The following is a 43,866-nucleotide window of genomic DNA, read 5'->3' on the forward strand; positions in this document are numbered from 1 at the left end:
GGTCTCCCTCGTGACGGGAGCGGTCTCCCTCGTGACGGGAGCGGTCTCCCTCGTGACGGGAGCGGTCTCCCTCGTGACGGGAGCGGTCTCCCTCGCGACGGGAGCGGTCTCCCTCGTGATTTACAGGTAAAACAAAGTACCCTGCATGTCCCACAGGCGTTTTACCCCCCTTAATCCCCCCTTGTCAAGGGGGGAGACCGGAAATCTAGTTCCCTCACGCCACATGCTTCAAGTCGGGCATTGCCCGCCCAACGCTGTGGCTCCCCTTGACAAGGGGAGGGTTAGGGTGGGGTAAAAAATATTTGATACATCAATCATGACTTTTCAAACATCCTCTTACGGGTGTACCTCACGTAAACCAGAACTGGTATATAGCAATCCTATCTGAGTTGTGAAAAATGTAGATAATGAAACGAACCGCCAAGGACGAGCCAGTGCGTTGGGCGGCTGTGCCGACTTGAAGCAACTGGCGTGCCAAGGACGCAAAGGGAAGAAAGAAGAAAGAGACATATAATTTTCACAAATGATTTAGGACTGCTATATGAAGAATAAACTGTATGAACAAGATTTTAATCTGTGGCGAGAAAGCATTATTGAGCAGATTAAAGAACATCGTTTTAATAATATAGATTGGGAGCATTTGCTTTTAGAATTAGAACACATGGGGAAAGTCAGAAAAACGGTCATTTCTGAGTGATTTAACAATCTTGATTGCTCATTTACTCAAGTTAACCGTTCAATCTGATGCTCCTGAGATGATGAAAACAAGCTGGTATAGTTCTGTCACAGAACATCGTTTTCGAGTGAACAAGGATTTAGCAGAAAATCCTTCTTTTAAAAACTATATTACTGAAGTTATTTCCCAAGCCTATGCCGATGCACGTAAACTGGTAATCAAAGAAAGTAAAAAAGCTAATTTAGGAGTGAGAAAACCAACGGACGCAGAATATCCTCTCGATTGTCCTTTTCTGATAGAACAGTTATTAGATGAAGATTTTTATGGAGACACTGATTAACAGTTATCAGTTGTGTTCCATAGTTAAGTTACACAAAAAATATTGTAATAATGGGAACATTGTATTATGGAAAACATGGTGCTGCTGAGACACGGTGAGAGGATGTGATAATTTCTTAGCCCGATCGCGTCTTATTTCACTTTTTGCGTCTCACCCACTTCCCCAATCGACCTTTGCCAAATTGGCGTGAGATTATTGTATGTTTATTACTACAATTACTATTGATGCTAGATAATGGGAAGGCTTTGACATTTTCTTGCCAATCTAGCCCAGACAAACAGAACTAACACTTATGCGAACTCACTATTGCGGCGAACTCCGAAAAGAACATATTGGAGAAACAGTTACCTTTTACGGATGGGTAGACCGTCGCCGCGATCACGGTGGTGTGATATTTTTAGATTTACGCGATCGCTCTGGAATTGTCCAAATCGTCAGCGATCCGCAACGCACCCCAGACTCATACGAACAGGCGAACGCCCTACGAAATGAATATGTTGTCGAAATCACTGGTAGGGTAACGCACCGTCCCGAAGAATCTTTGAATCCCCGCCTACCAACAGGCGAAGTGGAAATCTACGCCGATAAAATTCAACTCCTCAACGCTGTTCGCAAACAGTTACCTTTTCAAGTTTCCGTAGCTGACACCGAGACAGTGCGGGAAGACTTGCGGCTGAAATATCGTTATTTGGATTTGCGACGCGAACGGATGGCGCAAAATTTGCAACTGCGTCATCAAATTGTTAAAGCCATGCGTCGTTATCTGGAAGATTTGGAAGGTTTTATCGAAGTCGAAACCCCAATACTTACCCGTTCTACCCCAGAAGGGGCGCGGGATTATGTTTTACCCAGTCGCGTCAATCCTGGTGAGTGGTATGCTTTGCCGCAATCACCCCAGCTATTTAAACAATTGCTGATGGTATCCGGCTTAGATAGATATTATCAGATTGCGCGTTGCTTTCGTGACGAAGATTTACGCGCCGACAGACAACCGGAATTCACTCAGTTGGACATGGAAATGAGCTTCATGTCCCAAGAAGAAATTATCGAACTAAATGAGAAGTTAGTTTGCCATATCTTCAAAACGGTTAAAGGAATTGAGTTACAGCGCCCTTTCCCCCGTCTCACTTACGCCGAAGGAATGGAACGCTACGGTAGTGATAAACCAGATACCCGCTATGGTTTGGAATTAGTTGACGTTTCAGATATTGTGAAAGACTCTAGTTTCAAAGTCTTTCGGGACACTGTTAACAATGGTGGTATCGTCAAAATTCTCCCCATTCCCAACGGTAACGATGTAATTTCTAATGTCCGCATTAAACCAGGCGGCGATTTATTTAAAGAAGCCAGCGAAGCTGGTGCGAAAGGTTTAGCTTATATCCGCGTCAGGGAGGATGGCGAAATTGACACCATTGGGGCGATAAAAGACAACCTCAGCGTTGAACAAAAACAAGAAATTTTACGCCGTACAGATGCTAAAGCTGGACATTTGCTATTGTTTGGGGCAGGGGAAGCTGCTACAGTTAATAAGACATTAGATAGATTACGGCAAGGGATCGCTAGAGAATTTGAGTTAATTGATCCAGAAAAAATCAACTTGCTGTGGATTACAGATTTCCCGATGTTCGAGTGGAATGCTGACGAAAAACGTCTAGAAGCACTGCACCACCCGTTTACAGCACCACATCCTGATGATTTAAGCGATTTAAAAACTGCCCGCGCCCAAGCTTACGACTTGGTACTCAACGGCGTGGAAGTTGGCGGCGGAAGTCTGCGGATTTATCAGCGAGAAATTCAACAGCAAGTCTTTGAAGCGATTGGTTTATCTCCTGAAGAAGCACAAAGTAAATTTGGCTTTCTCTTAGAAGCATTTGAATATGGTACACCGCCGCATGGTGGCATCGCCTACGGTTTAGATCGTTTGGTAATGTTGCTAGCTAAAGAAGAATCTATTCGAGATGTAATTGCTTTTCCGAAGACACAACAAGCACGTTGTTTGTTAACAGATGCACCTTCGAGTGTAGATGCTAAACAGTTGAAAGAATTGCATGTTGCTTCGACTTATAAACCAAAGTCTTAGTTAACTAAGGAATTGCCTAAGTAAGGTGGGCAATGCCCACCAATTACATAATATACGTCTTTGCCCACAGCCATAATTTGTTTCAAAATTTATAGATGACAACAAACAAACTCAAAGCCTTAGAGGATGTTTGAAAAGTCCATAATGATGTATAAAATATTTTTTACCTCTCCTTAACCCTCCCCGATATATTGGGGAGGGAACCGGATTTTTCTTGTTTCCCCCCAATATATCGGGGGGACTAAGGGGGGTAACAACGCAATTAAAATCACAGTTAACCACTTTTCAAACAACCTCTTAGAGCTTTTTGCTGGTATCGGTGGGTTTCACCTGGGTATGGCAAATGCAAATATTCAAACAGTATGGGCAAATGATATCAATAAACTTTGCTGTAAAATGTATGAAAATAATTTTGGCAAAGACTCTATAATAAGCAACCGCCGATTGTGCCTAATGTATTTTTGAGCTTGGATGTACAAGTAGCTGATAACTGGTGGGAAAGACGGCATCGCTCTTATTTATGGGTGTTGAGCCATAAGTATGAGGGTGGGGAATAGGGAATAGGGAGTGCGGTAATTCAATTAATCGAAAAGGCTGTAATACCAATTCTGTATGAAGATGCACAGAATATTAAACGAACCGCCAAGTACGCCAAGAGCGCCAAGAATAGAGAGTTACTCATTTAGTGCAGCTTCACATTAAATTGGTATAAGAGCGAAATTACCAGAAAACTCCCTAAAAACAAAAAAAACCCGCCGTAGCGGGTTACACAACAAACTAAGAACATTGAAAATTTGATTTAGCCCGAATACCTCATCTCAGCTTCCAGTTGACGAATCAGTTGTTCGTCGCCTTTTGCTCTGGCAACTTGCAAGCGATGCTCTAGGCTTCTTTGAATATTGGCTCTGTGAGCTTCTCGTGCTTTCCTGGCACTTTGTAGTCTACTTTGATTCATAGTGATTACCTTCTTTATTTTTTCGCTTTATATCTTGTATTCTTAACATAACACAAATTTTGTAGCTGTTGCTACAGAAAGTTCTATTTTAATATACATTCTATCAAAAATATGTCTAAGAACCAGATAGGTGAACAACCACTCCTAACTTTTCTGAGCGATTTTGGCGATCGCGATGTTTATGTAGGCATAATCAAGGGAGTTATCGCTGAACTTAACCCCAGACTGACGGTGGTAGACTTAACGCACCAAATTCCGCCGCAAGATATCGCCGCAGCCAGGTTTAGCCTGATGAATGCTTATCCCTATTTCCCCGTTGGAACAGTGCATCTGGCAGTTGTAGATCCGGGTGTGGGAAGCAAGCGACGAGCGATCGCAGTAGAATTTGCTCAAGGGTTTCTGGTAGGCCCAGATAATGGTATCTTCAGTGGGGTACTTAGTCAAAGTCCAGCGATCGCAGCCGTCGAACTTACAAATCTTAACTATTGGCGAACTCCCCAACCAAGCAAGACTTTTCACGGTAGAGATATCTTTGCACCAGTGGCAGCTAATCTTGCTAGTGGTGTTTCCCTCAAACAGTTAGGACAAGAAATTGATCCAGCAAGTTTGGTAAAGCTAGATATAGGCGAGTGCAAGCAGACAACCACTGGCATAGTGGGTTGCATTCAATATATTGACAATTTTGGCAACTTAGTGAGTAACATTGCAGGCAGTTATGTACAAGGTAAAACTTGGTATGTGCAAGCCGCCCTTTTGAGAATACCAGGCTGTGAAACTTACAGTGATGTCAACGTAGGAGAGATAATAGCTTTAGTTGGCAGTCACGGCTGGGTAGAAATTGCCATTAACAGCGGCAATGCTCATTCACAGTTACAGTTAGATTTGCAAGAAACGCTTCAAGTTGTGTTAAGTTAAATACCGCACCTCGCGTAATTATAGCAACAGCCAAGGTGGTTAGGACATTAACAGATGATAAAACTTATACACAAAAAGCCTTTTCACCCAGTCCCTAGTCCCCAGTCCCTTGCTATAATACTAAATTGATTTTAAATCACATCCACCCTGCAACTTCCGCGTCAGTTAAAGATTTCTCTAACTTGGTATATTCTGCCTGAGCAGCCCGCAACACATGTTTCATCTGCACTGGTTCCCCAGCATCGGCAGCTATAAAAGCTGCATTTAAGGCTATGTTACGGATATTACCCCCAGCGACATTTAGCCGTGCCAGTTGCAGAGCATCTAAGTCTGCGGTTGGGGTGTCGGCTGGAAAGACGCGTCGCCAAATCTCGGCTCGTTGCGTTGTATCTGGGAAGGGGAACTGCACTACGAAGCGAATCCGCCGCAGGAAGGCTGTATCAATTGAACTCTTCAGGTTAGTAGTCAAGACTGCTAAACCTGGATAGCTTTCCATGCGTTGCAATAGATAGCTGACTTCGATGTTTGCATAGCGATCGCGGGCATCTTTAACTTCACTGCGTTTGCCAAATAAGGCATCAGCTTCATCAAATAACAAAATCACGCCGCCTTGTTCTGCGGCATCAAACACCCGGCGCAAATTCTTCTCTGTCTCCCCAATATATTTGCTGACTACCGATGATAAGTCAATACGATAAAGGTCGAGGCGCAATTTCTGGGCCAGCACTTCTGCCCCCAAGGTTTTACCTGTGCCGCTAGCACCTGCAAATAGAGCGCTGATTCCCAACCCCCGCCCGTTCTTTGCACCAAAACCCCAATTGTTATATACAGTACTTCGTTGACGGACATGAGCCGCAATGTCCCGGAGAACTTGTTTCTGTGCCTCTGGTAATACTAAGTCCTCCCAATCACCAGATGGCTCAATTCGCTGGGCGAGTTCATCCAAGCGGGGACGTGCTTGCACCCGGCAGGCATCCCATAAAATGCTAGTGATATCGTTTTCTGGTGTTTGTGCTAATTGTCCTGCGGCTTCTGCACAAGCAGCGCGAATAGTTGCGGCACTTAGGTTAAACTGATCAACTAGGGTTTTAACTTGCCCGTTCATTTGCGGTGCAATCGCACCTAGTGCATCTTGCCAAACTGCACCTTGTTCTTTGATAGTTGGTTGATGCACGTCAAAGTTTACTAGCAAGCGTTGTGATAAGCCTATCCGTTCCCGACTCGTAACGATTAAAAAGCCTTTTGTGCATTCCATGAAACGAGCGATCGCATTCAGCCGCGCCGGCTCATTGGTGTCCAGTTTGTTGCAGTCTATAAGTAAGGCACTGTTACTTAAAATCGTCTCGCGAGTCCACAGGCGGATGAGATTATCCAACTCCTTAGATGCTAATGGAATGACTTGTGCAGGCATTACCCACAGGCTTAAGCCCTGTAGTTGACAAATTGTGGCGGCAATGGCGCGTTTGCTATCAGTTTCTTTACTACATAATTGGATAATTGGCAAGCTATTAACTTTGTAAGCTTGTGACCAAACTGCTGCTACTCGCTCTGCTAAATCTTGGTGCGAGGGGACTAAATCACTAACCTCTTGTAATGGTTCAATGATGCCAGCTAGCCGTTCGTCAAGATATTGAATGCCCGTGAGATAATGTAAAATCCGCTCCTCAATTCTTAGGGGACTGAGGGTAAGGGAATGACCGTCACCAATTTGAATTAACCGCCAATGACGTAAGGGAGCATTTGGAGCGATCGCATCCCAGTGGACGTCAGGTAAGGCTGCCAGAGCTAAACTCAAGGTTGGGTAAGCTCGTTGTGAATCGCCGTTCATTGTACCACACAATTTCACAAAATCTCCATTCAATTCCATCCCTGCACACAATAGCAACAAATCACGTTCAAAGGATGAGAGGCGAAACATTTTGCATACTCTCTCCAATGCCGATGGTGCAGGCATAGCAGCAGCTGCTTCCTGTAGCGCTTGCTGTAAATACTCTTGGTTTTTCTCCTCTGGTTGATTTTGCTCCCTTGCCGCGTGATTTTCTAAAATACCACACACCAACGCTAGGGCTGCTGATAGATAGCGGTAGTTTGCCTCATTCCAATTATGATTAATTGTTATAGTATTCATAGAATTGTCACCTGTGGCAAATCATATTCTCCAGACTGATTCTTGTGCAGTGGACTTTGTGCCCCATCTACCTGCACCCGGACAATATAAGTTCTTGGCTTGACATTTTTAACAGGAATCGTGATTGCATCAGTATCTTCGGTGCGTGATGCAACCAAGAAAGAGTAAGCCACCGGACTATCACCTGACACTTCATTGAGTAACAAAACTACTCGCTGTGCCTTACCAACTTTAGGCTGGAATTTAACGGTAATTTCTGCTGCGCGTAAATTGTCGCCGCTATTTTCCACTTGAGTGACGAATGCTGTAATTGTTGGATGGAGGACAAAAGCCGCAACGTTTGATTCAACTAGATGATCCGTTTGCCCTGCATTGCCCATTGTTAGATGTACAACTTGGACACTCTGCACACTTGCGTATAAATCTGGCGGGACTAACAAGGTAATCTGTGTTTCCTTGACTTCTTGAGGTACTATTAATGTCTCCGTATTCCCCAAACGAACTTGTGTGATCTTACCGCGTAACCGCTTACCACGAATTACTAATGTTGTGCCTGCAACAATTATTTGATCAGTCTTTGCCGGAGCCATAACTTGCTCTATATTCGGTTGAGACAAGGGCATCATGTAGAAGCTTTCAGACTTGTCATTATTACTCTCAATCACTACCATTGACGCCAGATAGGTAGCTGAAGGTCGATAGTGCGTTTGGAAAGCAGACCATAACTTAGAAGTTTCTTCCATGTTAAAAAACTCTGGAGTCAGTTTTATCTGCCCAATTTCTTCAGCTAAATCAGATACAGATGCACCTGCCATAGCTTGTGAAAAAGCACTTGAGGTATTGGTTGTAGATGCATTTATCAGAGTATTCTTAATAATATCAGATGTAATAACTGATGTTTTGTGTAATAAATGCATTGCATAGCCAAGTAAAAGCTCCGTCTGAAAATCCTTGGCTCCGTAAGCTGTTATTAAGTAATGCAGATCAAGAGCTAGTGGTGGAGTCAAAGAGCGCGGTTTTCCATTAATCTGTGAGTGCCTGCTCCGAAATTCTTGAGATACCCAATCGACATTGCGATTCTGCGTCACTTGATAAAGAAAAAGGTTGAGTTGAGCACGTGCGTCAGCTTCAACTGAAATTCGATCAGGCGGTAGAGCAGTTACAATTACATCACCAACACTAGCAGTGATCGGATCACTGACTAAACCATTTTCCAGCAAGACTTTTAGTACTGCTGTCACGGCGGCTATAGAGAGCACGTTACTCATTCTCATTCCTCATGGCAATAGCACGTATCAATCATGTATGTCAGAGCAAATTGACAAAATATATTTTGCAAAACTTGAAATATTCTGTAATGGAGACTATCTGCACGGCATACAAAAGCACATTAATAATTTCTAGTCTGTCAAGCTTGACTTACTAGGTTCGTAGTTTGCGTTTTAGTGATAAACTGCAAACTACGAACAATCCCACCTCTCAATTACTTCTTGATCCACTACTACTTATTAGCAGATAAAAGTAACTTAATTCGATGAGTAAAGTCTGCCATAGCTCAAAATGAGTAAAAAATAGTCACGCTGACGACCCTCGTCGAATTTGCGTTAAGTTAACATCAGGAACAAAATTCAACTGTCATCGGTCTTAATTTTAAACATTTTATCAAATTGCTAGGATTACTTTTATGTTAATCTAAGTATAATTAAAAATATTAGTAGTATAAATTACGAGTATTTATTTAGTTTACGAAGCAAGCACTCATATTTGTAATACTAGTACTATCTCTGACTAAAGCTAACACTTTAAAGTAACTAGGATGGGTTGCCCAGATGAAATCCCCACCTTCTTCAAATTCTTGGATTGGTCGTTTCGTAGGTGATAATCAGCGATACCTTTTAGACAGACGGTTAGGCGGGGGTGGCATGGGAGAAGTCTTCCTAGCAACAGACACCCGTGTAGGTCAGCAGGTAGCGTTGAAGTTGCTCAAAGATACGCTGGTGGCATCGCAAGAAATGAGAAAGCGTTTTGAGCGTGAGGTGGCAGTTTGTGCTGCTTTGCAAAGTGACCACATTGTTAAGATTAGTGACTGTGGAGTTACCCCGGAAGGTTTTCCATTTTACGTAATGGAATATTTGCAGGGGCAAACGCTTGGACAACTACTGCTGCGCGAAAAACGGCTATCCGTTGAGCGGACGGTGAAGATTATGGCGCAAGTTTGCAAGGGTCTACAGCTTGCTCATCAAGGAGTTACTCTCCGACGGGATGGCGGAAAAACCACTGAACATATTCAGGTAGTTCATCGTGACCTGAAACCAGATAATATATTTTTAGTGCCTACAGATTTGGGAGAGTGGGTAAAGGTTTTGGATTTTGGTGTTGCCAAAATTCGGAGTGAATCTTTAGAAAATTCCAACATTACAAATATAACTAGTACATTTATCGGGACATTTCGTTACGCACCTCCTGAACAAATCCAAAGCGATAAAAACTTAGACGCTAGAGGTGATATTTACAGCTTAGGGATTATCCTTTATGAAATGCTGAGTGCAGCCGACCCATTTGGAATCAGCATTAAGGGTAGTCATATCAGTGAAGCTTCTTGGGTATTAGCTCATGCTTATGAGCCACCGAAACCACTGCGATCGCAACCAGGGTGTGAGAATTTACCCGTACAAATAGAAGCGGTGGTGATGAAATGCCTCCACAAAAACCCAGCTAACCGATTTGCAACAGTAGAAGAACTGAATCAGGCTTTGCAAGCTGCTGCCAAATTTGTCACAGGGACTACTGTACCGGAACAGATTACTGGGCAATCGCAACCTCCCTACAATCAAGGTTCAAATCACGAAACTGTTCCGAGACAATCGAACGACGACACCATTATTCGTCCTCCATCTGCATCCAATCAAGGTTCAAATCACGAAACTGTTCCAAGACAATCGAACGACGACACCATTATTCGTCCTCCATCTGCATCCAATCAAGGTTCAAATCAGGAAACTGTTCCGAGACAATCGAACGACGACACCATTATTCGCCCTCCATCTCCGTATAATCAAGATTCAAATCACGAAACTGTTCCGAAACAATCGAACGACGACACTATCATTCGCCCCCAATCTGCATCCAATCAAGATTCAAATAACGAAACCGTTCCGAGACAGTTTGACCCGATTGAGCAAAACCAATCTGAGTCAAGCGTTCCTCCCCTTCAGGCAGGGCACAATCAAGGTTCAAATAACGAAACTATTCCGAGACAGTTTAACCCAGTTGAGCAAAATCAACAGAGTCCTGTGAATAATCCGAACGCTAGCAAACCGGATGTAACGTTGTATCAACCGCGACCTGCGTCTAATCAAGGTGGGCCACAAGTGTCACCAGATAAGACGTTGTTTCAACCGCGACCTGCATCTAATCAAGGTGGGCAACAAGTGCCACCAGATAGGACGTTGTTTCAACCGCGACCTGCATCTAATCAAAGCAGACCACAAGTGCCGCCAGATAAGACGTTGTTTCAACCGCGACCTGCATCTAATCAAGGCAGACCACAAGTGCCGCCAGATGTGACATTGTTTCAACCGCGGCCTGCATCTAATCAAGGCAGACCACAAGTGCGAACGGATGACACTATTTACCAGCCAAAGCTAAACGAGCAGCTAGCTAGGAGAATTACTCCCAATTTTTTGCGAATCCTGGGAGTGGTCTTAGCCATTGGGCTGACTTTAGGATTAGTAACCTATATATATACTCAATCTCAATCTCGGAAACAGCCAAGCAATCAGCAAGGTTTACCTAATAACGAACAGACTCAGAACTGAATGGCACTAAGATAAGTCCAAAGTCTTGTTTTGTCTCGTTAAGAGCCTCCAGGCTGGGAAACTATTTTGGGAGGCTTCGCCTCCTCTTTCTTGACCAGAGGCAGAGCCTCTTGAAACTCGTTCCCAGTCTTCAGACTGGGAACGAGGTTACACAAGCCTTTCGGCTTTTCTTAGTGCCATTCGACTCAGAACTAATTAGCTAATTAGGATTCAAGTGAAAAGAGCGGTTAGAAACTGCACACCAGTTGCTTTTCCTGTTTAAAGACGCTTGTCTACGAGAGGCTTTGCCAATGCGAACTGTTTAAGTCCCACGAATGAGAGGCTCTGCCTCAAGACTAGCGCCAAAGCCGCAATTCAAGAGCATTTCCAGCCAGAGGCTGGAAACGAGGTTTTAAAAGGGTTTAGGGGGTAAAAGAATGTTGCAAACGACATTTATTAACTATATTCATCCCAAGCCACGGGAAAAGAATAATCTGAAAACGCCGATAAATTCTGATTGTTGCTGCGGGTTTCTTCATCCAGAACTTTGATAACTTTGTTATAAATGTCTTGTGCCTGCTGCGGGGAATCACCGATGCTGGTTAATCCCAACTTGCCAAACTGCGAAAGACAACCTATAAGATGAAACACTGTGCCTGTTTCACTACAGCTGTCAAAGTGCAATCTGTGTTCAGCGATGATATCCATCAAATTATTCGGTAACAATCCCTGATAGCGCTCTTTTTGCAGATTATCAGTGGCGATGTAGTATTTTGGACGACCTTCCTGAGTATAAAATAAACCCGTGGAAAGGTCATAGCGACCGTTTGTTAATAATTTCAGGGTCATGAATGGATGAGTTGTGCCGCCTTTACGCAGGTTAATTTCGATCGCTTGAATATCCCACTCTCCGTTACCCTTGTCAACAGCGATAAAATCTAATCCAAATCGTTCTAAAGTACCTTTGTCTGCTAGTTTTCTGCCAACTTGTAATCCCAATTGCTGTAATTGCAACCGATAGCTTTCATCAGCTGGGAAGCGACAACCAAGATAAATCTGACTGTCTGGGCCTCCGAGAATTTGGTCGTGGGTTGAAAGGATTTCCACTTCGCCATTGGGTGTGATCCTTCCTTGGACGCTGGGCGATCGCTTAATTTCCCCTTCCACAAATGCTTCAGCGAGTGCCCCTAACTCAGGGATTCTTCCGCAAAAATGATCCCAAGTCTCTTGTTTTGCTTGAAAGCGCATTGTTGAGAAGCGATCGCTAATTGCTGCTACCCTTTCGGCCCGAGTCCCTTTTCCTGGTGCGACATTCTCAATTGGTCTAAAGTCTAGCAGCGCATTCCCTTCTCCAGAAATGCCTTCGTTAAGTTTCACCACTACCCGTTTTAATGTCGGTTGGCGTTCCCACAAATCACTAGTAGCTTCTGCCAAATCTGTGTGGTTCCAAACTTTTTCGGTGCCATCTGGATAAGGTATTCCACTTTCAGCAAAGATTTGCCGACTGCCACTTTTTGTCCCCCAAATCTGTAAATCTGGTGCAGCAGCATACAGTGGTACACCTAATTTTACAGACAATTCACCTTCCCATTGTGTTGAGTTGTAGCAGATCATAAACGATTTGTCTAGCCTCAAAGCTTGATGAATCCGCTCTAGCAAGCGGGGGCGTTCTAAAATTTTTTGGCTCAGAGGCTTAAGGGAAGAATCGTAAGTAGAAAGTAGCAGCAAGCGATTGCGAGCATGAGAAAAGGGAATTCCTGGCAAAAGTTGCAAGTAATAATCAATGATACTAGGATGCAGTGGTACTGATGTCACATAGATCAGCCGAGTTCGGGGATTCTGCAACCGGATCAAAGAAAATAGTAATCTTTCTTCATAATGCTCGCAGCCTTCGATCTTTTGGAGTTCGCCCTGGTCGATACTCAGAGAGGGAATAATTAAAATATCTGCTTCACTATTGTCAAATAGCTCGCTCGTTTTCCAGCGATCGCGTAGAGTTAATTGTAAGTTGCGAAACTTTTCAACTTGTTCTAACTCAGAAATATTTTCTATTGCCATAACCCCAGCCCTCAAATGATTTCAATGTAGCGCACCATGCAGGCTTTTGGATTATTAGTTTCAGGACTAGTCGTCAGATACTTTTGTAATGAGTTTAGTCTGCAAGAAGATAGCTATGCAGATATCAGCCAAAATAAATATTAAAATTAACTAAAATCGATGGCATGATTGTAAGTATTTTTGCAAACACGAAGTCAGAAAGTATAAATCTTTATTTTTATTTATCGAAAATGGCATGATTATTGAGCCAATAGAGATGATTATAGACTAATTAAGTAACTATCATTTAATTAATTGATTCTCAGTCTTAAGGTTGAGTAAAATTCAGTTTTTTTACCTCTAAGGAGCGATAAAGTAGAGCAATATAATAGTTAAGTTGAAAGCAGGTAAAAACGAGAAATCCTTCATCAGATGAGAGTTACGTACTTGTTTTTCGTTATCAGCTTCATAGCGTGGATGAACTGTGAAGATAAATGCTCTAAGCCGCGTCTAGTTGCGAGGAATAAGTACATTTGGCAACTATTAAGGTGTATAAACGCCTAAAATTGCAAATCGCATGTGGGAGCTAAAGCAAAAAACAAACCTTGGAGCGAAAATTCTATCCGAGGTTTAGTTTTGGAATGAGAATTGCTGGGATGAAGGAAACAAGGAGAAGACGGGGAATAACCAATAGTTTGACACCGCTCAGTACAAGTGCCCCATCCCCAATTCAATATTCAATATTCAATTACTAAGACAAAACCTATGCCTAAATCAAAAGAGAAAAAGTTACAACCGCCACAGGAACAGCAAACACCAGGTGTTGAATCAGAAATGACACCAAAACCCAAAGCAGATGATGCCCAGTATCGGGGTAATGGCAAGTTACAAGATAAAGTAGCATTAATTACGGGTGCAGATAGTGGTATTGGTCGTGCTGTAGCGATCGCATTTGCTAAAGAAGGTGCAGATGTGGCGATCCTTTACTTAAATGAACACGACGATGCCAAAGAAACAAAACATTTGGTAGAAAAACAAGGGCGTCGTGCAGTAACTATCGCAGGCGATATTGGCGATGAAACTTTCTGTCAGCAAGCTATACAACAAACAGTTGGTGAGTTTGGTAAACTCGATATTCTGATAAACAACGCCGCAGAACAACATCCTCAAGAAAGTATTGAGGAAATCACCAAAGAGCAACTAGAGCGCACTTTCCGCACTAATATATTCTCAATGTTTTTCATGACTAAAGCTGCACTCAAGCATTTACAAGCAGGTAGTTCTATTATTAACACTACATCGGTAACAGCTTATAAAGGTAACCCACAACTACTGGATTATTCTTCCACAAAAGGTGCGATCGTTGCCTTTACTCGTTCTTTATCACAAAATTTGATGTCAAAGAATATTCGCGTTAATGCTGTTGCACCGGGCCCAATTTGGACACCTTTAATTCCCTCAACTTTCCCCAAAGATAAAGTTGAAACTTTTGGGAAACAAGTACCAATGGAACGAGCCGGACAACCAGAAGAAGTTGCTCCTAGCTACGTATTTTTAGCCTCTGATGACGCTTCTTATATGTCTGGACAAGTTTTACATGTCAATGGTGGAGAAGTTGTCAATGGCTAAGTAAAATAGTTAGGAGTCATTCAATTTGGGATTTTAAGTTTTTCCTTCAATTGCAAATTCCAAAAACCGAGTTGGCATTTGAAGTTTGGAATGATAAATTTTCAACTTTTAACTCCTAACTCTACCGAATTTACAATGTTTAAATTTTGGATAATGGAATTGTTGGCGGAGCCTCTGGTAAAGAAGATTGTTGAGTTCCATTATTTAATGCATGTTTGTCCCTTGCGCGTCTGATAGAGTTGCCCCCGAATTGAAACGCGAGTATAATTCTATTATCCAAAGTCCTTGTATTTAATTGACTGACCTTTAACTTGATTGCCAGGGTCAATCCAAAATCTAAAATCGTTCGACTGAGCGACTTGTATCGAGCGCAGCCGAAGTAAGTCGAGATAAGCCGAAGTCTAAAATCAAAAATTGATTGACCCCAATTGTCTTCCATTGGAGGGATGAGTCAATGTGTAAATATTGATAATCTATCTAGCAGTAAACATTTAAGAAATATATAACTACGTTTATGGCATCTCCTACACCCCTGCATGGCACGGAATTGGTAGATTGTGCTAGAGCAAATGCCAAGGAAGGAATTGAAACTGCTGCTTATCAATGTGGCTATGGTCAAGACCTTAACAAATTTGCCCGAGAACTGAGACAAGCTTGTGAAGAAATGAATTTGCAAGTGAAGGAACTCAGCGGATTGATTACTGAGCAGGACGCAATGTTACAATTGGGTACTGGCGAAATTGTTGCTCCAGATACCGAATCAGAATTGTAAAAGTTAGGAGTGAGCAGTGAGGAGTTTTGAATAAAAAAAATATTTAACTCATAATTCATAATTTTAAAATTACCCGCGCCAAATTGAAGTAAATCAAAACGCCAACAACATCAACTGCTGTGGTCATAAATGGTAGTGACATTAATGCCGGATATAAACGAAGGTAGGTTTCCTGTTGCAAAGTATCAATCACATCATCCACGGTAACAATATTTACTATACGCTGTTCCCGATCTACCACAGGCACAGCCAGAAAGTCATATCTTTGGATTAATCTTGCAACTTCTTCCTAGTCTGTATCAGTGTGGACAAACACCACATCACGGGTCATAATTTCGCCAATAATTTGCTCAGGCTCAGACGTGACCAACTCTCGTAATGAGACAATTCCCGTTAAGCGCCTTTCTGCATCAGTGACATAAAGATAATAAATCTAGGACTTACGCACACTCTACGAATTCTCGGCGCTCTTGGCACGGCAGTTGCTTCAAGTCGGCAGAGCCGCCCAACGCACTGCCTCGTCTTGGCGGTTCGATAAATTAAGCGAAGTTGGCAATTTTTGCGTAAGTCCTATAAATCATCTCACTGGCATTAGCAAAGTTGCGAATTCGTTCTAGGGCTTGAGATATTGTAAAGTTTTCTTTTAGCGAGATTAACTCTAACGTCATGATTCGCCCAGCAGTATCAGCTTCATAACCCAATAGTTGGGCTGTAGCTTGACGTTCTGCTGGACTCAGTTGTTCTAGCAAGCGATTGACGACTTTTGCTGGTAATTCATCAAATAACCTAGCTCGGTCATCTGGCGACATTTGATCGACAATATCGCGGACTTCCTGGCTTTTAAGTTCGTCGATTAACTGTTCTTGAACACTGTAGTCGAGTTATTCATAAAGTTCGATCGCCTCATCCTTAAAAAGCAAGTGAAAAGCCAAAGCGTGCATTGCTTCTGACAAACCCTCAATCGCCTCGGCACCGCAGGCTGCACTGGTACGAAAATAGCTTTTGCTCCCTGCAAGTCTCCCGCTTCTAGGAGCATTTGCAGCTGAGTCCGCACTAAATCTCGCAATTCCCTGCGTGAGACATTCTGGATGGTAGAGCTTAAATGCACGATTGGTGAGGCTTTTGCAAAACTTTTCGCTCCAGTGACTTTAGGTTAGTACTATATCTCTGCTGGTTCTTATAACAAAGATATGAATTTACAGTCAATATCAAGTGGAGATAAATAATACTTCTTCAAATCTTTAAATATAAAAAAGTTTTCTTTATACAAGTTTTATATAATTTTTATTTATCTGGATAAAAAATATGGGATCATTCGGTAGGTTGACAAGTTTATTTAAAGATCATCAAAAATTTGATATTCCTTTAAAAAGGTATATATCAATGTGGATTTTTAAATAAAGTTTCACACAAAAGATAGACATAACATTGTGCTCTAGTGTCAAATGTGTAGTTGATTAATCCAAGAACAATACTTAAACTAAAATATGTAAAGTTATCATTTTCGACTACTTAAGTATGTACATGCCCTGATTGGGTGTTGCTTCACTCAAACTTAATGCACCTGCATATCAGTAAGATTAGAAGCTTTCAATAATGGTGATTTATAATTTTTGTTTGATAAAATTCACCAAATTGAATTTATATATATCAAAAATTCAGAAATTTGTCGAAAGAAAACAAAGATTCATAAGGACTAATACACCCTTCAAGTAATCTCTAGTATTTCTGGTCATACACATTTTTCTATATATCTGCTTTCCGAGAATATATAGAAAAATATATCACGTCATGCTCTTTTGTTATGTTGATACAAATACACAGCACAATAGTAAAGCAGAGGAGGGAAGGAGGATATATCAAAGGAATAATTTGTATCGGCAATTAAGTAAAATCGGATCAGGATTCATTAATAAATATATTAATAGGCTAATAAAAATTAGCTTATCAATATGTTTAAACCTAGCATTATTACGCATTTAAACCTTGAAAATATTAAATATAAAACTAATCCTAAAGCATTGATTATGGCATTAGTTTTAGTAGCTCTATTGTGAGGCATATATCTCAATGAATTCACAGAATAAACAGTTGTCAACATCTGTAAGTCCAACAATTGCTGCTCCATCATCTGGTCTAGATCAGGCACAACTCAGTATTTCCGGGTCTAGCAGCAGCTTGCTCTCTCAAGGAGATGGACTCCGAGCCGAGTACTACGACAACAAAGACTTCACCAACCTGAAGGTAACTCGCACAGATCCGACGGTAAACTTTAACTGGGGCCAAGGTTCTCCAAATCCATCCATAGATGCTGATACCTTCTCAGCACGTTGGACAGGTCAGGTGCAAGCCAAGTACAGCGAGACTTACAAGTTCTACACCACTGCTGATGATGGTGTACGACTGTGGGTCAATGGTCAGCAAATCATCAATCAGTTTGTCGATCAATCCGCCACAGAATCAAGTGGCTCAATCGCACTGGTTGCAGGTCAGAAGTACGATATTAAACTTGAGTACTACGAAAATACCAACTATGCCGTTTCCAAACTGGCTTGGTCAAGTTCCTCTCAGACCAAGGAAATCATTCCCCAGTCCCAACTGTATAGTAATGTCAACACACCTGCTAATGGCAACGGACTTCAAGCCGAGTACTACGACAACAAAGACTTCACCAACCTGAAGGTAACTCGCACAGATCCGACGGTGAACTTTAACTGGGGCCAAGGTTCTCCAGATTCATCCATAGGTGCTGATACCTTCTCAGCGCGTTGGACAGGTCAGGTGCAAGCCAAGTACAGCGAAACTTACAAGTTCTACACCACTGCTGATGATGGTGTGCGACTGTGGGTCAATGGTCAGCAAATCATCAATCAGTTTGTCGATCAATCTGCCACAGAATCAAGTGGCTCGATCGCACTGGTTGCAGGTCAGAAGTACGATATTAAACTTGAGTACTACGAAAATACCAACTATGCCGTTTCCAAACTGGCTTGGTCAAGTTCCTCTCAGGCAAAGGAAATCATTCCTAAATCCCAACTATATTCACCAGTCCTTCAGTCCACTATCACCTTAGGATCATCTTCTACGACTGTGAACGAAGGCAGTGGTAGTGTTACCATAAATTTGCTGAGAACTGGTGATTTAAGCAGCACTTCTTCAATTAAATATGCAACCATAGCTGGTACTGCCACAGCAGGAATTGACTACGGAAGTGAAGGCACCGAAAGCGCTGGAACACTTATTTTTGCGGCGGGACAAAGCAGCAGACAGATATCCATTCCGATCAATGACGATTCATTAGCAGAACCAGATGAAACTTTTAATTTTGTGATTGATCAGCCAGGGGGGGCAACATTAGGACTCCAAAGAACTATTGGAATTACGATTCAAGATAATGATCGCTCTAGCCTCGATTTTACTCAGCCAGTAGTTAATGAGGATGCGGGTACTGCTACAGTGACAGTTACACGGGGTAACACCTTGGGGACTGCTAGTCTGGACTACATAACTGTGGATGGGACTGCTAAAGCTGGATCTGACTACAAGGCTGTATCTGGAACCTTAGCCTTTGCAGCAGGACAAGCTAGTAAGAATATTCTTATCCCTATTATTAATGACACCGTTGGGGAGCAAAATGAAGCGTTTACTTTGAAGTTCAGTAAGGCAGTTGGAGTGCAACTAAATACTCAACAGACAACTGTCACTATTATCGATAATGACTTTGGTAACTTTGCTTTCGATACGGTAGCTTCTGGTTTGACTCAACCCACAGCTTTTGACTGGACATCTGACGGTAAGCGCATGTTCATTGCCCAGAAAGATGGGGTAGTGAGAGTTTTGGACAACGGCACTTTATTATCAACACCATTTATTGATATTTCTGGACAAGTTAATGATACGCGCGATCGCGGTTTGTTAAGCATTGCCGTACATCCAGATTTTGGCAAAAATCCAAACGGCAACAACTATGTTTACCTCTTGTATACTTACGATCCACCAGAAACCAATCCAAACAATTCTAAGAACAATCCCAATAGCACATTGGACAATCCCGATCAAAATGGGAATCGGACTGCACAGCTAATTCGGGTGACAGCTGACCCCAAGACTAATTACACTACTGCCATTGCTGGCAGCCAAGTTGTGCTGCTGGGTACTAATGCCACTTGGGATAATATCAGCCACCCAGATGGAAATAGTACAAATGTCTCACTTGGCTACGCACCATCAGGAATTATCAACAAAGATACTGGTAAGCGGTTTACTAGTTTGCAGGATTATCTGAATAATCTCGATAAAGTCGAAAATGTCCAGAATTTTATAGCCAACGATAGTGAATCTCACTCAGTTGGTTCTGTGCGCTTTGGTACTGATGGTTCTCTGTTTGTGAGCGTAGGAGATGGCACTTCCTACAATGGGGTAGATCCCCGAGCAATTCGCGTTCAGGATGTCAATAGTCTGTCTGGCAAGATCCTGCACATTGATGCGATTACTGGTAAAGGCTTATCAAGTAATCCTTTCTACAACGGTGACCCCAATAGCAATCGTTCCAAAGTTTATGACTTAGGTTTGCGTAACCCCTTCCGTTTTACAATTGATAAAAAGACTAATACCCCTGTTATTGGTGATGTTGGCTACTATCTTTACGAAGAGGTCAATGTCGGAAAACCAGGAGCTAACTTTGGCTGGCCGTTCTATGAAGGTGGTCTTGATGCGAATAACAATATCGTCAGCCTGAAACAACCAAACTATGATGACCTAGATGCAGCGAAAGCCTTCTATAGTAGTGGCAAAACTGTTACAGCACCAGTTTACACCTACAAGCATTTTAGTTCCAATTCGATTGTCTTGGGTGACTTTTACACAGGCAATACTTTCCCCTCAATCTATCGAGGTGCCTTATTCGTTGGTGATTTCAGTCAAGGAACTATCGATGCTTTGACATTTGATAGTCAGGGCAAATTTGTCTCAGTTAAGCGGTTTGCTACCCTGACAGAAAAACAAGGAGTGGCTGTACAAATCACTACTGGACAGGATGGCAATCTGTATTACGCAGACATCGCCAACGGCAACATTGATCGCTTCCGACCTGTTTAGAGATGACATAACAGTGAACAGTCAGATGACTGTTCACTAGACCTCCTGCAAAAGTCCTTAATACCCCACCCCCAACCCCTCCCCTTGCTAAGGGGAGGGGAGACAAAGCGTAGCTTTGGCGGGGTGGGGTTCTTATTTTTGATTTATGCAACAATCCGCGCCGCTGCATCAGCAGCATGGGTAAACTTCCAGTTCATGCAAATATCACCAGCTGCATAAATTTTGGGATTGGTCGTCTGGAGATAATCGTTTACCTTCACACCTTGGCGCTGATCATATTTTACCCCCACTGCTTCTAAATTCAGACCTTCCACATTTGGCGATCGCCCCGCACATACTAAAATTTCATCTACTGTTACCGAATCTCGATGACCATTGGAGGAAAAGTAAAGCCGTTTCCCCTGAGTAACTGTTACCACTTCTTCCAACTTGGAATTTAGTACCACGCGAATTCCTTCGCTAATCAAAACCTTTTGGAGAATTTCAGCAGCTTCAACGTCTTCTTTATTGAGAAGATGAGAACCGCTATAGAAAAGTACCACCTCAGAACCCAAACGACGGAATGCACCCTATAGAAACCCCCAGCTTCTACCATTGCTGTAAAACTGAAACCGTCCAAAGCCGAGAAATTGTCCGTGGGAATTTTCACCCACTGGGAACGCTGTCACACCTAGTAAATAGACACCAGAAAAGCTCGGATTCTTCACAGGGCGGAGGGCGATTGTGACTGTCTGGCCTGGAGTCACAGGTGGATCAAAGTTCACAGTAACTGTTCGTGTCTTGCGTTCGCTGGTGACTGCGCCTAGTGTAAGTCGCGTTTCTTTGCGATTGCTTTTTCCGACAAAGGCGTAGGTATCATTAAGATCGTAGCGGATGTTTTCTGATCCCTCCCTCTGGGCGATCGTTACCTTCTGGAGGGATTCTCCAGCATTATCGGGCAGGTTAATGGTAAAATAATAAGTTGCGCCCCAAACATTCACATCTTTGTAAGTAGTTGTCGCGTTAACAAGTTTCGGCGGTTGGACAAAGTAGACTATGCCATCTCTAAGCTGCACAGCTTGAGTCACCGGAATGGCAACTCCTGCAATGCTTATTCCTAACGAGAGTGTTATCCCAAACAAAGTTGCAACACGCATGATTCAGATATAAAAAACGCACTCATTTCAATTTTAGTTCTTTGGGAATGAGTGACTTAGGAATGATAGAAGCTTGTTTTTCCGAATTAGAAGATTTCGTGTACCACCAAGCCCAAGCAATTAAAACTGCTTGGAAGGGAAGCCTGATTACATGTACCCAAGGTGAATTTGGTATATGTTCTAACTTAATATGATTAACCGCCATGTTGATATTGGCAGGGTAAACCGCAATAAAAAGAGCAATAAGTCCCCAAGCAGCAGCTTGACTTACAGGCGGGACTAATAAGCCGATACCACCCAAAATTTCATAAAAGCCACTGAGATAAACTAACCCTAAAGGGTAAGGAAGTTGCGGTGGCATAATTTTGACATAAGGTTCTGGAATAATAAAGTGTGTCGCTCCAACCACAATGATGCATATAGCAAGGACGACACGTAATATTTCCTTATACTTATTCATCGGTTTTGCCTGATTATATACTTGTCCCTATTACTTCAGTTTGGTTTATGAATGTTAATCTGTCTTGAGTCAATAGGAGTAAAAATCGGCAAAATTTTCTAAGAAACCACTTAGTCCAGAGATTCATCTAATTGCCCATCACATCTTACAGCTATGTGAGCGATTCTTTAATGCTCACATAGCTAACAATTATTCATAAAAAATATGAGCGATGCCTTTAGCCGACTTGCACCTTTCATCCAAGAATATATTTATCATCACCAGTGGACTGAATTGCGTCCAGTTCAAATTGCCGCTTGCCAAGTTATATTTGACACTGATGCTCATTTGCTAATTACTGCTGCAACCGCTGCGGGTAAAACAGAAGCAGCCTTTCTGCCAGTTTTGACTTTATTACATGCCAACCCGGCTGCAACTATAGGAGTATTATATATTAGTCCAATTAAAGCTTTGATTAATGATCAATTTGAGCGTCTCAACGACTTACTGAAAGAAGCAGATATTCCAGTTTGGCGCTGGCATGGTGATGTTTCTCAAAATCGAAAAAATAAGCTTTTAAAGAATCCTCAAGGCATTCTCCAAATTACACCAGAATCTCTAGAAAGTTTGTTAATCAACAAAAATAACGATTTACTTCACTTATTTGGTGATTTAAGATTTGTGATCATTGATGAAATTCATGCCTTTATGGGTTCAGAACGCGGTTGTCAAATTATTTCCCAATTACAACGTTTAACACAGTTGACACAAAAACAACCGCGCCGTATTGGTTTATCGGCGACTCTGGGTGATTATTCAACAGCTGAAACTTGGTTATGTTCTGGAACAGAGAAGTCAGTAATTACACCGCAAATTGACGGGATAAAACGCCAAATCAAATTAGCTGTAGAACATTTTTATATTACTGATGAAGTAGATGAATCAGAAACAACAGCTTATGAACAATATATTTTCAACCTCAGCAAATCTCGCAAATGCCTGATATTTGCTAATAATCGCACACAGACCGAATCTGTAATCGCATCTTTGCGACAAATTGCCACAGAACAAAAACTACCAGATATATATCATGTGCATCATGGGAGTATATCTGCTAGCTTGCGACAAGCAGCTGAAAATGCGATGCGTGAACCCAACAATCCAGCTGTTACTGCCGCCACACTGACTTTAGAATTAGGCATAGATATCGGTTATTTAGAGCGAATTATTCAGTTAGAATCACCCTTGTCTGTAGCTAGCTTTTTACAGCGCTTAGGACGTAGTGGCAGAAGAGGTGAAGCTGCCGATATGCGCTTTATCTGTGCTGAAGATAAACCATTATCAGAAGCATCTCTACCAGAGCAAATCCCCTGGCAACTTTTGCAGTCTATCGCTATTATTCAACTTTATTTAGAGGAACAATGGATTGAACCAATTAGACCGATTAAATACCCTTTGAGTTTGCTTTATCACCAAACAATGAGTATTTTAACAGCAACGGGGGAAATTTCACCTAATGCCCTAGCTAAACAAATTTTTAATCTGTCAAGCTTTGCTGCTATTTCCAAAGAAAACTTCCAATTATTGCTCCGCTATTTAATTGACATTGGTCATATTCAGCATACTGAACAAGGTAAATTAATCCTGGGTTTGGCAGGAGAAAAGGTTGTGAGAAAATTTCAGTTTTATGCTGTCTTTGCTGAACAGCAAGAATATATTGTTAAGCAAGGTACAACGGAAATTGGTAGTATCGTCACGCCGCCTGCTGTTGGCAATCAATTTGCTTTAGCTGGGAGAACTTGGGAAGTCGTAGAAGTTGACTTTAAAAAGAAGGCTATTTTTGTTAAACAAGCCGAGGGGAAAGCTAGTATTTATTGGCGTGGTAGTGGTGGCACTATTCATAGCAAAGTTCTGCAACGAATGCAGCAAGTTTTATTTGAAAATGTCGAGTATAGTTACTTGCAAAAAAATGCTTTGCAACGTTTACGTCAAGTTCGCCAATTGGTGCAGCAGGTTGGATTAGATAAACAAAATATATTACAATTGGAAAAAGGTAAATGCTGCATTTTTCCGTGGATGGGTACGGTTGCTTATCGCACCTTAGAAAGATTACTCAACTCCCACTGTCGAGAATCGTTGGAAATTACAAGTATTGGCGGAGTAAATCCCTATTATTTAATAATTAAGTTAGGCAAGGATAAATTTAAATATCTTTATCATGAAATTGCTTCCTTATGTGAACAAAGAATTAGCTCAGAAGATTTAGTCAATAGTTCAGAAGCACCGGAAATTCAAAAGTATGATCAATTTATTCCTCATCCACTTTTACGGAAAGCTTTTGCTAGCGATTATTTAGATATCAGAGAACTCAAACAGCAAGTGGCACTCTGGAGAGAATGAACAAGAGCACAAATTCCTCTGGATGAAACACATGGTAGAGGCACAGCAATGCTCATTGGTGTTAAATTAACGTAAAAGCGAGTATAGAAAGAGCTTTTAGAGATTGTCTCGTTTGTTTCGTTCCCAGTCTCTGACTGGGAATGCCTATGAGAGGCTCCGCCTCAAGACTTGCGGCAGAGCCGCAATTGAAGAGCATTTCCAGCCAGAGGTTAGAAACGAGGTTCTACTTCCCAACGAGTCATGATATTCTCTAGCTAATAATTCTGCCGGGAATTTTTCAATATCTAACAAGCGAGTAATCAATCGGTATGTGATTTGTTCACTAGGGTTTTCTGGATGCTCAAGAGTATATTCAATAACCCTTACTATGAGCGGTTGACAACCCTTTTTTCGTAATCTTCCCGATGGGTAAATCCACGATAGATAAAAGCCGCTTTGCAGAGGTTACGCTATAGGATTGCTATATAATTCCTAAAAACCATAAGTAGGTAATCCAGTAACATCAGTTTGGAGAGCAAACAAATCACCAGAGGAGAAGCTTTTTTCGATCTCTGCTTGGCTGAGTCCAACTGAAGCAGTGGTAATGTAAAGTGTTTGCAAATCTTCGCCCCCAAAAGTACAGCTAGTTGGCAATTGCACAGGTAGCTTTATCCGCAATATCTCTTCACCTTTGGGATTGAAACGAATCACACACCATCCATCCCACATAGCTGACCAAATATTTCCTTTACTGTCTATTGTCAAACCATCCGGGTAGAAGGATTCATTAGTTAAATCAACACAAATACGGCGATTACTAATATTTCCTGTTACTGAATTAAAGTCGTAAGCGTATATTTTTTTATGGGGAGAATCTGTCAAGTAAAACGTCTTTTCGTCAGGACTCCACCCCAAACCGTTAGAGACAGTCAATCCCGTTTCCATCACATGCAATGAACCATCATTGTCATAGCGATAGAGGCTAGCATGAGGTTTTTCCAAAGAAGACATTGAGCCAAACCAAAAGCGGCCTTGAGAGTCGCATTTGCCATCATTAAAGCGATTATTTGGCAGATTTGATTCAATTTCCAAGATGGGGGTAACTACACCTGTCTGAGTATTGAGGAATACCAGGTGATCACGCAGCGCCATAATTAATCTATCTGCACCTGCTGTTGCGATCGCACCGACGACATCTCCAACATCAAAAAAGCTGTTTTTCCCCGTGGCAGGATGAAACTGATGCACCCGATGGTTATAAACATCGACCCAGTACAGGAGGTTTTGGGTAGAGTCCCAGATGGGGCCTTCACCTAAGCGGGCACGGGCTTCTAGAACATTGTGGAGGGGATATTGCAACTCGTTCATCTTATCACCTAATAACACCATTTATAGAAAATAATTTCAGTGAAATTGATGCAATCCGTTAACCTCTGCCTTACCAATACACAACAGTAAAAATTTTCCTTCCTATTCAAGGAAAAACTAAAGACGTGAGGAATTGCATCTTTCTAAAGTAAAATAAAAGATTCTATCTTTTGACTAAGGCTCAGATTCCCGACTTTTTAGAGAAGTCAGGAATCTTGTTGTTAAACAGCTTGTAAAATCTCCTCATCTACAGAAAAATCTACTTCGGCTTTGTCTTTTGCATTAGCCAAATAATCATTTTCCAGAGAGTCTTGTAACCCAGAAATCAAATCATATTCAGGTTGCCAGTTTAATTCTGTTTGCGCTTTGTTCACCGAAGCAAAGAAATGCTGCACTCGCATCGGAAAAGCTTTGCGCTTGCCGAAATCAAACTTTTTCGGGTCGTAATGGACGATTTTTACAGCATCAGGTGATTTACCAGCAGCTACAGCACTAGCATGGGCTAGACCATCAAAAGTGACAAAGCGATCGCCAGAGATGTTATAAATCTGTTTTATTGCTTGTTCATTACCCAAAACCTGAGTCATTGCCTTTGCTAAGTCTTTTACATGACCTAGCTGTGTGATATGCAAGCCATTTCCGGGGATAGGAATGGGGCGATCGCGCACAATTCTATCAAAAAACCAACCTTCCAACTCATTATAATTACTAGGACCGTAAATATAAGTAGGACGAATAGAGGTAAAGGGCAATCCCAATTGAGTCAGGTAAGCTTCTGTTTCATGTTTACCCTTGTGGCGACTTTTAGGATCTACTGGATCACCTTCTACATGGGGCAATTGGTCAGATTTGAGATACACGCCCGCAGAACTCATATACACAAAATGTTGCACCCGGTCTTGAAAAATCTCTGCTAATGGTTGAGTATCAGTAAGTTCCCGTCCGTTATTGTCAAAAATGACATCAAAATTTTCTTGTGATAACTTTGCTTTTAATTGGGTAACATCCGTGCGATCGCCTATAATTTGTCCTACTCTCTGTAAAGAAGGTGCTGGCCGATTCCCACGATTGAACAGCACCACCTCGTGTCCTTGTTCTACTAGTAGTTGAGTCAAATAGACACCAATGAACCGAGTACCACCGATAATTAGAATTCGCATAAATTCCCCATTCCTATGTCAGTTGTCGTCAAAGGATTGGGAATTGGGACTGGGGAAAAGGCAGAAGGGCAAAAGAAGAATAAAAATGCCCAATCCCCAATCCCCAATGCCCAATCCCCAATTTGAGGTTATCAGGTTGCAGCATCCATCTGGAACCTCTGAGGGAAAGATTCGTCTTATGTGCTAATCTGCGGCGCTTCCCGTTAATTAATCGGGGAAACTTTTCAGTTAACCTCATCAAGTTGACCTTTGTATTTTCCATTTATTCAAGTTAGCTGTGCCCTTGAAATATGCTCTGGTTCATGAGTGGCTGACACCCAAAGCCACCGGTGGTTCAGAACTCGTTGTCCGAGAAATTTTGAATCATATTGATGCTGATTTGTATGCCCTCATCGATTTTGAATCCAGCAATAGAGAAAGTTATTTATATAAGCGTCAGATTGGCAAGACGTTTCTCCAGAACTTTCCCTATGCTCGCAACGGTATACAAAAATACTTGCCAATGTGGCCTTTGGCAATTGAACAACTTGATTTGCGGCATTATGACATAATTTTGTCTTCATCCCACGCTGTTGCCAAAGGAATCCTTACCACTCCCGAACAGATGCATATTTGTTACTGTCACAGCCCTATGCGCTATGCCTGGGACTTGACCTTTGATTATCTGCGCCACAGCAAAATCGGTAGTGGCTTACCTGGGTGGGTGACGCGATATTTATTACATCGTTTGCGCCAGTGGGATGTATTAAGTGCCAATCGAGTTGATTACTTCATTGCCAACTCGCAACATACAGCTCGGCGGATTTGGCGTTGCTATCGGCGAGAAGCAACAGTCATTTATCCACCAGTGAATATTGCGGAATTTCCATTTCTGTCTGAGAAAGAGGACTTTTACCTGACAGTTTCTCGATTAGTGAGTTATAAGCAAGTATCGTTGATTGTCAAGGCTTTTAATCAACTAAAACGACCATTAGTAGTCATTGGTACAGGAGATGAAATGAAAAAGATTCGCGATATGGCAAACTCCAATATCCAAATACTAGGATGGCAACCCGATAATGTGGTAAAAAAATATATGTCTAGGGCTAAGGCGTTTGTGTATGCAGCTTGTGAAGATTTTGGTATTGCCCTAGTGGAAGCACAGGCCTGTGGCACGCCGGTGATTGCCTACGGTGCAGGAGGTGCTCTAGAAACAGTGCGAGATATTCGCTCTTGTGGGGATACAGGGACAGGTATATTTTTCAAGACGCAAACAGAGGCGGCTTTGGTGGAGGCAGTAGAAAAGTTTGAAATGTATGAAGGTTCGTTCAGTTCCGAGTATATGCGATCGCACGCCGCGCAGTTCTCACCGCAAATCTTTGCAGATCGTTATCTAGATTTTGTAAACAAGTGCAACGAAAAAAGACCGTTTTTGGAATGATGATGTTGGTTAATGTCTTATTTTTTTAGGCTTTTGGCAATTTCCCCCCAGAAGAACCTCATTTTGGCTTTAATATTGGGACTATGTGTGGTGTGGATTATTAAGGAGTATGATGACTGCCCAGAGCTCACTCCTCTCCGGCAAGCGAGGCGTACGGCAAGACACTAGAGCGTCTACGCGTACTTTCTTAAAACGCGGTCAAAAAACAAAGACGCCAAAAGTTAAACCTAAAGGTTTATCTTTTCAGGGTTTAAACGGAGAGTTTGTCAAACGACTGTTCGATATAGTGTTTTCGCTGTCAGTGTTAATTTTGTTCTTCCCCGTCTACTTAATCTTGGCTTTGCTGATTGCCCTCAGTTCTGAAGGTCCAATTTTTTATGTCCAGGAACGGGTAGGGAAAAATTACAAGGCGTTTAATTGTATTAAATTCCGAACAATGGTGAGCAATGCAGACGAAATCCTCATGCAAATGATGGAAACATCGCCCCAGTTGCGACAAGAATTTGAAAGCAGTTTTAAGCTGAAACAAGACCCCAGGATTACCAAAATTGGTCGATTTTTGCGAATTACTAGCTTAGACGAATTTCCCCAGTTCTGGAACGTTTTAAAAGGGGACATGAGTGTAGTCGGTCCCCGACCTTTAGTAGCAGAAGAACTGCCAAAATACGGTTGTCACATTGATCAGATTTTAACAATCCGTCCAGGAATTACTGGTTTGTGGCAGGTGTCTGGGCGTAATGACATTCCCTATCCTCGGCGAGTCCAAATAGACCTGCATTATGTCAAATTTAGGAATTTATGGCTTGATTTATGGATTATCTTGAAAACTGTTGATGTAGTCATTCTGCCCAAAAATAACGGGGCATATTGAGTAAGTACTTAGGGTCGATTCTGTGGCACAGTTAATGCCCCTAAGTACCAATTATCACCGTAAAACTAAACCAATATTTATCTTTGTTTATATAGTTATTTATCTATATTTATGCCGTTCTACCTAACTCAGACTTCTCTGAGTGTGCATCTGTGGCTCGTTTTGCTTTTATTCAGATTTTTGCCAAAAGTTTAATTTAAAATATTTATTTTATTCAGTCTTCACAAAACTAGAGATATATGAAGTTTTGACAAAAAACAATGTATATACTACAGAATTTTCATCTATCTGGTAAAAGAAAAAATATACATAATTAAACAATCTTCATTTATCTAAGGTTGATATAACGTGTTAAATTAATTTTTATTAAGTATATTTATTTATGGAAAAAGTCTTCTAATAACAAGAAATCGTATGTTTCCCATTAGGCAATTCAGCAATTAGCTGCTAGGTTGTATAAGATTGACTGTAACTTTTTAATCAAAGACAATAGGGGATAATTGAGGATGACGCAACAGAAACGAGCGTTGATTACTGGTATTACTGGTCAAGATGGTTCATATCTGAGTGAGTTTTTACTGGAACAAGGTTATGAGGTTCATGGCATTATTCGCCGGACTTCTACCTTCAATACAGACCGCATCGATCACATTTACGAAGACCCCCACAAAGACGGAGTGCGGTTGTTTCTTCATTATGGTGACTTGACAGATGGTACGACGTTGCGGCGTATTTTAGAAGACGTCAAGCCAGTAGAAATTTACAACCTGGGCGCTCAATCCCATGTCAGAGTCAGCTTTGATTCACCAGAATACACAGTAGATGCTGTAGGAATGGGGACACTGCGTCTGTTAGAAGCAATTCGGGACTACCAACAGCGTACCGGAATTCAGGTGCGATTTTACCAGGCGGGTTCTTCTGAAATGTACGGTTTAGTACAAGCAGTACCTCAAACTGAGACAACACCCTTTTATCCCCGCAGTCCCTATGCCTGTGCGAAAGTTTATGCCCACTGGCAAACTGTAAATTATCGTGAGTCCTATGGTTTGTTTGCTTGTAATGGCATACTTTTTAACCATGAGTCACCAAGACGGGGTGAAACCTTTGTAACCCGCAAAATTACTAGAGCTGTGGCTGGTATCGTTGCTGGGAAGCAGAAAAAAATTTACATGGGTAATCTAGATGCCAAGCGAGATTGGGGCTATGCCAAAGATTACGTCAAAGCAATGTGGTTGATGGTGCAGAAAGACCAGCCAGACGATTACGTAATTTCTACTGGTGAAACCCACTCGGTGCGAGAGTTTTTGGAACTGGCATTTAGTTACGTAAATCTCAATTGGCAAGATTATGTAGAGTTTGATGAGCGTTACCTGCGTCCATCTGAGGTAGAGTTATTGATTGGCGATTCTACCAAAGCACGGCAGAAGTTGGGCTGGACACCATCAGTAACCTTTGAAGAATTAGTTTCCCTAATGGTGGAAGCAGACTTACAAGCATTGGGTCATACTTCACCTAATGGAAATGGTTCGCAATTTCAACATGATATTGCAACTATTCGTCAACAACTGGGCGCTTTGCACTTCTGATTCACACCACAGAGGATAAAAATATGACCGCCTTAGAATTAAAAAATAAACGCATTCTCGTCACTGGTGGGTCAGGGTTTCTAGGTCGTCAGGTGATAGATAAACTGGGTAAAGCAGGGGCTGATCGTGAGAAGATTACAATAGTGCGATCGCGCGATTGTGATCTGCGTGTCTGGGAAAATAGCCAACGTGCAGTTGACCAACAAGACATAATTATCCACTTAGCAGCTCATGTCGGTGGCATCGGTCTGAACCGCGAAAAACCCGCAGAGTTGTTCTACGATAACTTGATCATGGGAACCCAGCTAATTCACGCTGCCTATCAAGCCGGAGTAGAAAAATTTGTTTGTGTTGGCACAATCTGTGCATATCCTAAATTCACTCCAGTGCCATTCAAAGAAGATGATCTTTGGAATGGCTACCCAGAAGAAACCAACGCCCCCTACGGAATTGCTAAAAAAGCACTTTTAGTCCAATTGCAATCTTATCGCCAGCAGTACGGTTTTAATGGAATTTACCTACTGCCAGTGAATTTATATGGCCCAGAAGATAACTTTGACACTGGAAGTTCCCACGTCATTCCAGCATTAGTTCGCAAAGTTCACGAAGCCCAAATTAAGGGAGAAAAGCAACTTCCAGTTTGGGGTGATGGTAGTCCCACCCGTGAGTTTCTGTATTCAGAAGATGCAGCGCGGGGGATTGTTATGGGGACTGAATTTTATAACGAATCGGAACCAGTTAACTTGGGAACAGGTGATGAAATCTCCATCCTTAATTTAGTAACTCTAATCTGCGAATTGATGGAGTTTAAGGGTGAAATTGTCTGGCAAACTGATAAGCCTAATGGTCAACCTCGCCGCCGTTTAGATACTGAACGGGCAAAGCTTGCCTTTAATTTCACAGCTCAGGTGGGCTTTGAAGAAGGGTTAAAGAATACGATTGAGTGGTATCGTCAACACGCTGCATAACGATGTACTGGTGAATGTAGGGTGGTATAAGCTGGGCAATGCCCAGCTTATTTGTTTGACACTATAAATTTTCATGGACATAGTTAATCATCAACTAAATAAAGCAGAACTACGCCGCACTCTACTCAAAACACGTCAATCAATGTGCGTTCAAGAGTGGAGAAAAAAAAGCGATGGCATTTGCTCTCATTTACAAAACTCTACTTTGTTCAGCCAAGCAAAAACAATACTCGCTTATTTCAGCTTTCGCCAAGAGCCTGATCTCAGTCCACTATTTACAGACAGCAAATACCGTTGGGGATTTCCTCGCTGCGTTGATAAATCCCTACGTTGGCATATTTGGCAGCCTAACAATTCTATCCAAAGCGGCGCTTATGGCATTCCTGAACCGCACCCCGACGCTCCAATATTAGATGCTGCTGAAGTAGATTTGATTCTCGTCCCCAGTGTAGCTTGCGACTATCAAGGATATCGTTTGGGTTATGGCGGCGGATATTACGATCGCTTGCTCAGTTTACCGCAGTGGCAGACAAAGCCGACTATTGGAATTGTCTTTGATTTTGCCTATTTGTCCCAAATACCTATTGAGCCTTGGGATAAACCACTACAAGCTGTTTATACGGAGCTTGTGGTGAGACATAATTTAATTTTCAGAAAAGATAATTTCCCTTATTAATCAAATGCTGAACTGGAAAAAATCACGATCGCAAATTCTGCTAATGTATGCGCTATTGGGAGCGATCGCACTGGTGATGCTCTTCCCGTTACTATGGCTAATTAGCACAGCTTTGAAATCGCCTACGGAAAATATTTTTCAGTCGCCGCCACAGTTGTTGCCTACCTCACCAACACTAAATAACTTCTTTAGTGTCTGGAACTCTCTACCTTTTGGACAATACTTATATAACAGTACTTTGGTGTCAGTGCTGACTGTCGGCTTAAATCTGCTGTTTTGCGCTTTAGCTGCCTATCCGTTGGCAAGATTGTCGTTTGTCGGGCGAGACTGGATTTTTGTGGCGATAATCTCCACGATTATGATTCCCTTCCAAATCGTGATGATTCCCCTTTATATTTTGACAGTCCAGTTGGGTTTGATAAATACTTATTTAGGGATGATTTTTCCGAGTTTAGCTTCTGCCTTTGGCATTTTTCTGTTGCGCCAAGCTTTCATGAGTGTCCCCAAAGAAATAGAAGAAGCCGCCCGAATGGATGGCAGTTCGGAGTTAGGTTTATGGTGGCATGTGATGTTACCAGCAGTTCGCCCAGCACTGGTAACTTTAGCTATTTTTGTATTCATTGGAGCTTGGAGTGACTTTTTGTGGCCTCTAATTGTCATTCAAGACGAAAATTTATACACTCTTCCCTTGGGAGTTGCAAAGCTAGTCGGTACATTTTCCCTTGACTGGCGGTTAGTAGCTGCTGGTTCAGTGATTGCGATCGCCCCAGTATTATTACTATTTTTGTTTTTACAACGTTACATTGTACCTACGGAAACTGGTAGCGGGGTCAAGGGTTAAACGGGTGCAAGTAGCAGCAAATTAATAAGCACCAGTCTTTTTTAATACTACCCAGATAGTTTTAACAATCAGACTCAAGTCGTAAGTTACAGACCACTTCTGTTGATAATCTATATCCATCTTGACAATGGTTTCAAAGTCTTTGATGCTCGAACGACCATTAGCCTGCCATTCTCCGGTAATACCTGGTTTGACTCGCAATCTATCCCAGTGATGTGGATCGTAATGCGTGACTTCATCAGGAGTCGGTGGACGAGTACCAACTAAACTCATGTCCCCTACTAGAACATTCCAAAATTGGGGAAATTCGTCCAAGCTAGTACGCCGCAAAAATTTACCCACAGGAGTAATCCGAGGATCGTCAACAGATTTAAAGATGTGACCTTTGGCTTGATTTTCGACCAAATGCTTGAATTGATCGGCATCGACGATCATAGAACGGAATTTCCACATCCGAAAAGTTTTTCCGTTCAAACCGCAGCGCATTTGGGAATAAAATATTGGACTTGGTTGATGAATGACGGTAGCAATTGCTACGATAATTGTTATTAAAAATGTAATCATCAGCCCCACAATGGCTCCGATAATGTCAATTAATCGTTTAGCCACACTTACAGTTGAGGGATGCAAGGGCTGTTGTGAGCAATTGACTGAATAAAGATAAAGTTCATTCACAAGGGCTAACTTATCTACAACAGGACTTTTTGTATCAGTAGTGTAGACATGGACATAATTTTGTTGATCCGATTTTTACTGCTTTGACCATTTCTACTGAGTGTTAACATACACAAAAATCAGACCAAAAAAAAACCGAAAACTCAAAATTTACAGAATCTTTCAATTAAGATGATAAATTATAAATTTCCAGTATTTTTCCATAAAGAATACTGATATGGTTCACAACCAATAACTTCTAGGTAAACAGTAGTTTTCCTCAGAAAATTACGCATTGTAGCTGGGAAATTTTTAGAAAGCAGGTTGTCCTGAAGTAATAATACCGCTTTGTAGAATTCAAAATTAAAAATGCTTACCTCACAAGCATTTTTAATTTTGAGTAGTATCGTTATTTACACTGTGATCAACTAGTCTCAATGATCAACCTCTAAAGCGAAATTCACCGTATATGGTTCCTCCAATGATTGCTGATTACTAGCCTTAATTGCATCTAAGTAGCGACGCAAAGACAACAGTTGTTGGGAATTGGGACGATAAGTGAGACTCCCTTGTTTTTCAAAAAGTGGGGCTGTAGCGATCGCCTGATAGTCAGGATTTTCTTGTGAACCCTGAGTGAGCCAGGTTGATTCTGTAACTGAAGGTATCAAACCCGAAGGCAGTTCACCTTCCAAAAAAGCCAGCAGCCGTTGCTGACAAGTGCGAGTATTGATCCCACGACCCTCAAATAACTGGATAACTTCACCAAAAGATAAGGGTCGATCTGGTAGCAGCCGCAGCAATTCTGTAAACAGGAAATAATCAGTGTATTGTTGCCTGGGTACATCTAATATTTGGGGATGCAGAGGCAGCATCGCCAATCCATAAGCAACCCGACTACAATTGGGAGCGCCGTTTTCGCCAAGATATAAATCTTGAATAATCTTAGCGTTGGGGAGTTTTTGCCGTAACCAGCGGTTTACCGTTCCGATACAAGCCACTCCACCAGTCAGGATCGCTTGATTAATTGCTTCTGTAGGGATGCCACGAGCTACCAATAACTTGTTAAGTTCTCGGTTCAGGCGGCGCACAAACGGGATAAATACCTGACTTTCTAAGTCTCGTCGCTGCAAAATCCACTGATGATCGGCCAATTCCAGGGTAAAAGAGTCTTGGTGTTGCAAAATCAATTTTAGGGCAAGTGCGGCATCCAATACTGCCTGTCCCAGCAGAGAACTTTCTAGACGCTGTTGGAGGCGAATCCGAGCGGTGATATCTGGTTCCCCGACTCTAGGTAGTTCTAATTCTTCCAACCCTAAACTCTGCCAACGCATTTGGTCTAAACCGGGAATTGATGGTTGCCATTGCCAAGGATTACTAGTAATAGTTTTGCGCTCGCTTTGTGTTTGAGAGCGTGATTGCCGAGATTTGGGTGGCAATAGCAGCTGGCAGATAATATCTTGTTCAATTCCCTTGCCAGCATAGGCAAAACTGTGGAGCATGAAATCATTGTATGTCAATTGCAGCAATGTTTCTGGTATATCTACCAGCAACATTTCTGTGGCAGTTGTCCCAATGTTAATCACCAGGGTGTTGCCAACAATGGGATGTTCGCTGGTTTTCGCCGGATGAGAACCCTGATGTTGGCTTAATTTTATTTGCTCACCATTAGCAGCATCGAGTTCCGGGAGTAGACTAGCGATCGCTTCTTCCACAAAAAAGACTTGCTGCGGATGTTGGATGAGTTTGCTGGTGAGCAAAGCTTCCCGCACATTAAAGCGGTATTGTTCCGACCAGGTAGATGGGCAGGTGCAAATCACACCAGCAATATTATTGATAATCTGCGGAAAATTTTGTTCGCTGATCCCAACAGCAGCAGCCCTTAAACTAGGGGTGGTACTAGTCTGATCGGATTTGAGGGTTAATAGTAGCTTAGAGAGCGATCGCACAACCCAAATCAAAGGCCCTGCCGAAAATTCATTTAATTGCAAAACAGGTTCCCATTTTTGCCGTTCACTCTTGTAGGGAATGGCTACTTGTAAATAGGGCTTCAACTGCGCCGAGTAAAGATTATTTTTCGTCGGATCTGCTGTTGATCTAGGTGTTGCCGGAGTGGTAGCTGAGTGGTCAGGCACTTTATCTTGAGCAACAGCCGCAGGCGCTATCTGCTCATGTGTTTCGATACTTTCATTTTCACTGTGGGGTACAGAAGCTGTAGGCAGATAGACCTCTGTTGGTAAACGAAATGATTGCTGAAAGGAACTTGTTCCTGGCTGATTTTCTGCTGACCAGTAGATAGGATGTACAACAAAAGTCGAGCGATTTAATAATGCGGCAGAAATTCCTGTTGTACCTAAATCAATTCCTAAATACCAAACTGATTCTAGAACATTAAGCGAAACTTCTGGATTGGTGATGGAGTCGGAAATTGAAGGTAAAGAACTGTCTTGAACAGGAGTTGTGACTTCCTTTTTTTTTTCAGTTTCTACCTGGGGAACTACCAAACTGGAGAAAGCAACAGTTGAGGTGTTTTCTGCTGTTTGGATATTTTCTGTTTGCGGTTCAGGGGAAGTTGTGGGGATTGGGTCTTGAGTTTTAGCAATTAGTTCGGAGAAAATATCCAAGTTTATAGCTGGCTCCGACTCAGAATTTAGCTGCTGATCAAAATTAGCCAAATCCCGATCTAATTGTTGCAACTGTTCTTCATCTAAGGAAATATCAGGTAAGATTTGAGCCTGGTTTGACTCTAAAGAAAGTAAGTTTTCTTGCGGTGAAGCAGCAATGTAGTTATCTAAAAACGGTTCTGGCTGCTCATCGTTATTTAATACTTCCGATGTGGCGATACCTTCTATAGCCTTTGCCAACGGAATTTCTGCTACTTCTGGAGTAACTGGTGCTGTAGCTGTCGCATTATCCACAGAAGATGATACTTCCGGCAGTTGCTGATCACTACCTGCATCAGCCAATAGCTCAGTTAGGGTATTAATTGTATCAACACTATCTGGCTGAGTGTCGAGTTGTAACAAGGAACTGTCTGTTTGTGGCACAGAGTTGCGAAGAGGCGAGTCTAGCTCAGTATCCTCTTCAAAAAGTGGTTCTGACTGTGGTTCTGATGAATTTGTGGTTTCTACTGGAGTCTGTTGAGTTGTTTGTGGGTGAGTGTTGCTCAGATCCAACAAATCCATTTCTGGTGTCATAACCGCAGAATCCGCGGTTGCAGGCACAGGTGGACTCTCAGCGATGTTCAACGTTGATGGGGAGGCTGGGGAAGCAAATAAGTCATTTGTGACAACCTCAAGACTTGGGTTATTAACATCACCAGTACTAAACAAACTGGCGTAAAGCTGGTCTACTTCATCACCAATTAATGCAGAAATATCTTGCGGTAATTCGGTCGGGGTTTCAGAAGATTGAGACGAGTCTAAGCCAAGCTGCAACAGCACTGCATCTAAATCCTCTGTGAGGGTAGTATCCTGTTGCTCAAAATTAATTGTGGGTGAAGATGAAGTTTCTGGCTGGATCGGCTCCAAGGGTTGGGGCGCAACTTCAGTACTGATCTCGGCTGGGTTTGCCAATGATGGTGGTGTCTCAGATTCTCCCCCAAGGAAAGATGGCTGGGAACTAGGGGATTGTTGCTGCAAATGCTGGGTGAAATTGTTGAGAAAACTAGTCATCAACTGTTCGCCTTGCATTCCCTTGCTATGCATTCTTGCCAGTGCTTGCGACAGCGACTCGTCATAAGTATTAATGTTGCGCTGTAGTGCCTCAAAGACTACATTCACCGTTCCATCTAGCGATAATAAACGTTGATCCAACTCTCTGGCCAGCTGGGTTAACTGCTGCACGCGGTCTGGAGATTCTAATAAAGGTTGAGTTCCAGAGGTTGCGTGATTAATTCCTCCTAAAGAACTGGTGGAATTTTCCCCCGTCTGTGCTGTCAGTGGCGTTAAAGTTGGCACAAGGCGACTCATGAGTACCTGTAAAAACTCGGTAATTATTTGCTCCTGATTTGTCAACTGCTGCGCTAGAGAGTAGTTTTGCAAACGCTTTTGTTCTAGCTGGCGAATTTCCTGGATGAGACTGGCTCGCTCTTGCAAGAGCAATTCTAATTCCGATCGCAATGGCTCTATCAAGCTCGAAAATTCACTTTTTAATTGTCCTACCTCAACACTACTCTCTTCCTGACTGAATTCGAGCGGCGGTAGTGCATACTGGTTATAACCATGATCAATAAATTTTGTTAATAAAGGCGATGGCGGTTCTTCAGAAGACTGATTTGGGATGCCGCTCTCTAATGCTTCTTTTTCTTGTAGCCTTACCAAGAAGTTGCGAATTCGCTCTAGAACCTCTTTAGGCTCTTGCGTCTGACCAGGCAGAAATCTAGACAGGCGCTTACCAGCGCTGGCAAGTAAGTTGTCAATGTCTGCGATCAGTTTTTGAATTTCATCTGCACTGGAAGTCACTTTTATCACCTTACCTAAAAACGTATGTTAACTAATGTAACAATTCCTTTCCAATCACCGTACCCTTACTCCTGTGGGGATCTTGCTACACGTAGCATCGACCATAGGAGAAGTTTTGAGTGGCAAAAGCCGCTGCTTGGATTTGTGACTTTCATTATGTTATGGATTACTGGGAGTCGTGGCAATCTTCAGTCAGCATTTGTTTAAGAAGCTTAGTTTTGCAGGTCATTGGTTGCCTATTTTTGAAAATTGCTAAAATACCTGAGCAATAATTTACTCCCTTTAGTATCATTAATGTTGTTTGCCTATATTCTTAACTAATCAAGTTTGCAGTGCAGCTAGCCCCTAAGCAATACAACCGCCGGCTATAAACTACTTTTTGCAAAACTTTTACCCCATTTAAACTTATAGGTAAAGATTATTTATAAAAACGTTCTTGTCGCTTTCTTATGTAGCATAGTTAGTTTTCCCTTTGAAAGGGGGCTGTGCAATGATAGCTTAGGATATAAAATGGCGCTCTTGTTTGTTGTGTGTACATAGCAGCTTGAATAAAGATGTCGTAATGGAAGACCGATATAGCTTGCAAGCACAGGCTCATCCCTGGATGATCACATCGGCTCCCTTTTTTCAAGGGTTGCCAAAAACTGCTGTGGAATCAGCCCTCATTCATCTTGTCACCCGCACTCACCCAGCCAATCAGGTGATTCTCCTGGAAAATGACTGGGGTGGTTCTGTGTATTTTATTATGGACGGATGGGTAAAAATTCGCACCTACAATCTGGAAGGAAAAGAGGTAACGCTGAATATTCTTGGCAAAGGGGAATTGTTTGGTGAAATGGCGGCGCTAGATGAAGTACCTCGATCGACAGATGTGATTACCTTAGCCCCGACAATAATTGGCAGTATGCCTGCTCAGGATTTTATCAAGTTACTTCAGATAGAACCCTTGGCGGGAGTTCGATTAGCGCAACTAATGGCACGACGTTTGCGGCAAGTAAATCGCCGATTGCGGTTGCGGGAATCTGATAGCCAGTCACGAGTGGCAGATACGTTGCTATTTTTGGCAGAAGGACAGGGAAAAAAAGGGCAAACAGGAACCGAAATCCCCAATTTACCTCATCGGGAATTGAGTAGTTTGAGCGGACTGGCGCGGGAAACTGTCACACGAGTATTGACAAGGCTAGAAAAAAAAGGGTTGATTAAACGGGATCAAGACAATATTTGTATTCCCGATTTGTCAGCCTTGGAAAGAATGATCGTGTAAAGTACCAGATATGAGTATTTTAGATTCTCTGCCAGATGAGCCGCAGGAAGATCCATCCCCTGAATCTCCAACTCCCCGCAATCATTGGTTAGATAAAGAACAGCAATTAACGCCTCCTCAACTCAAGGCTGATGCGCCCTTGAGAATGGTGGAAACGGCATTTTTAGCCAGTACCGCTAGCTTGATTTGGTTTATTAATTTCTATTTTCCCTTGGGGCCAGTTTTACGGATATTTTTTCCGGTGCCGATCGCTCTAGTTTATCTGCGTTGGGGCAAGCGGGCGGCATGGATGGCAGCACTCACCTCCGGGTTACTGCTGACGGTACTGATGGGACCAGCCCGCAGTTTGCTGTTTGTCATGCCCTACGGGTTCATGGGCGTGCTTTTGGGGGCGACGTGGTATCGTCGTGTTCCCTGGATTGTTTCTATCACGTTGGGTACACTTTTGGGTACTTTGGGAGTCTTTTTTCGGCTGTGGTTGCTGTCTGTTTTGTCAGGTGAAGACCTGTGGATTTATGTGATTACCCAGGTGACTGAATTCATTGAGTGGGTATTTTTGAAGCTGAGTTTATTGGCGAGTCCCAGTGTATTTTTGATTCAAGTGGGAGCGATCGCTCTAATTGTACTCAACAACTTTATCTATCTTTTTGTGGTACACCTGGCAGCATCGTTTCTTTTTGACCGCCTGGGCAATTCCATTCCCCGTCCACCACGCTGGGTGCAAGTCCTCATGGATTATGAAGGATAGTGACCAATTGCGAGTTAGGAGTTATGAGTTAAACTCCTAACTCACAACTCCTAACTCCTAACTTTTTAAATGATTAGTATTTATACCCAAGAAGAACAGGGTGAAGAATGGCTACGACGGTATCGTGGTTGTCTACCCGTATTTGCCTGTGTTTTAGGATTTACTGAAACTGGTTTAATTCCAGGAATTTCAGCGGCTGGTCGGACTCCAGAGGATCGAAAATATACTGCTTGTGCCGATGCCGAGTTTTTGTATTACGGCCCAGAACATAAGCCGCAATATCCCCTACCACCATTAACGGCTGGGGCTTCACCTGTATTGATTTCTCGCGCTGTTTTGGAGTCACTAAAGATACCAGTTCATTTGTTTAATGCTGGTTTACCTCAGCCTCCTGCTGTGCCAGTGATTGATTTAGGTGGCGCTCCTGCTAGATGTTTAAGTGGAGGTGCTGCTATGGAAATCACAACGGTACATTATTTGTTTGAACAAGGGTTACTTTGGGGAGAACGTCTTGCTACCAATATCAAACAGGGGTATCTGATTGTCGGTGAATGCGTGGTTGGAGGCACTACAACTGCCCTGGCAATTTTAACTGGTTTGGGTATAGAAGCTGCCGGAAAAGTTAACAGTAGCCACCCTGTTTGTAACCACGCGCAAAAGTGGGCACTAGTGCAAACTGGGCTGGAGCAGGGAGAGATAAACTTCCAATCTCCAATCCAAAATCCAAGTTGCGCTGTCAGCGCACCTTTGGTGCAACCTAAAATCAAAAATTCTATAGATCCTCTAAAACTCGTTGCTGCTGTGGGTGATCCCATGCAGGTGGTGGTAGCTGGGATGGCGATCGCTGCTAGTCGTAGTTGTGGTGTAATGCTTGCTGGTGGGACGCAAATGCTGGCGGTTTATGCGCTGATAAGTGCGATCGCTCAAACTTACGCTTTATCATGGCAACCAGAAGCAGTAGTTGTAGGCACAACCCGCTGGGTGGCAGAAGATCCTACTGGGGCTACGGTTGACTTAGCTCTCAACTTAGGAAAAGGCAGCTTAACTCAGAGTGGAGGAATCCCTCCCCTACTAGCAACTCATCTGAGCTTTGCTGATTCTCGTTATCCCCAACTGAGAGCTTATGAGCAAGGCTTTGTAAAAGAAGGTATGGGTGCTGGAGCCGCTTGTATAGCCGCCCATCTTAGCCAAGATTGGCAGCAAAGCCAACTTTTGGCAGCGATTGAAGCCCAACTTGAACGGCTAAGTACAGCATTTGATTAATTCGTAGCGAATTAAATTTGGCAGGACTCTGCGCCCCTACCAAAGTTATAAGTGGAGGTTTTCTAGGATCATACTTCTCTGTGCGTTTAAAAACGCTACCATTTTATGCAAAGCTGTACTGAACCCAATCAACTCAGAGTTTTCAAAGGAAGTAATTTTATAACTACCTTTTGGCAATATACCTTTAGGTAGAGTTGTAGGGTTGTCAGAGATACCTTGCGTTGGTACATCCAACTCTTCATCAGTAGCGATATCTACGCCAAATGCTTGCCAACGCTACTGAGGAAGGATGCTTGAAATTAGCCTGAAACTAGTTGTTTTTCTGATCCACACCCTCAGAAATTTGGACAGTGCTTAAAACGGAGATAGGCCGAGATAGTTGGATAAATACTACTTGCAGGCAAATAAAAAGGAGAATCGTCATTAGACCTCTTGCATAAGTCGAATAGACCCCCCTTAATCCCCCCTTATAAAGGGGGGAAACTTGAAATCTTGCCCCCTCCCCTTCCCTTCATAAGGGGAGGGTTGGGGAGGGGTGATTCAAGGATTTTTGCAAGAGGTCTATTAAAAATTCGTAATCCTCAAGAACGATATCCTCATCGGTGGCAACGGTAATAATAGCCTCTATGGAGGAACTGGTACTGATACCTTTGTTTTTAATAATATTTTCAATTATGGAAGCGTTCATAAGATTTATGACTTTAACGCGACTAATGAACTGATTCAGATATCGGCTACTGGTTTTGGTGGCGGGTTATCAATAGGTTCACTTCAGAAAAATCAGTTTACTCTCGAAACATCTGCAACCACTAGCGAAGACCGATTTATCTACAATAGCACTACAGGTTCATTATACTTTGACCGAGATGGTAGTGCAGGTACGTTTACTCAGGTACAATTTGCACAACTGTCTGCTGGGTTGTCATTAACCAACAATAATTTTATGGTTGTTTAATCACGATTAGCGCTCTATCAACGGTCAGTTCGCTGATTTCCAAAAAAAGATAAGGAATTAAGTTGCTACAAAGCTGAAGTAGTAAGCTTTTGGGGACTTCCAAAAGTAACTGTTCAGGGGCGTAGGAGAACGATCGCATCGCAAACAATGGCAATCAAAATATGATAATCGGAGAACATGACTGAGCGCTGCATCTAGGGCTTTTACGCTTCCAGGGAAGAAAAAATTGGCGACTTCTAATCATCAAGAAATTGATGCAGCTACATATCAAACAAATACCAACTATTGAACACACTATTACATAGATATATGTAAGAGTATGTTTCACTTTTTTATCAATTTGATAGCTGGATTAGTTGCTTATACTTAGGACTTACGCAAAAATTGCCAAAAAGCTTAATTTATCGAACCGCCAAGACGCCAAAAGCGCCGAGAATTCGTAGAGTGTCCGTAAGTCCTAATACTTAATATATGCCCACAAAGCCATCACTCGACATTGAACCTAAAGGCTTGTGTTTCCTACCTCCAGCCATTTTTTTTATTCGTTAAACTTAGGTTAAATTTAATGAATTCTCTCTCTAAGTAATTGTTCTTCTAAAGCAGCAATGCGATTGTATGCTGCTGTTAATTGTGCTGTCAGTCGTTGTATTTGAATTTCTGGTGTTATGTTATCTCCGCATTGACGATGCATGTCTAGATAAATGCCATCTGTCAATACATCCTTGTGTTCCATTTCTGGATTTAAGCTGATACGTCCTTTGAACTGGTAGGCTCCAGCCACGTGATTTTCCTGATAATTATCCTTTGCTTGTGTATTTGCTAAAGAACACTCTGAGAAAGCTTGAGTGACTTTACCATCAAGCTGCTCAATTACTTGGCATAGGGCATCCAGTTTTTTGCTTAAAGTTAGGATCTGCTGCTGTAATAGCTCCATTTAATACCTTTATCCGTACATTTTCTATATGTTATTCAATTTACTCCCAATCTTAACAATACTTATGAATTATTTAAGTATTGATAATTTTTGGGGAAAATGTGACATTTAAATCAATACTTCTAAATATAAGTAAATATTTACTACAAGCAGCACTAAGGAAATTTATTGGGAAAAATTAATGCTTAGGCAGTTATTCGCCGAAAAACTCGCTAATTTGAGTTATAGCAATCGCCAGTATTGTTAGGACGAAAGTTGTAGAACATGCTCTATGGCGTCCCGTAAACAATCAAAGGCATCCAGACATTTGCGGATGCG

The 43,866-nt window shown here is 42.2% G+C and carries 32 protein-coding genes and 5 pseudogenes; 22 read left to right on the top strand and 15 right to left on the bottom strand.

The features are described 5' to 3' along the window. The first annotated feature begins 391 nt into the window (after nt 1-391). From V7K35_RS05495 to V7K35_RS29610, 6 genes and pseudogenes are all read left to right on the top strand, one after another. A complete protein-coding gene (locus V7K35_RS05495) occupies nt 392-514 on the top strand; it encodes a hypothetical protein (protein ID WP_335077043.1) in 123 nt (40 codons plus the stop codon). A gap of 27 nt (nt 515-541) precedes the next feature. After that, on the top strand, nt 542-697 hold the full coding sequence (locus V7K35_RS05500) for a DUF29 family protein (protein WP_335077045.1): 156 nt from the start codon (nt 542-544) through the stop codon (nt 695-697). Nucleotides 698-707: 10 nt separating this feature from the next. Further along, entirely contained in the window at nt 708-1,016 is a 309-nt protein-coding gene (locus V7K35_RS05505) for a DUF29 domain-containing protein (protein WP_335077047.1), read from the top strand. A 292-nt stretch (nt 1,017-1,308) separates the two neighbouring features. After that, nucleotides 1,309-3,096 (top strand): aspartate--tRNA ligase, encoded by a 1,788-nt coding sequence (aspS, locus tag V7K35_RS05510; protein WP_335077049.1) that lies wholly within the window; start codon nt 1,309-1,311, stop codon nt 3,094-3,096. Between the two features lie 336 nt (nt 3,097-3,432). Beyond that, entirely contained in the window at nt 3,433-3,561 is a 129-nt protein-coding gene (locus tag V7K35_RS05515; RefSeq protein WP_335077051.1) for a hypothetical protein, read from the top strand. Further along, a pseudogene (locus V7K35_RS29610) lies at nt 3,531-3,620 on the top strand (Uma2 family endonuclease); the annotation flags it as partial. The gene V7K35_RS05515 and the pseudogene V7K35_RS29610, both read left to right, overlap by 31 nt. 275 nt (nt 3,621-3,895) lie before the next feature. Here the strand turns inward: V7K35_RS29610 and pirA are convergent. Then, nucleotides 3,896-4,051, bottom strand: a complete 156-nt coding sequence (gene pirA, locus V7K35_RS05520) for an arginine synthesis PII-interacting regulator PirA (RefSeq protein WP_335077053.1) — start codon at nt 4,049-4,051, stop codon at nt 3,896-3,898. A gap of 111 nt (nt 4,052-4,162) precedes the next feature. Between pirA and V7K35_RS05525 the strand changes: the two genes are divergently transcribed. Continuing rightward, entirely contained in the window at nt 4,163-4,966 is an 804-nt protein-coding gene (locus tag V7K35_RS05525) for an SAM hydrolase/SAM-dependent halogenase family protein (protein ID WP_335077055.1), read from the top strand. A gap of 136 nt (nt 4,967-5,102) precedes the next feature. On the opposite strand, the gene V7K35_RS05530 is transcribed toward V7K35_RS05525, so the two are convergent. Both V7K35_RS05530 and V7K35_RS05535 read right to left on the bottom strand, forming a co-directional pair. Further along, nucleotides 5,103-7,094: an ATP-binding protein gene (locus V7K35_RS05530; protein WP_335077057.1), complete on the bottom strand. Its 1,992-nt coding sequence runs from the start codon at nt 7,092-7,094 to the stop codon at nt 5,103-5,105. Beyond that, nucleotides 7,091-8,362, bottom strand: a complete 1,272-nt coding sequence (locus V7K35_RS05535; RefSeq protein WP_335077059.1) for a DUF4255 domain-containing protein — start codon at nt 8,360-8,362, stop codon at nt 7,091-7,093. The genes V7K35_RS05530 and V7K35_RS05535 overlap by 4 nt, the downstream gene beginning before the upstream one ends. A 561-nt stretch (nt 8,363-8,923) precedes the next feature. Here V7K35_RS05535 and V7K35_RS05540 point away from each other — a divergent pair. Then, nucleotides 8,924-10,912, top strand: coding sequence for a protein kinase domain-containing protein (locus V7K35_RS05540; protein ID WP_335077061.1), 1,989 nt, complete (start codon nt 8,924-8,926; stop codon nt 10,910-10,912). 435 nt (nt 10,913-11,347) lie between these two features. Here V7K35_RS05540 and V7K35_RS05545 read toward each other — a convergent pair whose 3' ends face one another. Then, nucleotides 11,348-12,949, bottom strand: coding sequence for a peptide ligase PGM1-related protein (locus tag V7K35_RS05545; RefSeq protein WP_335077063.1), 1,602 nt, complete (start codon nt 12,947-12,949; stop codon nt 11,348-11,350). 744 nt (nt 12,950-13,693) lie between these two features. Between V7K35_RS05545 and V7K35_RS05550 the strand changes: the two genes are divergently transcribed. Then, nucleotides 13,694-14,557, top strand: coding sequence for an SDR family oxidoreductase (locus V7K35_RS05550; protein WP_335077065.1), 864 nt, complete (start codon nt 13,694-13,696; stop codon nt 14,555-14,557). A 514-nt stretch (nt 14,558-15,071) separates the two neighbouring features. After that, nucleotides 15,072-15,329, top strand: coding sequence for a hypothetical protein (locus V7K35_RS05555; RefSeq protein ID WP_334792493.1), 258 nt, complete (start codon nt 15,072-15,074; stop codon nt 15,327-15,329). Between the two features lie 151 nt (nt 15,330-15,480). Here the strand turns inward: V7K35_RS05555 and V7K35_RS05560 are convergent. Then, nucleotides 15,481-15,756, bottom strand: a pseudogene (locus V7K35_RS05560) (CBS domain-containing protein); the annotation flags it as partial. Nucleotides 15,757-15,901: 145 nt separating this feature from the next. Next, nucleotides 15,902-16,365: pseudogene (locus V7K35_RS05565) on the bottom strand (magnesium transporter MgtE N-terminal domain-containing protein); the annotation flags it as partial. Nucleotides 16,366-17,399: 1,034 nt separating this feature from the next. Here V7K35_RS05565 and V7K35_RS05570 point away from each other — a divergent pair. Then, nucleotides 17,400-20,426 (top strand): PA14 domain-containing protein, encoded by a 3,027-nt coding sequence (locus V7K35_RS05570; RefSeq protein ID WP_335077067.1) that lies wholly within the window; start codon nt 17,400-17,402, stop codon nt 20,424-20,426. Nucleotides 20,427-20,575: 149 nt separating this feature from the next. Here V7K35_RS05570 and V7K35_RS05575 read toward each other — a convergent pair. The 3 genes and pseudogenes from V7K35_RS05575 to V7K35_RS05585 all read right to left on the bottom strand — a co-directional run. Beyond that, nucleotides 20,576-20,992: pseudogene (locus V7K35_RS05575) on the bottom strand (FAD-dependent oxidoreductase); the annotation flags it as partial. A 3-nt stretch (nt 20,993-20,995) separates the two neighbouring features. Continuing rightward, on the bottom strand, nt 20,996-21,562 hold the full coding sequence (locus V7K35_RS05580; RefSeq protein ID WP_335077068.1) for a DUF2808 domain-containing protein: 567 nt from the start codon (nt 21,560-21,562) through the stop codon (nt 20,996-20,998). 22 nt (nt 21,563-21,584) lie between these two features. Beyond that, complete coding sequence (locus V7K35_RS05585; RefSeq protein WP_335077070.1) at nt 21,585-22,022, bottom strand: DoxX family protein; 438 nt, start codon at nt 22,020-22,022, stop codon at nt 21,585-21,587. 204 nt (nt 22,023-22,226) lie between these two features. On the opposite strand from V7K35_RS05585, the gene V7K35_RS05590 reads away from it, so the two are divergent. After that, entirely contained in the window at nt 22,227-24,401 is a 2,175-nt protein-coding gene (locus tag V7K35_RS05590; protein ID WP_335077072.1) for a DEAD/DEAH box helicase, read from the top strand. A gap of 221 nt (nt 24,402-24,622) precedes the next feature. On the opposite strand, the pseudogene V7K35_RS05595 reads toward V7K35_RS05590, so the two are convergent. From V7K35_RS05595 to V7K35_RS05605, 3 genes and pseudogenes are all read right to left on the bottom strand, one after another. Further along, a pseudogene (locus V7K35_RS05595) lies at nt 24,623-24,845 on the bottom strand (IS4 family transposase); the annotation flags it as partial. Nucleotides 24,846-24,872: 27 nt separating this feature from the next. Beyond that, complete coding sequence (locus V7K35_RS05600; protein WP_335077074.1) at nt 24,873-25,748, bottom strand: SMP-30/gluconolactonase/LRE family protein; 876 nt, start codon at nt 25,746-25,748, stop codon at nt 24,873-24,875. A 221-nt stretch (nt 25,749-25,969) separates the two neighbouring features. Continuing rightward, the gene (locus tag V7K35_RS05605; protein WP_335077076.1) at nt 25,970-26,908 is read right to left on the bottom strand and encodes an NAD-dependent epimerase/dehydratase family protein; all 939 of its coding nucleotides are present in this window, start codon (nt 26,906-26,908) and stop codon (nt 25,970-25,972) included. A gap of 277 nt (nt 26,909-27,185) precedes the next feature. Between V7K35_RS05605 and V7K35_RS05610 the strand changes: the two genes are divergently transcribed. From V7K35_RS05610 to V7K35_RS05635, 6 genes are all read left to right on the top strand, one after another. Further along, nucleotides 27,186-28,328 carry a glycosyltransferase gene (locus V7K35_RS05610; protein ID WP_335077078.1) on the top strand — a complete coding sequence of 381 codons (1,143 nt, stop codon included), beginning with the start codon at nt 27,186-27,188 and terminating at the stop codon, nt 28,326-28,328. 112 nt (nt 28,329-28,440) lie between these two features. Continuing rightward, nucleotides 28,441-29,199 carry a sugar transferase gene (locus V7K35_RS05615; RefSeq protein WP_334794598.1) on the top strand — a complete coding sequence of 253 codons (759 nt, stop codon included), beginning with the start codon at nt 28,441-28,443 and terminating at the stop codon, nt 29,197-29,199. Nucleotides 29,200-29,705: 506 nt separating this feature from the next. Beyond that, complete coding sequence (gene gmd, locus V7K35_RS05620; protein WP_334794590.1) at nt 29,706-30,785, top strand: GDP-mannose 4,6-dehydratase; 1,080 nt, start codon at nt 29,706-29,708, stop codon at nt 30,783-30,785. A gap of 23 nt (nt 30,786-30,808) precedes the next feature. Beyond that, the gene (locus V7K35_RS05625; protein WP_335077080.1) at nt 30,809-31,753 is read left to right on the top strand and encodes a GDP-L-fucose synthase family protein; all 945 of its coding nucleotides are present in this window, start codon (nt 30,809-30,811) and stop codon (nt 31,751-31,753) included. Between the two features lie 73 nt (nt 31,754-31,826). Then, a complete protein-coding gene (locus V7K35_RS05630; protein WP_335077081.1) occupies nt 31,827-32,429 on the top strand; it encodes a 5-formyltetrahydrofolate cyclo-ligase in 603 nt (200 codons plus the stop codon). A 4-nt stretch (nt 32,430-32,433) separates the two neighbouring features. Then, nucleotides 32,434-33,270: a carbohydrate ABC transporter permease gene (locus tag V7K35_RS05635; protein WP_335077083.1), complete on the top strand. Its 837-nt coding sequence runs from the start codon at nt 32,434-32,436 to the stop codon at nt 33,268-33,270. 21 nt (nt 33,271-33,291) lie between these two features. Here the strand turns inward: V7K35_RS05635 and V7K35_RS05640 are convergent, their stop codons facing one another. After that, a complete protein-coding gene (locus tag V7K35_RS05640) occupies nt 33,292-33,945 on the bottom strand; it encodes a sugar transferase (RefSeq protein WP_334794586.1) in 654 nt (217 codons plus the stop codon). Between the two features lie 413 nt (nt 33,946-34,358). Beyond that, nucleotides 34,359-38,384, bottom strand: coding sequence for a hypothetical protein (locus tag V7K35_RS05645; protein ID WP_335077085.1), 4,026 nt, complete (start codon nt 38,382-38,384; stop codon nt 34,359-34,361). Nucleotides 38,385-38,946: 562 nt separating this feature from the next. Between V7K35_RS05645 and V7K35_RS05650 the strand changes: the two genes are divergently transcribed. From V7K35_RS05650 to V7K35_RS05665, 4 genes are all read left to right on the top strand, one after another. After that, nucleotides 38,947-39,648, top strand: coding sequence for a Crp/Fnr family transcriptional regulator (locus V7K35_RS05650; protein WP_334794584.1), 702 nt, complete (start codon nt 38,947-38,949; stop codon nt 39,646-39,648). Between the two features lie 10 nt (nt 39,649-39,658). Next, a complete protein-coding gene (locus V7K35_RS05655) occupies nt 39,659-40,396 on the top strand; it encodes a DUF2232 domain-containing protein (RefSeq protein ID WP_334794583.1) in 738 nt (245 codons plus the stop codon). 69 nt (nt 40,397-40,465) lie between these two features. Further along, entirely contained in the window at nt 40,466-41,659 is a 1,194-nt protein-coding gene (gene cobT, locus V7K35_RS05660; protein ID WP_335077087.1) for a nicotinate mononucleotide-dependent phosphoribosyltransferase CobT, read from the top strand. A 592-nt stretch (nt 41,660-42,251) separates the two neighbouring features. After that, complete coding sequence (locus V7K35_RS05665) at nt 42,252-42,614, top strand: hypothetical protein (RefSeq protein WP_335077091.1); 363 nt, start codon at nt 42,252-42,254, stop codon at nt 42,612-42,614. A 562-nt stretch (nt 42,615-43,176) separates the two neighbouring features. On the opposite strand, the gene V7K35_RS05670 is transcribed toward V7K35_RS05665, so the two are convergent. Next, a complete protein-coding gene (locus V7K35_RS05670; protein ID WP_335077089.1) occupies nt 43,177-43,548 on the bottom strand; it encodes a hypothetical protein in 372 nt (123 codons plus the stop codon). Between the last annotated feature and the right edge of the window lie 318 nt (nt 43,549-43,866).

The sequence above is a fragment of the Nostoc sp. genome, from assembly GCF_036917275.1.
GTDB lineage: Bacteria > Cyanobacteriota > Cyanobacteriia > Cyanobacteriales > Nostocaceae > Nostoc.

Excerpts from the sequence above, each read along its gene's own strand:
- V7K35_RS05580 (WP_335077068.1), bottom strand. The coding sequence starts at position 21,562 with ATGCGTGTTGCAACTTTGTTTGGGATAACACTCTCGTTAGGAATAAGC.
- V7K35_RS05655 (WP_334794583.1), top strand. The coding sequence starts at position 39,659 with ATGAGTATTTTAGATTCTCTGCCAGATGAGCCGCAGGAAGATCCATCC.
- pirA (WP_335077053.1), bottom strand. The coding sequence starts at position 4,051 with ATGAATCAAAGTAGACTACAAAGTGCCAGGAAAGCACGAGAAGCTCAC.
- V7K35_RS05585 (WP_335077070.1), bottom strand. The coding sequence starts at position 22,022 with ATGAATAAGTATAAGGAAATATTACGTGTCGTCCTTGCTATATGCATC.
- V7K35_RS05515 (WP_335077051.1), top strand. The coding sequence starts at position 3,433 with ATGGCAAATGCAAATATTCAAACAGTATGGGCAAATGATATCAATAAA.
- V7K35_RS05535 (WP_335077059.1), bottom strand. The coding sequence starts at position 8,362 with ATGAGTAACGTGCTCTCTATAGCCGCCGTGACAGCAGTACTAAAAGTC.
- V7K35_RS05615 (WP_334794598.1), top strand. The coding sequence starts at position 28,441 with ATGACTGCCCAGAGCTCACTCCTCTCCGGCAAGCGAGGCGTACGGCAA.
- V7K35_RS05555 (WP_334792493.1), top strand. The coding sequence starts at position 15,072 with ATGGCATCTCCTACACCCCTGCATGGCACGGAATTGGTAGATTGTGCT.
- V7K35_RS05670 (WP_335077089.1), bottom strand. The coding sequence starts at position 43,548 with ATGGAGCTATTACAGCAGCAGATCCTAACTTTAAGCAAAAAACTGGAT.
- V7K35_RS05525 (WP_335077055.1), top strand. The coding sequence starts at position 4,163 with ATGTCTAAGAACCAGATAGGTGAACAACCACTCCTAACTTTTCTGAGC.
- V7K35_RS05540 (WP_335077061.1), top strand. The coding sequence starts at position 8,924 with ATGAAATCCCCACCTTCTTCAAATTCTTGGATTGGTCGTTTCGTAGGT.
- V7K35_RS05530 (WP_335077057.1), bottom strand. The coding sequence starts at position 7,094 with ATGAATACTATAACAATTAATCATAATTGGAATGAGGCAAACTACCGC.
- V7K35_RS05630 (WP_335077081.1), top strand. The coding sequence starts at position 31,827 with ATGGACATAGTTAATCATCAACTAAATAAAGCAGAACTACGCCGCACT.
- V7K35_RS05600 (WP_335077074.1), bottom strand. The coding sequence starts at position 25,748 with ATGAACGAGTTGCAATATCCCCTCCACAATGTTCTAGAAGCCCGTGCC.
- V7K35_RS05545 (WP_335077063.1), bottom strand. The coding sequence starts at position 12,949 with ATGGCAATAGAAAATATTTCTGAGTTAGAACAAGTTGAAAAGTTTCGC.
- V7K35_RS05650 (WP_334794584.1), top strand. The coding sequence starts at position 38,947 with ATGGAAGACCGATATAGCTTGCAAGCACAGGCTCATCCCTGGATGATC.
- V7K35_RS05500 (WP_335077045.1), top strand. The coding sequence starts at position 542 with ATGAAGAATAAACTGTATGAACAAGATTTTAATCTGTGGCGAGAAAGC.
- cobT (WP_335077087.1), top strand. The coding sequence starts at position 40,466 with ATGATTAGTATTTATACCCAAGAAGAACAGGGTGAAGAATGGCTACGA.
- V7K35_RS05635 (WP_335077083.1), top strand. The coding sequence starts at position 32,434 with ATGCTGAACTGGAAAAAATCACGATCGCAAATTCTGCTAATGTATGCG.
- aspS (WP_335077049.1), top strand. The coding sequence starts at position 1,309 with ATGCGAACTCACTATTGCGGCGAACTCCGAAAAGAACATATTGGAGAA.
- V7K35_RS05550 (WP_335077065.1), top strand. The coding sequence starts at position 13,694 with ATGCCTAAATCAAAAGAGAAAAAGTTACAACCGCCACAGGAACAGCAA.
- V7K35_RS05625 (WP_335077080.1), top strand. The coding sequence starts at position 30,809 with ATGACCGCCTTAGAATTAAAAAATAAACGCATTCTCGTCACTGGTGGG.
- gmd (WP_334794590.1), top strand. The coding sequence starts at position 29,706 with ATGACGCAACAGAAACGAGCGTTGATTACTGGTATTACTGGTCAAGAT.
- V7K35_RS05570 (WP_335077067.1), top strand. The coding sequence starts at position 17,400 with ATGAATTCACAGAATAAACAGTTGTCAACATCTGTAAGTCCAACAATT.
- V7K35_RS05605 (WP_335077076.1), bottom strand. The coding sequence starts at position 26,908 with ATGCGAATTCTAATTATCGGTGGTACTCGGTTCATTGGTGTCTATTTG.
- V7K35_RS05590 (WP_335077072.1), top strand. The coding sequence starts at position 22,227 with ATGAGCGATGCCTTTAGCCGACTTGCACCTTTCATCCAAGAATATATT.